The 57,054-nt window shown below is 65.0% G+C and carries 49 protein-coding genes; 19 read left to right on the top strand and 30 right to left on the bottom strand.

Going from position 1 to position 57,054, the window contains the following annotated elements; translation table 11 throughout:
• Positions 1–33 precede the first annotated feature (33 nt).
• On the top strand, positions 34–657 hold the full coding sequence (locus C0Z18_RS02915; RefSeq protein WP_102644014.1) for a glutathione S-transferase family protein: 624 nt from the start codon (positions 34–36) through the stop codon (positions 655–657).
• Between the two features lie 30 nt (positions 658–687).
• Here the strand turns inward: C0Z18_RS02915 and C0Z18_RS02910 are convergent, their stop codons facing one another.
• The 3 genes from C0Z18_RS02910 to C0Z18_RS02900 all read right to left on the bottom strand — a co-directional run bounded on the left by C0Z18_RS02910 (position 688) and on the right by C0Z18_RS02900 (position 4,088).
• Positions 688–2,304, bottom strand: coding sequence for an FMN-binding glutamate synthase family protein (locus tag C0Z18_RS02910; RefSeq protein ID WP_102643860.1), 1,617 nt, complete (start codon positions 2,302–2,304; stop codon positions 688–690).
• Positions 2,305–2,426: 122 nt separating this feature from the next.
• The gene (gene mnmA, locus C0Z18_RS02905) at positions 2,427–3,581 is read right to left on the bottom strand and encodes a tRNA 2-thiouridine(34) synthase MnmA (protein WP_102643859.1); all 1,155 of its coding nucleotides are present in this window, start codon (positions 3,579–3,581) and stop codon (positions 2,427–2,429) included.
• A gap of 21 nt (positions 3,582–3,602) precedes the next feature.
• The gene (locus tag C0Z18_RS02900; RefSeq protein WP_102644013.1) at positions 3,603–4,088 is read right to left on the bottom strand and encodes an NUDIX hydrolase; all 486 of its coding nucleotides are present in this window, start codon (positions 4,086–4,088) and stop codon (positions 3,603–3,605) included.
• Positions 4,089–4,370: 282 nt separating this feature from the next.
• Between C0Z18_RS02900 and C0Z18_RS02895 the strand changes: the two genes are divergently transcribed.
• The 3 genes from C0Z18_RS02895 to C0Z18_RS02885 are packed head-to-tail and all read left to right on the top strand — an operon-like array spanning position 4,371 to position 7,319.
• Positions 4,371–5,525, top strand: a complete 1,155-nt coding sequence (locus C0Z18_RS02895; protein WP_102643858.1) for a Re/Si-specific NAD(P)(+) transhydrogenase subunit alpha — start codon at positions 4,371–4,373, stop codon at positions 5,523–5,525.
• Between the two features lie 18 nt (positions 5,526–5,543).
• Entirely contained in the window at positions 5,544–5,864 is a 321-nt protein-coding gene (locus C0Z18_RS02890) for a proton-translocating transhydrogenase family protein (RefSeq protein ID WP_102643857.1), read from the top strand.
• On the top strand, positions 5,865–7,319 hold the full coding sequence (locus C0Z18_RS02885; protein ID WP_102643856.1) for an NAD(P)(+) transhydrogenase (Re/Si-specific) subunit beta: 1,455 nt from the start codon (positions 5,865–5,867) through the stop codon (positions 7,317–7,319).
• Positions 7,320–7,438: 119 nt separating this feature from the next.
• Here C0Z18_RS02885 and C0Z18_RS02880 read toward each other — a convergent pair whose 3' ends face one another.
• From C0Z18_RS02880 to C0Z18_RS02840, 9 genes are all read right to left on the bottom strand, one after another.
• Entirely contained in the window at positions 7,439–7,723 is a 285-nt protein-coding gene (locus C0Z18_RS02880) for a helix-turn-helix domain-containing protein (protein WP_102643855.1), read from the bottom strand.
• On the bottom strand, positions 7,708–8,031 hold the full coding sequence (locus tag C0Z18_RS02875) for a transcriptional regulator (protein ID WP_102644012.1): 324 nt from the start codon (positions 8,029–8,031) through the stop codon (positions 7,708–7,710). The genes C0Z18_RS02880 and C0Z18_RS02875 overlap by 16 nt, the downstream gene beginning before the upstream one ends.
• A 112-nt stretch (positions 8,032–8,143) precedes the next feature.
• Positions 8,144–8,866: a helix-turn-helix transcriptional regulator gene (locus tag C0Z18_RS02870; protein WP_102643854.1), complete on the bottom strand. Its 723-nt coding sequence runs from the start codon at positions 8,864–8,866 to the stop codon at positions 8,144–8,146.
• Positions 8,867–8,891: 25 nt separating this feature from the next.
• Positions 8,892–9,293 carry a VOC family protein gene (locus C0Z18_RS02865; protein ID WP_102643853.1) on the bottom strand — a complete coding sequence of 134 codons (402 nt, stop codon included), beginning with the start codon at positions 9,291–9,293 and terminating at the stop codon, positions 8,892–8,894.
• A 224-nt stretch (positions 9,294–9,517) separates the two neighbouring features.
• A complete protein-coding gene (locus tag C0Z18_RS02860; RefSeq protein ID WP_102643852.1) occupies positions 9,518–10,825 on the bottom strand; it encodes a THUMP domain-containing class I SAM-dependent RNA methyltransferase in 1,308 nt (435 codons plus the stop codon).
• A gap of 57 nt (positions 10,826–10,882) precedes the next feature.
• Positions 10,883–11,599 (bottom strand): PqiC family protein, encoded by a 717-nt coding sequence (locus C0Z18_RS02855; protein WP_102643851.1) that lies wholly within the window; start codon positions 11,597–11,599, stop codon positions 10,883–10,885.
• The gene (locus tag C0Z18_RS02850) at positions 11,596–13,254 is read right to left on the bottom strand and encodes a PqiB family protein (RefSeq protein ID WP_102643850.1); all 1,659 of its coding nucleotides are present in this window, start codon (positions 13,252–13,254) and stop codon (positions 11,596–11,598) included. Before C0Z18_RS02850 ends, C0Z18_RS02855 begins: the two co-directional genes overlap by 4 nt.
• A complete protein-coding gene (locus C0Z18_RS02845) occupies positions 13,247–13,933 on the bottom strand; it encodes a paraquat-inducible protein A (RefSeq protein WP_102643849.1) in 687 nt (228 codons plus the stop codon). Before C0Z18_RS02845 ends, C0Z18_RS02850 begins: the two co-directional genes overlap by 8 nt.
• Positions 13,930–14,616: a paraquat-inducible protein A gene (locus tag C0Z18_RS02840; RefSeq protein WP_102643848.1), complete on the bottom strand. Its 687-nt coding sequence runs from the start codon at positions 14,614–14,616 to the stop codon at positions 13,930–13,932. Before C0Z18_RS02840 ends, C0Z18_RS02845 begins: the two co-directional genes overlap by 4 nt.
• Before the next feature lie 266 nt (positions 14,617–14,882).
• Here C0Z18_RS02840 and C0Z18_RS02835 point away from each other — a divergent pair, with 266 nt between their 5' ends.
• The 5 genes from C0Z18_RS02835 (at position 14,883) to C0Z18_RS02815 (ending at position 19,737) form a co-directional block, all read left to right on the top strand.
• On the top strand, positions 14,883–15,488 hold the full coding sequence (locus C0Z18_RS02835; RefSeq protein WP_102644011.1) for a cytochrome b: 606 nt from the start codon (positions 14,883–14,885) through the stop codon (positions 15,486–15,488).
• Positions 15,489–15,513: 25 nt separating this feature from the next.
• Complete coding sequence (locus C0Z18_RS02830) at positions 15,514–16,080, top strand: YceI family protein (protein WP_102644010.1); 567 nt, start codon at positions 15,514–15,516, stop codon at positions 16,078–16,080.
• Positions 16,081–16,110: 30 nt separating this feature from the next.
• Positions 16,111–16,686 carry a YceI family protein gene (locus C0Z18_RS02825; RefSeq protein WP_102644009.1) on the top strand — a complete coding sequence of 192 codons (576 nt, stop codon included), beginning with the start codon at positions 16,111–16,113 and terminating at the stop codon, positions 16,684–16,686.
• 251 nt (positions 16,687–16,937) lie between these two features.
• Positions 16,938–18,215 (top strand): MFS transporter, encoded by a 1,278-nt coding sequence (locus C0Z18_RS02820; RefSeq protein ID WP_102643847.1) that lies wholly within the window; start codon positions 16,938–16,940, stop codon positions 18,213–18,215.
• Positions 18,216–18,597: 382 nt separating this feature from the next.
• Entirely contained in the window at positions 18,598–19,737 is a 1,140-nt protein-coding gene (locus C0Z18_RS02815; RefSeq protein ID WP_102643846.1) for a hypothetical protein, read from the top strand.
• 3 nt (positions 19,738–19,740) lie between these two features.
• Here C0Z18_RS02815 and C0Z18_RS02810 read toward each other — a convergent pair whose 3' ends face one another.
• From C0Z18_RS02810 to queA, 6 genes are all read right to left on the bottom strand, one after another.
• Positions 19,741–19,989 (bottom strand): hypothetical protein, encoded by a 249-nt coding sequence (locus tag C0Z18_RS02810; protein WP_146013923.1) that lies wholly within the window; start codon positions 19,987–19,989, stop codon positions 19,741–19,743.
• 302 nt (positions 19,990–20,291) lie between these two features.
• A complete protein-coding gene (gene secF, locus C0Z18_RS02805) occupies positions 20,292–21,242 on the bottom strand; it encodes a protein translocase subunit SecF (protein WP_102643844.1) in 951 nt (316 codons plus the stop codon).
• Between the two features lie 29 nt (positions 21,243–21,271).
• Positions 21,272–23,311: a protein translocase subunit SecD gene (secD, locus tag C0Z18_RS02800; RefSeq protein WP_102643843.1), complete on the bottom strand. Its 2,040-nt coding sequence runs from the start codon at positions 23,309–23,311 to the stop codon at positions 21,272–21,274.
• 122 nt (positions 23,312–23,433) lie between these two features.
• Complete coding sequence (gene yajC, locus C0Z18_RS02795; RefSeq protein ID WP_102643842.1) at positions 23,434–23,763, bottom strand: preprotein translocase subunit YajC; 330 nt, start codon at positions 23,761–23,763, stop codon at positions 23,434–23,436.
• Positions 23,764–23,930: 167 nt separating this feature from the next.
• The gene (gene tgt / locus C0Z18_RS02790; RefSeq protein ID WP_102643841.1) at positions 23,931–25,115 is read right to left on the bottom strand and encodes a tRNA guanosine(34) transglycosylase Tgt; all 1,185 of its coding nucleotides are present in this window, start codon (positions 25,113–25,115) and stop codon (positions 23,931–23,933) included.
• A 148-nt stretch (positions 25,116–25,263) separates the two neighbouring features.
• Positions 25,264–26,313 carry a tRNA preQ1(34) S-adenosylmethionine ribosyltransferase-isomerase QueA gene (queA, locus tag C0Z18_RS02785; protein WP_102644008.1) on the bottom strand — a complete coding sequence of 350 codons (1,050 nt, stop codon included), beginning with the start codon at positions 26,311–26,313 and terminating at the stop codon, positions 25,264–25,266.
• Between the two features lie 129 nt (positions 26,314–26,442).
• On the opposite strand from queA, the gene recG reads away from it, so the two are divergent.
• The 7 genes from recG (at position 26,443) to C0Z18_RS02755 (ending at position 33,808) form a co-directional block, all read left to right on the top strand.
• Positions 26,443–28,701 carry an ATP-dependent DNA helicase RecG gene (gene recG, locus C0Z18_RS02780; RefSeq protein ID WP_102643840.1) on the top strand — a complete coding sequence of 753 codons (2,259 nt, stop codon included), beginning with the start codon at positions 26,443–26,445 and terminating at the stop codon, positions 28,699–28,701.
• A 133-nt stretch (positions 28,702–28,834) separates the two neighbouring features.
• Positions 28,835–29,794, top strand: a complete 960-nt coding sequence (locus C0Z18_RS02775; RefSeq protein ID WP_102643839.1) for a LysR substrate-binding domain-containing protein — start codon at positions 28,835–28,837, stop codon at positions 29,792–29,794.
• 144 nt (positions 29,795–29,938) lie between these two features.
• Positions 29,939–30,070: a hypothetical protein gene (locus C0Z18_RS33750; protein ID WP_269845258.1), complete on the top strand. Its 132-nt coding sequence runs from the start codon at positions 29,939–29,941 to the stop codon at positions 30,068–30,070.
• A 110-nt stretch (positions 30,071–30,180) separates the two neighbouring features.
• Complete coding sequence (locus C0Z18_RS02770) at positions 30,181–31,635, top strand: catalase (protein WP_102643838.1); 1,455 nt, start codon at positions 30,181–30,183, stop codon at positions 31,633–31,635.
• A 213-nt stretch (positions 31,636–31,848) separates the two neighbouring features.
• Positions 31,849–32,343 carry a Dps family protein gene (locus tag C0Z18_RS02765; protein ID WP_102644007.1) on the top strand — a complete coding sequence of 165 codons (495 nt, stop codon included), beginning with the start codon at positions 31,849–31,851 and terminating at the stop codon, positions 32,341–32,343.
• Between the two features lie 151 nt (positions 32,344–32,494).
• The gene (gene ubiA / locus C0Z18_RS02760; protein WP_199189381.1) at positions 32,495–33,358 is read left to right on the top strand and encodes a 4-hydroxybenzoate octaprenyltransferase; all 864 of its coding nucleotides are present in this window, start codon (positions 32,495–32,497) and stop codon (positions 33,356–33,358) included.
• A 189-nt stretch (positions 33,359–33,547) separates the two neighbouring features.
• Positions 33,548–33,808: a hypothetical protein gene (locus C0Z18_RS02755; RefSeq protein ID WP_146013922.1), complete on the top strand. Its 261-nt coding sequence runs from the start codon at positions 33,548–33,550 to the stop codon at positions 33,806–33,808.
• Between the two features lie 96 nt (positions 33,809–33,904).
• Here C0Z18_RS02755 and proC read toward each other — a convergent pair whose 3' ends face one another.
• The 6 genes from proC to C0Z18_RS02725 form a co-directional block, all read right to left on the bottom strand.
• Positions 33,905–34,717: a pyrroline-5-carboxylate reductase gene (proC, locus tag C0Z18_RS02750; RefSeq protein WP_102643835.1), complete on the bottom strand. Its 813-nt coding sequence runs from the start codon at positions 34,715–34,717 to the stop codon at positions 33,905–33,907.
• A gap of 124 nt (positions 34,718–34,841) precedes the next feature.
• A complete protein-coding gene (locus C0Z18_RS02745; RefSeq protein WP_102643834.1) occupies positions 34,842–35,540 on the bottom strand; it encodes a YggS family pyridoxal phosphate-dependent enzyme in 699 nt (232 codons plus the stop codon).
• Positions 35,541–35,637: 97 nt separating this feature from the next.
• The gene (gene glcF, locus C0Z18_RS02740; protein ID WP_102643833.1) at positions 35,638–36,903 is read right to left on the bottom strand and encodes a glycolate oxidase subunit GlcF; all 1,266 of its coding nucleotides are present in this window, start codon (positions 36,901–36,903) and stop codon (positions 35,638–35,640) included.
• An 88-nt stretch (positions 36,904–36,991) separates the two neighbouring features.
• On the bottom strand, positions 36,992–38,080 hold the full coding sequence (glcE, locus tag C0Z18_RS02735; RefSeq protein WP_102644006.1) for a glycolate oxidase subunit GlcE: 1,089 nt from the start codon (positions 38,078–38,080) through the stop codon (positions 36,992–36,994).
• Between the two features lie 161 nt (positions 38,081–38,241).
• Entirely contained in the window at positions 38,242–39,735 is a 1,494-nt protein-coding gene (locus tag C0Z18_RS02730; RefSeq protein ID WP_102643832.1) for an FAD-linked oxidase C-terminal domain-containing protein, read from the bottom strand.
• A gap of 20 nt (positions 39,736–39,755) precedes the next feature.
• Positions 39,756–41,177, bottom strand: a complete 1,422-nt coding sequence (locus C0Z18_RS02725) for an FAD-binding oxidoreductase (RefSeq protein ID WP_102644005.1) — start codon at positions 41,175–41,177, stop codon at positions 39,756–39,758.
• A gap of 268 nt (positions 41,178–41,445) precedes the next feature.
• Between C0Z18_RS02725 and C0Z18_RS02720 the strand changes: the two genes are divergently transcribed.
• A complete protein-coding gene (locus C0Z18_RS02720; RefSeq protein WP_102643831.1) occupies positions 41,446–42,000 on the top strand; it encodes a cob(I)yrinic acid a,c-diamide adenosyltransferase in 555 nt (184 codons plus the stop codon).
• A 151-nt stretch (positions 42,001–42,151) separates the two neighbouring features.
• Entirely contained in the window at positions 42,152–43,360 is a 1,209-nt protein-coding gene (gene hmpA, locus C0Z18_RS02715) for an NO-inducible flavohemoprotein (protein ID WP_102643830.1), read from the top strand.
• Positions 43,361–43,434: 74 nt separating this feature from the next.
• Here hmpA and aroG read toward each other — a convergent pair whose 3' ends face one another.
• From aroG to C0Z18_RS02695, 4 genes are all read right to left on the bottom strand, one after another.
• Positions 43,435–44,508 (bottom strand): 3-deoxy-7-phosphoheptulonate synthase AroG, encoded by a 1,074-nt coding sequence (aroG, locus tag C0Z18_RS02710; protein WP_102643829.1) that lies wholly within the window; start codon positions 44,506–44,508, stop codon positions 43,435–43,437.
• A 327-nt stretch (positions 44,509–44,835) separates the two neighbouring features.
• On the bottom strand, positions 44,836–46,302 hold the full coding sequence (gene tldD / locus C0Z18_RS02705) for a metalloprotease TldD (RefSeq protein WP_102643828.1): 1,467 nt from the start codon (positions 46,300–46,302) through the stop codon (positions 44,836–44,838).
• A gap of 24 nt (positions 46,303–46,326) precedes the next feature.
• Positions 46,327–47,163, bottom strand: coding sequence for a carbon-nitrogen hydrolase family protein (locus C0Z18_RS02700; protein ID WP_102644004.1), 837 nt, complete (start codon positions 47,161–47,163; stop codon positions 46,327–46,329).
• Between the two features lie 72 nt (positions 47,164–47,235).
• Positions 47,236–51,474, bottom strand: a complete 4,239-nt coding sequence (locus C0Z18_RS02695; protein WP_102643827.1) for a YhdP family phospholipid transporter — start codon at positions 51,472–51,474, stop codon at positions 47,236–47,238.
• 102 nt (positions 51,475–51,576) lie between these two features.
• On the opposite strand from C0Z18_RS02695, the gene glnE reads away from it, so the two are divergent.
• Positions 51,577–54,393 (top strand): bifunctional [glutamate--ammonia ligase]-adenylyl-L-tyrosine phosphorylase/[glutamate--ammonia-ligase] adenylyltransferase, encoded by a 2,817-nt coding sequence (gene glnE, locus C0Z18_RS02690; RefSeq protein ID WP_102643826.1) that lies wholly within the window; start codon positions 51,577–51,579, stop codon positions 54,391–54,393.
• Between the two features lie 12 nt (positions 54,394–54,405).
• Here the strand turns inward: glnE and recN are convergent, their stop codons facing one another.
• Positions 54,406–56,070 (bottom strand): DNA repair protein RecN, encoded by a 1,665-nt coding sequence (gene recN, locus C0Z18_RS02685; RefSeq protein ID WP_102643825.1) that lies wholly within the window; start codon positions 56,068–56,070, stop codon positions 54,406–54,408.
• A gap of 56 nt (positions 56,071–56,126) precedes the next feature.
• Positions 56,127–57,035, bottom strand: a complete 909-nt coding sequence (locus tag C0Z18_RS02680; protein ID WP_102644003.1) for an NAD kinase — start codon at positions 57,033–57,035, stop codon at positions 56,127–56,129.
• Between the last annotated feature and the right edge of the window lie 19 nt (positions 57,036–57,054).

Raw genomic sequence — 57,054 nt, 5'->3', positions numbered from 1 at the left:
GGGCGGCCCGGTGTTTTCTTGAGAGAAAGGCAGATGATGAAATTAATCGGTTCGCTTGCGAGCCCCTTCGTCCGCAAGGCGCGGATCGTGCTCGCTGAAAAGAAGATCGACTATCAATTCGTGCTCGAAGATGTCTGGTCGCCAGATACGACCATTCATACGTTCAATCCGATCGGCAAGGTGCCGTGCCTTGTCATGGAAGACGGGGAAGCCGTATTCGATTCGCGGGTCATTTGCGAGTATGTCGATACGCTCTCGCCCGTGGGCAAGCTGATCCCGCAGTCGGGCCGGGAGCGCGTGGAAGTGCGCTGCTGGGAGGCGCTCGCCGACGGTATGCTCGACGCCGCCGTGCTCATTCGCTTGGAAGGCACGCAGCGCGAGGCGTCGCAGCGCAACGACGGATGGCTCGCGCGCCAGCGGCGCAAGATCGAAGAGGGGCTCGTGGCGATGTCGCAAGGTCTCGCCGGCAAGCCTTGGTGCGCCAACAATCACTATTCGCTAGCCGACGTCGCCGTCGGCTGCGCACTCGGATATCTCGATTTCCGGATGCCCGAGCTCAATTGGCGCGAGAAATATCCGAATCTGGAGAAGCATTTCGCCAAGCTATCGCAGCGCCAGTCCTTTATCGATACCCATCCCGAGTCGCAGCCCGCTTAGCGGCTCGGCCGCCCTCGAGTGTGCACACGCTCACGCCGCTTCGAGCGGCGCGAGCGCTTTGGGCGAGAAAGAATCGCTATCCGCGAGCGGCCACCATTTTTCATAGAGCGAAAACCGGTAGTTGCCGTTGACCAGGTCGTTCGGCTCCAGATATTTGAGCAACTCCGACATCAACTGCACTTCGTGGGACGAGACCCGGCGCACGATGTGATGGGCGCGCAACTGCGACGGATGCGCGAGCCCCGCGGCTTGCACGATTTCTTGCAGAGCGTGCAGCGTATTGCGATGGAAGTTGAACACGCGTTCCGATTTGTCGGGCACGACGAGCGCGCGCTGGCGCACGGCGTCTTGCGTCGCGACGCCCGTCGGGCAGCGTCCCGTGTGGCACGTCTGCGCCTGAATGCAGCCCACGGCGAACATGAAGCCGCGCGCGGAGTTGACCCAATCGGCGCCGATCGCGAGCGTGCGTGCGATATCGAATGCGGTAATCATCTTGCCGCTCGCGCCGATCCGGATCTTCTCGCGCAAGCCGACGCCCACCAACGTGTTGTGCACGAGCAAGAGGCCCTCTTGCAGCGGCACGCCGATGTGGTCGGTGAATTCGAGCGGCGCGGCGCCCGTGCCGCCTTCCGCGCCGTCGACGACGATGAAGTCGGGCACGATGCCCGTCTCGAGCATGGCTTTCGCGATCGCGAAGAATTCCCACGGGTGGCCGATGCACAGCTTGAAGCCGGTCGGCTTGCCGCCCGAGAGCGTGCGTAGCCGGTCGACGAATTCGAGCAGGCCGCGCGGCGTGGAAAACGCGCTGTGCGAAGCCGGAGAGATGCAGTCTTGCCCCATCGGCACGCCGCGGGCCTCGGAGATTTCGGGGGTGACCTTCGCGGCCGGCAGCACGCCGCCATGGCCGGGCTTCGCGCCTTGCGAGAGTTTCACCTCGATCATCTTCACCTGCGGATCGCGCGCTTGGTGCGCGAACTTGTCGGCGCTGAACGTGCCGTCGTCGTTGCGGCAGCCGAAGTATCCCGAGGCGATTTCCCAAATGATGTCGCCGCCGTGCTCGCGGTGATATTTCGAGAGCGAGCCCTCGCCCGTGTCGTGCGCGAAGCCGCCTTTTTTCGCGCCGAGGTTCAAGGCGCGGATCGCATTCGCCGACAGCGAGCCGAAGCTCATGGCCGAGATGTTGAAGATCGACATCGAGTACGGCTGCGGCCGATCGGGCCCGACAACGATGCGAAAGTCGTGGGAGGGCAGCTTGGTGGGGGCCAGCGAATGGCTGATCCATTCGTGCGCGACCGCCTTGACGTCGAGTTCGGTCCCATAGGGGCGGCTATCGGGTTCGTTTTTCGCGCGTTGATAGACGATGCTGCGTTGCGCGCGCGAGAACGGCTTTTCCTCGGTGTCGTCCTCGACGAAGTACTGGCGAATCTCGGGACGCACGAATTCGAAAAAGAAGCGCAGATGGCCGGCGATCGGGTAGTTGCGCAAGATGCTGTGACGCTCTTGACGCAGATCGAATAGGCCGAGCGCGATCAACGCGGCCGGCACGAGCAGCCAAGGCCAGGCAATCGTGTGCCGGGCCGCGAGCACGGCGCAGGCGAGGGCGAGCACCAACGCACACCAGACGGCGAAATAACGACGGGAAAACATGGACGCACTCCAAAACGGCGAACGCCGCGGGTGCGGAGGTTGCCGTGGTCGAAAAGATGCGCCAGTTTAATCGGGAACGATCGGCGGGGGGCGCCGAACAGCGCCGAGCAGCGCCGCGTCGTTCAGCCAGCCGAGGCGGCCGCCGCACTCGACGTTGCGCCGCCGCCGCCGCCGATGCCCGCTTGCGCCGATTCGATGATTCCACCGCCGAGGCACACGTCGCCGTCGTAGAGCACGGCGGACTGCCCCGGCGTCACGGCCCATTGCGGCTCGTCGAACGTGAGGCTGAAGCGTTCGCCGTCGCCGCTCGCGTTGAGCGGGCCGAACGCGCAGGCCGCGTCCGCCTGCCGGTAACGCGTTTTCGCGCCGAAGCGCGCGCCCGGTTCGGGCGCGGCACCGGCCACCCAACTCGTGTTCCCGGCGACGAGCGTGCGCGAGAGCAGCCACTCGTGATCGTGCCCCTGCACGACGTACAGCGTGTTGGCCGCCATATCCTTGCCCGCGACGAACCACGGCTCGCCGCTGCCCGCCTTGCTGCCGCCGATGCCGATGCCTTTGCGCTGACCGAGCGTGTAGAACGCGAGCCCGACGTGCTCGCCGACGACCTTGCCGTCCGGCGTTTTCATCGGACCCGGTTTCGTCGGCAGGTAGCGGTTCAAAAACTCGCGGAAGGGGCGCTCGCCGATGAAGCAAATGCCGGTCGAGTCTTTTTTCTTGGCGTTGGGCAGCCCGATGGATGCCGCGATCTCGCGCACTTGGGTTTTCGGAATCTCGCCGAGCGGAAACAGCGTCTTCGACAACTGCGCTTGATTCAGCCGGTGCAGGAAATACGACTGGTCCTTCGTCGAATCCGTCGCTTTGAGCAACTCGAAGCGGCCGTCGATTTCGCGCACGCGCGCGTAATGGCCGGTTGCGATCGTCTTGGCGCCGAGCGCCATCGCATGGTCGAGAAAGGCCTTGAACTTGATTTCGGCATTGCACAGTACGTCGGGGTTCGGCGTGCGGCCGGCCGAGTATTCGCGCAAGAACTCGGCGAATACGCGCTCCTTGTATTCGGCCGCGAAATTGACCGCCTCGACGTCGATGCCGATCAGATCCGCCACCGATACGACGTCGATCCAATCCTGCCGGGTCGAGCAGTATTCGCTGTCGTCGTCGTCTTCCCAATTCTTCATGAATAGGCCGACGACGTCATACCCCGCTTGCTTGAGCAGCCATGCCGTCACCGACGAATCGACGCCGCCCGACATGCCCACTACGACTCTTTGCTTACTCATTGAACGAATGACCGACTGCTTTTACTTGCCATTGGGAGGCCCGACCGAGTGCGTGTGCACGAAGTCGAGCGGAAAACGCCGGCCGGCGAGGTAATCCTCGACCGAACGCATGACGAGCGGCGTGCGATGACGTGCCCGCGACGCATGCAACTCCTCGGGCGTCAGCCACAGCGCACGCACGATACCGGCATCGAGCGCGCGCGGCTCGGCGCTCGCCGTATGACGCCCGCAGAACGTGAAGCGCAGGTACGTGGCGCCCGTGCCGTCGGGCCGGTCGATATGCGTCATGTAGACGCCGACCAGGGCTTGCGGCACGAAGACGAGCGCCGTTTCCTCGAGCGTCTCGCGCACGACGGCGTCGGTGAGCGTTTCCCCCGACTCCAGATGCCCGGCCGGCTGGTTGATACGCAGACCTTCCGACGTGTGCTCTTCGACGAGCAGAAAGCGGCCCTCATGTTCCACGACGGCGGCGACGGTGACGCGCGGCGTCCAGCGTTCTTGTTTCATGGCCGCCATTTTACCGGTTGGCGCGATGCGATGCCGGCCGCGGGCTCGGGCGGCCTCGGCGCGCTGCCGTGGTCCCGTTTTGCACGCGCGTCGCGCATTCGCTTCGCTTTATGGCACTCATTTTCGTCGTTCCGGGCGACTTCGGGTAAAGTGGCACTCGGCGTGCGACCGGTTCGGCGCGCGCGCCCCCTTGCAGCCTTGTAATCGTATTTAAACGATGGGTGCGCCCGGCAACGTCGGCCCATCCGCGCGTCAATCACGAGCAGGTGAGGAGGATACAACGTGCACATCGGAGTGCCAGCCGAAACTCGCGCGCACGAAGCGCGCGTAGCCGCGACGCCCGAGACGGTGAAGAAGTACGTCCAAGCGGGCCATCGCGTCACCATCGAGCGCGGCGCGGGAGCGGCCGCCAGCTTCACCGACGACGCTTATGCATCGGTCGGCGCGGAGCTAGTCGAAGCCGATGCGGCGTTTAGCGCCGATCTCGTTCTCAAGGTTCAATCGCCCACCGAAACAGAACTTGCGCTGATGAAGCGCGGTGCGGTGCTCGTGGGCATGCTCGAGCCGTTCAATGCGGAAAACGCGGCGCGTCTGGCCACGGCCGGCATCACCGCGTTCGCTCTCGAAGCCGCGCCGCGCACCACGCGGGCGCAAAGCCTGGACGTGCTCTCCTCGCAAGCGAACATCGCCGGTTACAAGGCCGTGCTGCTCGCCGCCGATCTCTACCCGCGCTTCATGCCGATGCTGATGACGGCCGCCGGCACGGTCAAAGCCGCGCGCGTGCTGATCCTCGGTGCCGGGGTCGCCGGCTTGCAGGCGATCGCCACGGCCAAGCGTCTCGGTGCGGTGATCGAGGCGTCCGATGTCCGCCCGGCCGTGAAAGAGCAGATCGAATCGCTCGGCGCCAAGTTCATCGACGTGCCGTACGAAACGCAGGAGGAGCGCGACGCGGCCGAAGGCGTGGGCGGCTATGCGCGGCCGATGCCGCCTTCTTGGCTGGCCCGCCAGGCGGCGCAGGTCCACGAGCGGGCGAAGGCGGCCGACATCGTCATCACGACGGCTCTGATCCCGGGCCGCGATGCGCCGACGCTGCTGTCGAGCGAGACGGTGCAGGCGATGCGCCCGGGTTCGGTCATCGTCGATTTGGCCGCGGGGCGCGGGCCCGAGTTGGCGGGGCTGGCCGGCGTGCGCGGCGGCAACTGCCCGTTGACCGAACCGGATAAGGTGGTGACCAAGTATGGCGTGGTGATCGTCGGCCATACGAACTTGCCGGCGATGGTGGCTGCCGACGCTTCTTCGCTCTACGCGCGCAACGTGTTCGACTTCCTGAAGCTGATCGTGACGAAGGAAGGGCTGCTCAATATCGACGTGAGCGACGACATCGTCGCGGCGACCTTGCTCGCCCGCGACGGCGCCGTCACCCGCAAAGCGGCATAACGGACCAGGAGCGATGCGATGGAAATCATCAATCACACCGTCATTAATCTGATCATTTTCGTGTTGGCCGTCTATGTCGGCTACCACGTGGTTTGGAACGTGACGCCCGCGTTGCATACGCCGCTGATGGCCGTGACCAATGCGATCTCGGCCATCGTCATCGTCGGGGCGATGCTGGCCACGGGGCTGACGGTGGGCGGCCAGGCGAAGTTCTTCGGCACGTTCGCGGTGTTGCTCGCGGCCGTGAACGTATTCGGCGGCTTTCTCGTGACGCGGCGCATGCTCGAGATGTTCAAGAAGAAGGAACCGAAAAAAGCAGCGAAAAAGGAGGGTGCGTAAATGAGCATGAACGTCGTTACGCTGCTCTATTTGCTTGCCTCGGTCTGCTTCATTCAAGCGCTCAAAGGACTGTCCAATCCGAAGAGCGCGCGCGCGGGCAACGTCTTCGGCATGGCCGGCATGGCGATCGCGATCCTCACCACGATCGCGCTGATCGTCAAACAGGCGGCGCTGCTCGGCTCGAATCTCGCGCTCGGCCTCGGCTTGCTGTTCGCCGCTCTCGTGGTGGGCGGTGCGATCGGCGCTTATGTCGCCGCCCGTGTCGAGATGACGAAGATGCCCGAACTCGTCGCGGCCATGCACTCGCTGATCGGTCTAGCGGCCGTGGCGATCGCGTACGCCGTGGTGAGCGAACCGGCCGCGTTCGGCCTCGTGCCGCCCGATGCGCCCGATCCCGGCTTCCTGCCGTACGGCAATCGCATCGAACTGTTCATCGGCACGTTCGTCGGCGCGATCACGTTCTCGGGGTCGGTCATCGCCTTCGGCAAGCTCTCGGGCAAGTACAAGTTCCGGTTGTTTCAAGGCGCACCTGTCGTCTATCCAGGCCAGCACTTGATCAACTTGATGCTTGCTTTGGGCATGCTCGGCTTCGGCGTCATCTTCTTTCTGACGCAGTCGTGGCTGCCGTTCATCATCATGACGCTGATCGCCTTCGCGCTCGGGGTGCTGATCATCATCCCGATCGGTGGGGCGGACATGCCCGTCGTGGTCTCGATGCTGAACTCGTACTCGGGTTGGGCCGCGGCCGGTATCGGCTTCTCGCTGAACAACGCGATGCTGATCATCGCCGGTTCGCTCGTGGGTTCGTCCGGTGCGATCCTGTCGTACATCATGTGCCGCGCGATGAATCGCTCGTTCTTCAACGTGCTGCTCGGCGGCTTCGGCGCGGAGCCGGGCGCGCAAGCGAGCGGCGGCGCGGCGGAGCAGCGGCCCGTGAAGTCGGGTTCGGCCGACGATGCATCGTTCATGCTCGGCAACGCCGAGTCGGTCGTGATCGTGCCGGGCTACGGGTTGGCGGTGGCGCGCGCGCAGCATGCGCTCAAGGAACTTACCGACAAGCTCATCGAAAAGGGCGTGGACGTGCGCTATGCGATTCACCCGGTGGCGGGGCGGATGCCGGGCCATATGAACGTGTTGCTGGCGGAAGCCGAAGTGCCGTACGACCTCGTCTACGAGATGGAAGATATCAACAACGAGTTCGGTCAGACGGACGTGGTGCTCGTGCTCGGCGCGAACGACGTGGTCAACCCGGCGGCGAAGAACGATCCGAAATCGCCGATCGCGGGCATGCCGATCATCGAGGCATACAAGGCGCGCACGATCATCGTCAACAAGCGGTCGATGGCGGCCGGTTACGCGGGGCTCGACAACGAACTGTTCTATATGGACAAGACGATGATGGTGTTCGGCGACGCCAAAAAGGTCATCGAGGATATGGTAAAGGCGGTGGAGTGATGCCGGTGTGTCGGCCGCTGCTCGCGCGGCGGCCGGTGCGGCGCAGCGTGGTCCGGGTGATCTCGTTGCGCCGGCCTGTTGTGGCCTGTTGTGGCCTATTGTGGCCTGTTGCAGCCGGTTCAGGCCGGGTGCAGGTCACGCAAGGCGTCTGGATGCGCGACCGCGACGCGCAACAACGTTTTGGCTGCCCCCGTCGGCTCGCGGCGGCCCTGCTCCCAATCCTGCAACGTTCTGACCGACACGCCGAGCAGTGCAGCAAAAGCGCTCTGCGAAAGCCCGATCTTGGCGCGAGCGAGCGACGCCATCGTGGGCTCCACCTTGGTGATGCGGGCCGATTTGCCCGCCTTCATCTCCTGCACCGATCGAAGAAGATCGGCTTGGAATTGCTCTAGTTCCGGGTCCATTTTTCAACCTCCTCACGTAGCGTTTGAAGGAACGCGGCCGGCAGGCTATCGAACTTCGATTTCGTGTAAGCCATCAATAGCCAAATCTGCCCGTCTTTCAACACGTTGTAGTAGATAACGCGAGCGCCGCCGCGTTTGCCCATGCTGCTGCGACTCCAGCGAATTTTGCGCAGCCCGCCCGAACCGGGAATGACGTCGCCCGACGACGGATTGTGTGCAAGCCAGTAGATGAGCGCATCGCGTTCGTGTTGGCGCCAAATATCGGCCGTGTAACGCACGAACGTTTCGGTTTCGACAACGGTATACATCGACATCCTACGGCATTGCCGTATTTCGGGTCCAGGAGATGTTCGACGTTACGCTTATTAGTTGGCGCGAGACGGTCTCGATTTAGAAACCGGACGGAAGGAACGACGCGCCCTACCGATCGGCCGAGGGGCGCGGTGCGGCGGCTTTTCTGTCGGAGGGGGCTTCCACGCGGCGCAGATAATCCGCGAGCCGTCGTCCTTCCATGTCGGGGAACGGTTCGAGCTCTGCGACGCCGGTCATGTTCGCGATGTCGAAATTGCGGAAATCACCGCGCAGCTCGCACCAAGCGCCCACGGTCCAGCGTCCGCCCCAGTAGACGAGGCTCAACGGCCAGATGCGCCGTTCGGTATCGGCACCGAGCCGGTCGCGGTAGGCGAAATGCACGACGTGCCGCGTGTCCACCGCCCGGTGCAGCGTATCGACCTTTTCCGAAAACGCCCGGTCGATGTGGAACGACGGCGCGAAAACAGCCAAACGATCGAGCGTTGCACGCTTCTCGGCAGGCATGGCCGAGGCCACCTTTGCCAGCGCACTGCGGGCGCCGCCCGCGAGCGCCGCGCCGCCCCACGTCTCGATCATCCTCGCCCCGGCCGCGAGCGCCGCCAACTCCTCGGCCGTGAACGTGAGCGGTGGAAGACTCGCCGAGCGGCTCAGCCGATAACCGATTCCCGCCTCGCCCTCGATCGGCACGCCGGATAGTTGCAGATCGCGCACGTCGCGATATACCGTGCGCTGAGAAATGTGAAGCCACTCGGCCAGTTGCTGCGCCGTGGTCAGGCGCCGGCCGCGCAGCAACTCGGCTATCTGGAAGAGGCGATCGGCGCGTCGGGTCATGGCGGCAAGTGTATCAACGCGAGGATCAGCGCAGATGGCGCGAGTGCAAGCCGATGCGATTGCCTTCAGGGTCGATGAAGAACGCGATGTAGCCGATGTCGTTCGGCAACTCGACGATGGAACCGTCGATCTTGCCGCCGGCCGGCGTGACGCGGTCGAGCGTGGCTTGCAACGTCGGTTCGGCGGTCAGATAGATCGTGACGCCATCGCCCGTCACTGACGGCCGCAGCTCGCGCGGGTTGTGAATGATCGCCCCGCCGGTTGCGTCTTCGTCGCTCGCGAAGACGGCCATGGGCACGCCGCCGAAGAGCTCGCGGCGCATCGGCTGGTCGAGCGCGGCTTCGTAAAAACGTACGGCGCGCTCGAAATTGATCGCCGGAATTTCAAACCAGGAAAGGGTGCGGTTGGCAGTGGCAGTGGCAGTCATGGCAGTCTCCGTCGAGGGGGCAAGGACAAGCAGGTCAAAGCGCCGGATAGCGCGTGAGACACAGTGTGCGGCAGTGCTGCTGACACCGTTCTGTCAGCAGCCTGTGCGCCCCATCGCCGGCTTTCGCGCGGCACTGCCTACCGCCCGAAGCCCAAACATTCGACCGTATCGGCAGTAGCGGCCATATCGCCGGAACTGCCTGGCCCTCGACGAAAGAAAGAAACTCAACCCTGCGGCTCTTGCGAGCCCGGCCGTGCTTTCACGCTGCCGGAGACCAAGTCGAAGCGGAACAGGCGGCACTCGAGCGCGCCGTTGAAAAGCGGCGTTTTCGCCGATTCGCGCAGGCGCATTTGCCCCGGCAGTGCGCGGTCGGGTGTCAGGACGAACGCGCGCCAGCCGGTGAAGCGTTGTTTGAGCGCGTCGCCGAAAGCGCGGAAGAATTCGCCGTCGAGGGCGTCGGGCTGCGCGCGGCCGAAGGCCTCGGCACCCGCTTCGCGGCTCGCATGGCGGGGCTCGCGCACCTCGCCGCGCGGGCCGCGGACGACGATACGCTCGCCATAGGGCGGATTCGCGACGAGGATGCCGGGTTCGCCCGTCGGCGGCACGATCGCGCGCGCGTCCAGTTGCTTGAGCCAGAGGGAGGGCACGCCCGCCCGGGCCAGGTTCGCGCGGGCTTTCTCGAGCATGTCGCCCGAGATGTCGCTGCCGAAGATCGGCAGATCGGTCTTGTTCGTGCCGGCCCGCCGCTTGGCGTCGAGCGCGGCCACTTTCATCGTCTGCCAGGCCGATACGTCGTATTGCTTGAGCTTCTCGAAACCGAAACGGCGCTCCACGCCGGGCGCGACGCCGAGTGCGATTTGCGCGGCTTCCGCGATGAAGGTGCCGCTGCCGCACATCGGATCGTAAAGCGGCGTGCCGGGCGTCCAACCCGCCAGACGCAAAATGCCGGCTGCGAGGTTTTCGCGCAGCGGCGCGGCGCCTTTGTCGAGCCGCCAGCCGCGTTTGAACAGCGGTTCGCCGGACGTATCGAGGTAGAGCGTGCACACCGTCGCGGTGAGAAAAGCGAACACGCGCACATCGGGCTGCGCCGTGTCGATACTCGGACGCGCGCCGCTCACGCTGCGCAGCCGATCGCAAACGGCGTCCTTCACGCGCAGCGTCGCGAACTCGAGGCTGCGCAGCGGCGACTTGATCGCGGTCAAATCGACACGCAGCGTTTCGTTCGCCGAAAACCAGCGCTCCCACGGTTGTTCGGCGGCCAGCGCGTAAATGTCTTGCTCGCCCCGATAGGCGCGCTCGGCGATTTTCAGCAGGACGCGGCTCGCGATGCGCGAGTGCAAATTCGCCGCCATCGCGGCAGCCCAACCGCCGCGAAAATGAACGCCGCCAGGCACTTGAGCACCCACCTCGAAGCGCTGGGCGTCGGCGGTGCCGGCCAAGCGTTGCGCGATCTCGGCGAACTCGGCGGCGAGCGGGGCTTCGAGCCCGCGCGGGCAGGGGGCAAAGAAATCAAACGGCGTGGGCGAGGACATGGAAGAAAACCGAGCGTGCAAAGGCGTCATTGTACGCGGCCGGCGGGCGCCAACCCGTTATGGCGTCCCGTGGCTCGCTTCGGTCCCGCTGCTTCCGGTCGAACAATCGAGCCCGCCGGGCGCCGGCGCACGCGCACCGGACGCCAGCGCGCGGACGACCGACGCGATCGAATCCGACAACTCGCCGACCGCGCGGCGATGCCCGGCCACGAGCGCATCGTATCCGGCGCCCACCGTCTCGCGTTGCACGGTATGACACGTCACGAGCGTTTGCGTGCGCAGCGAGCGTACGCTCCAGACGGAGTCGAGCACGGTGCGCGAACCCGGCCACGACTCCAATCGGCTCACGTTCACCGAGATGCGATAAACGGGCACGTTTTCCGGATGCGGCGAGCCGAAAACGTCGAACGTGCCGAGCTGCGCGGCCAGATCCGCCGAGAGCGCGCGGCGGATTTCATCGGCCGGCAGCGATGCCCAGCGTTCTTGTTCGAGGACATCGACGCGCGTCGCGCTTTCGCTCACGACGAGTTGGTTGCGGGCGACTTGGGCGGGGACATCGACGGCCGGCACTTCGATCAAGAACGCCGGCGGTTTTGCGGCCGGTGCCGTTGGCGCGCGCTCTGTCTGGCTCGGACCGCCGAGCGTGTAGAAGCGGCTCGACGGCGAGGAGGCGCAACCGGAGAGCAGCGCCGCGCCGAGCCAAGCGGCACAGGCGGCATACGCGCCGATCGATGCGAGCGGCCGGCGGCGAGGAGCGAATCGATGACGCTTCATGGTTGGGTCTGGTCCTTGGCTTTGCCGCGCAACAGCGATTCGGGGTGACGCTCGAGATAATCGGCGAGCGCATTGAGCGTTTGCAGCGTTTGCGTGAGTTGCGTCAGTGCCTGATGCATATCCGATTGCAGCGGCGAGTCCTGCTGCAGCGTGGACTGCGCCGCGCCGAACGTGCGCTGGGCGGCCGCCAGCGTCTCGCGCGCCTGCGGCGCAAGCTGGGTATCGAGTTGCTTGAACAGGCCGTTCGCGCTTTGCAGCGTCCCGTTCAAATTCTTGCTGATTTGATCGAACGGAATCTGATCGAGCTTTCTCGCGATGTCGGCCACCTGCACCTGCAGTTCCTCGAGCGCGTTGGGCACCGTCGGCAGCTCGAGCGGGTTGCGTTCGGCGTCGAACGTGGCCGGCGCGGCTTTCGGGAACATATCGAGCGCGACGTACAGTTGGCTCGTCAGCAAGTTGCCGGTGCGCAACTGGCCGCGCAGCCCGTGTTTGACGAGCGTGCGCAGCAACTGCCTGCCCGCTTCTTGGCCGCCGTGCTCGATCGATTCGCGGAAGCGGCTGCCGAGACGATCGGGGTACAAGTTCATCGTGACCGGCATCGTGAAGTCGCGCGCCTTCGGATCGTACTTGATGCCGATGCCCGTCACCTCGCCGAGTTCGATGCCGCGGAAGTCGACGGTCGCGCCGACCGACAACCCGCGCAGCGACTGATTGAAGTTCATGACGACGGTGAGCGGCGGACCGTCGGGCGCGCGCATCGCGTCGCTTTCGGTGCTGGCCAGGCTGAATACCGTGTTGTCGGGTGCCTCCGTGCCGATGGGCTCGCCGGGCGGCGATTGGAACGCGAGTCCACCGATGATGACGGTCGCCAGCGACTGCGTGTTGAGCTTCAGGCCGTTGGAATCGAGGCGCAGGTCGACGCCGCTTGCGTGCCACCACCGCGAATTGATGCCGACGTACTGGTCGTAGGGGGCATCGACGAAGACATCGATCGATACGCCGGTGCCGTCGCGATCGAGCGAGAAGCCGACGACCTGGCCCACCTGCACACGGCGGTAATAGATCGGCGAGCCGATGTCGATCGATCCGAGCGAGGCGCCGTGCAGCGAGAAACGGCGTCCTTTTTGATCGCCGGTGACGGCCGGGGGCTTTTCCAGTCCCACGAAGTCGGATTGCGATTCGTGCGAGCGGCCCGCGTCCACCCCGATGTAGGCGCCGGACAGCAGTGTGCCGAGCCCTGTGACGCCGCTCGTGCCGATACGCGGCCGCACGATCCAAAAGCGCGTGTCCTCGACGGCGAAATCCTCGGCTTCTTTCGTGAGCTGAACCGATACCAGGACGCGCGAGTGGTCGCGCGAAAGCCGGATCGTCTTCACGGAGCCGATGTCCACGTCTTTGTATTTGACCTTCGTCTTGCCGGGCTCGAGGCCTTCGGCCGTCGAGAAGCTGATCGTGATCGTCGGCCCGCGGGCGATCACGGATTTGGCGACGAGCGCGATGCCGACGAGCGCCGCGATGAGCGGTACGAGCCAGACGAGCGAAGGCAGCCAGCTCGAGCGCGGCGCGGCGATGGGCTCGGGCAGGTCGGGCGGCAACTCGGGACCCTGCGGGGGGCCGCCGTTCGCGGAGGGAGGCTGTCCTTGCGGGCTAGTCATGGTCTCGTCCAGGAGCGTGTGAAGTACGGGTGTCCGCGCAATCCCAGATCAGGCGCGGATCGAATTGGAGCGCGGCCATCATCGTCAGCACGACGACACTGGCGAAGGCGAGCGCGCCCCAGCCCGCCGTGATGACGGCGAGCGATTTGAAGCGCACGAGCGCGACGGTCAAGGTGACGACGAACACGTCGAGCATCGACCAGCGGCCGATGCGCTCGACGATGCGATAGAGCATCGTGCGTTCGAGCGGGCGCCACTCGGAGCGCCGCTGCGTCGTCCAGGCGAGCAGGGCGAGCACCGACAGTTTGAGCATCGGCACGAGAATGCTGGCGACGAAGACGATCACGGCGAGCGGCCAATCGCCCGACACCCAAAAGTAGACGACGCCGCTCATGATCGTGTCGTCCTCGTTGCCGAACAGCGACCGCGTGTGGAGCACGGGCAGCAGATTGGCCGGGATATAGAGAATGGCGGCGGCGATGAGCAGGGCCCATGTGCGGGAAACGCTGTCGGGGCGGCGCACGCGAAGCGTCGCGCCGCAGCGCTCGCAGTGCTGCGGCTGCGGCTGCGTCGCCGGCCGGCCGCGCGCGCGCGCGCCCACCCCGGCCGCGCGCACTTGCACGTGTCCGCAGGCATGGCAGCCGATCATGCCCGCACGGGCGGCGCTCAAGTATTTCATCGGGGTTGGCCGTGACCGCTGGGGGCCGGCGTAGCGGGCGAGGCCGGCGGCGGGGGCGGCACGCCGTGGCGCTGCCGCGCGAGAATGCCGTCGGCGATATCCCATAGGGCTCGCGGATCGAACATGACGACCACGGCCAGCATGAGCGTGAGCGCGCCGAACGCGAACAGCGCAGCCTCCGGAATCACGCGTGCAAGGCTCGTCATTTTGACGATGGTGACGAGAATGCCGAGCATGAGCACCTCGATCATGCCCCAGGGCCGCACGAACTGAATCGCCCGGAGCACGAGATTGAAGCCCACCGGCACCACGCCGGCCCGAATCGGCACGAGCACGTAAAGCAGGGCGGTCAGCTCGATCAGCGGAAAGAGGAACGTCGAACAAAACACGGCGATCGCAACGAGTTCCATCCCTTCGTTCCATAGCGCGACTAGCGCGCCGATCAGCGTCGTTTGCGACGTCACGCCGTTCAAATCCAGTTCGACGATGGGGAACGCCTGGGCGATCAAAAACGTGAACAAGGCCGCGAGCGTCAGCGCGGTGATGCGCTCGAGCTGGATCGCGCTCGGGCGGTGCAAGATCGCGCCGCAACGCGGACAGCGTAGGCTGCCCTTTCCGCAATCACGCGGTTTTTGCAACAGTGCGTCGCAGTCGTGACATGCAATAAGGTCGTTTCGGTTCATAGGCGTTGCATTCGACTTCACTGACCGCGGTAATCGATTCGGCGCCCAAATTCCGGGCGGACACCCCGCAAACCCGCGCCCATCTTACCAAATGGGGTGCCATCCGCTCATGCGGCGGGTGAATGGCGGAGCGGAGCGCGGACGGCCTCCCGCGACGGTTGGGGCAACTTTCGCGCCACGTTGCGCCGCCGGGGGTCCTGCCCGCGCCCCCGCAAGAACCGGCGGCTTGCGGTAGCATGGCGTCGATTCAATTTCGTGGCACGGCGATGAGACACCGCGATTCGATTTCTTTTTCCGACGAGGCTTATACCTCGACGGCGATCGGCCTGCATTGGCTCATCGCCGCCTTGATGATTTGCGGCTTTTCGCTCGGCTGGGTGATGACGAGCATCCACGGCTTCACGCCGGCCAAATTGCGCTATGTCTCGTGGCACAAGTGGATCGGCGTGACCGTGTTCGCGCTCGCGGCTTTGCGGATTATGTGGCGCGCCACCCACCGTGCGCCGCCGTTGCCCGCCGGGATGGCGCCATGGCAGCGGGCCGCGGCGCACTTCGTTCACGTGCTGCTGTACGTCTTGATGATTGCGATTCCGGTGACGGGTTATTTGTTCAGTTCGGCCTCGAACGTGCCGGTCGTGTACCTGGGCATCGTTCCGTTGCCGCGCCTGATCGCGCCCGACCCGGCGCTCAAAGCACTCTTCAAAACGGCGCACCTGGTTTTGAATTGGACCTTGGCTGCGCTCGTACTGGCGCATGTCGGCGCCGCGCTCAAGCACCAATGGATCGATCGAGACGGTTTGCTCGCCAGGATGATTCCATGGTTGAAAGCGAAGCCACGACACCTCGATTTCAGACGATTGCAAGAGAAGTGAAAGACGTCAACCGGCAAGGATGAAAATGAAAGCTTCGTTTTACCGTTACATGCTCGCGGCGTTCACGGCCGCTTCGATGGCCGCCTCGGGTATCGTATTCGCGCAAGTCGATACCGCGAAAAGCAGCGTTACCGCCACCTCCAAGCAGATGAACGTGCCCGTGGAGGGCAAATTCAAGAAGTTCGACGCGAAGGTGAGCTTCGATCCGGCCAAGCCCGCGGCGGGCAGCGCGCAGTTCACGGTCGACGTCGGCAGCTACGACCTCGGCGACGACAGCTACAACGAGCAAGTGCGCGGTAAGGATTGGTTCGACACCAAGACGTTCCCGAAGGCCACCTTCGTTTCGTCGACGATCGCGCCGGCCGGCGCCGGCAAGTACACCGTCACGGGCACGCTGACGATCAAAGGCAAATCGCAAAACGTTTCGTTTCCGATGACGGTCGGCCAGCAAGGCGCCGCGCAAACGTTCGACGGCACGCTGCCCATCAGCCGCTTGAAGTTCGACGTCGGTACCGGCGAGTGGAAAGATACGTCGACGGTCGCCGATGAAGTCACAATCAAATTTCACATCGTCGTACCGAAGAAGTCATAAGCGGCTTTTAACAAGGAGAATCCATTGAACATTCGCACTCTCATCACCGCCGCCGTCGCGGCCGCATCGATCGGCTCGCTCACGCCGGCGTTCGCCGCTACCTATCAACTCGATCCGAGCCACACCTATCCGAGCTTTGCCGCCGATCACTTCGGCGGGTTGTCGGTTTGGCGCGGCAAGTTCACGAAGACGACGGGCACCGTGACGCTCGATCGTGAAAACAAGACCGGCAATCTAGAGGTGACGATCGATCCGGCATCGATCGATACGGGCAACGACAAACTCAATGAACACCTGCAAACGCCGGCGTTCTTCGACGTCGCCAAGTATCCGCAAGCGGTCTATAAGGGGACGCAAATCAAGTTCGACGGCGATAAGCCCGTCGAAGTGATCGGGACGTTGACGCTGCATGGCGTGACCAAGCCGGTGAACCTCACGATCGAATCGTTCAAGTGCATGATGCACCCGATGCTCAAGCGCGAAGTCTGCGGCGTCGAAGCGCGCGCCGATTTCCAGCGCGACGAGTTCGGCCTCGACTTCGGCAAGCAATACGGCTTCAACATGGACACGAAGCTGGAGATTCAGGCCGAAGGCGTGAAGCAATAAGCGTCGTGACGAGGCGTCGCCTCGTCGCCGGAATCGAAGCAAAAACCGCCCGCGAGCCTGTCGCTTCGGGCGGTTTTTTTCATCCGCTGAGAATGCGTACGTTGCATGTGGCACGGTGGCGGGCGATACTGGGCGCCGGCCGCCATCCGGCTGCATACGGTTGCGCGCGCATCTAATCCAACAAAGGGTGTCCGCGATGAACGGGCGCCTTGGTCGAGGATTTCCTCCGCACACCACGACAGGAGACTGGCATGAGCGAAACGTTGGCGGCAGCATCGATGAATTCCCGCGGGCACGTCTGGCGCGCGGTATTGGCAACCTCGATCGGTAATGCGCTCGAGTGGTTCGATCTGGTCGTCTACGGCTTTTTCGCCGTCGTGATCGCCAAGCTGTTCTTTCCGGCCGGCAACGATACCGTGTCGCTACTGCTCACGCTCGGCACGTTCGGCGTCTCGTTCTTCATGCGCCCGCTCGGCGCGATCGTGATCGGCGCCTATGCCGACCGCGCCGGCCGCAAGGCGGCGCTCACGCTCTCGATCTTGTTGATGATGATCGGCACGGCCATCATCGTCGTCCTGCCGACCTACGAGACGATCGGTATCGCGGCGCCGTTGATTCTCGTGTTGGCGCGCCTGATGCAAGGGTTCTCGGCAGGCGGAGAGTTCGGCAGCGCGACGGCGTTCCTGGCGGAGCACGTTCCGCAGCGGCGCGGCTTTTTTGCCAGTTGGCAGGTGGCGAGTCAAGGGCTCACGACCGTCTTGGCTGCCGTGTTCGGCAGCGTGCTCACCGGTAAGCTCACCCCCGATCAACTGATGTCGTGGGGCTGGCGCGTGCCGTTCGCGTTCGGTTTGCTGATCGGCCCGATCGCCTACTACATTCGGTCGAACGTGGACGAAACGCCCGAGTTCTTGTCCGCGCAGCCGACCGAGTCGCCGCTGCGCGATACGTTCGCCGGCCATAAGGCGCGACTCGTGATTGCGATCGGGATCGTCGTGCTCGGCACGGTGGCGACCTATCTCGTGCTGTTCATGCCGACGTACAGCGTGAAGCAGTTGGGGCTGCCGGCGTCCGTGTCGTTTTCCGCCGTGGTGCTGACGGGCATGATTCAAATGATCGGCTCGCCCATCGTCGGTCATCTCTCCGACAAGATCGGGCGCACGGGCCTCATGCTGGGCTCGGCGGCATTGATGCTCGTGCTCATTTATCCGGCATTCGCCTGGCTCGTCGCCTCGCCGAACGCCGGCACCCTGATCGCCGTGCAAGTGGCGATGGGTATCTTGGTGACCGGCTATTTCGCGGCGCTGCCCGGGCTGCTGTCCGAGATTTTTCCCGTCGCGACGCGCACGACGGGCATGTCGCTCGCCTACAACATCGCAGTCACGATCTTCGGCGGTTTCGGCCCGTTCATCATCGCCTGGCTCATTCGTGAGACGGGGCAGAAGGTGGCGCCGAGTTTTTACCTGATGTTCGCCGCGCTCGTGAGTCTCGTCGCGCTCTCCGCGGCGCGCCGGTTGCTCGGCTTGCGCTAGCCGGATGTGCCGCGAGTTGCATCGTTCTCGCGGCCTGCTTCACTTCCCCTCGCCACGACCGGAGCACCTATCAACCTAGATAGGTGCGGCTTCCGTGCGCACATGCATGCACTAAGCTCAATTCGGCCCCCGATATACATCGTTCGCATCTGACGCGAGCGAGGGTTCGCGAGGGCCGGGTCGCGAGCGTTTCAAGCCGATCGGCGTCCTACCCGGAGGGCGCGGCCGGTGCTTCAATCAAAAATCAAAAAAGCAAAACGCGATTGGTTCACGTTGGTGTCAGCCGTTTCATGGGCGAGCGCATGCCGCCCGCCACCGCCCGTCGTGCGGCGAGACGAAGGCTGAAGCACGCCGCACGTTACCAAGGAGATCAGGAGCGAACATGTCCACACCTCTATCGACGAACGAGTTTCAAGAAACCGATTTTGCTCGGCTGTCCGTCAGCCCGACGGCGGAATGGGCGAATCTCGGTGGGCAGTTTCGTGGTTTGCCGACGCCCGTGTATTACTCCGGTTCGCTGTTTGCGTTTACGCGCAATTTCGATAACCGGCTCGGGATGTGCCAGGTCGACTCGACCGGGACCAAAGGGAAGTGGTCGACCTGGGGCGGTACGTTGACTTACAGTCCCGCGGCCGCGCTGTCTCAAAACGGATCGATCGCGGTGATCGCCCGTATGCAGACGGGGCAGATCCAGATCAGCTACATCAATCCGTTCCAAGGCATCTACACGCCATGGGTGGCGATCGCGGGCGCGCCGTCCAGCACCAATTTCACGGGCCCGGTTCAACTCGTGCAGAACACGAATGCACGGCTCGAAGCGTTCGCGCTCGATACGAACGGCAATCTCTGGCATGCCTGGGAAACGTCCGTGGGGAGCAACCCGCAGTGGTCGTCGTGGAGCCACCTCGGCAGCGGCTTCAACGCGTCGCAAATCGAATTCCCCGTATTCCTGTTGCAGAACAGCGGGCGATTGCAGGCCGTCTTGATCGGCAATCAGCCGAATATGTATCAATCGACGCAATATGCGGGCGGCGGTTACGACTCTTGGAGCCCGTTCACCGTGGTCGGCACGACCGTGCCGCCGCAGCCGGCGCCGCAATTCGCCAACGGTCCGGCGGCGAATTTCGATAGCCGGCTGCAAAACGCGGCGTACGCCGGATACAACGCGAACGCGGGACAGGGGCAAAACCCGCTCGTCTATTGCGCGCCGCCGAGCTTCCCGCAGTGGGGGCCGATCAACAACATCACGAGCGAGCAATACCCGATCTCGAATGCCGCGCCGGTCATGTTATCGAACAACGGCACGGCCAATCTCGCTTGGGCGACGCCCAGCGGACAAGTGTATCTCGTGGCCGAGGCACTGACGGCGAACAACTTCTGGTCGAACAACATTCAGCCGGTAGGCACCGCCAATGCCATGTTCACCGGGCAAATGTCCGGCATCGTCAATAACGGGAGCGACGGGCTGTTCATGCTCGCGGCCGACGGATCGCTGGCGTTCATCAACTATCAGCCGCAATAAGCACTAGTTGGACGTCGGCAACGTCGTTTCATTGGACGCGTCCGCGCCCGCCAGCCTCGATGGCCCGGGCGCGGCCGCTTGCAGGGCCTCGTCGATGACGAGGCCGAGCAGGTGCTGCTCCGCTTCGGTCAGCTTCACGCGCGCGGCGAATTGATCGACGGCTGAGCGAATCGCGTTCGTTCGCTGCTGCCGCGTGGGCGTCGTAATCGTTCGAGGCGGGAGCGGCGTCACCGTCCCGGGTTCTGTGCTCATGGCGGCTTCCATTCATTGCGCATCGATGCGGCTGCTTGAAGCAATCCGCATGCCGCGCCGCGCCGTTGGGCCTGCCGGCTGCGAGGGGCGCGCATAGGAGAGGGAATCGGACCGAAACGTTTCGATTTTGAAACGTGCCGCGCGGTGGGGTGGATTCGGCGCTTAGCGCTTCGCTCGCATGCGCACCGAGTGAGAGTGCGAGGTCGCGCCGGCAAACAAAAACGGCGCGCAGCGGAATCGACCGCATGCGCGCCGTGTGCTGCGCGCCAGGGCATGGCGCACAGCTTTGACGAACGAGCCGCTTAGACTTGAGCGCCGGCGTTCGGATCGCTCGGATCGTGACGCGGTTTCGTATCCTTGAGCAGATCCTCGCGCTTCACGCCGAGCCACATCGCGAGCGCTGCCGCGACGAACACCGACGAATAGATACCGAAGCAGATGCCGATCGTCAGTGCGAGCGCGAAGTAATGCAGCGTCGGGCCGCCGAAGATGAACATCGAGAGCACCATCATCTGCGTGCAGCCGTGCGTGATGATCGTACGCGACATCGTGCTCGTGATCGCGTGATTGATGACTTCCATCACGGTCATCTTGCGTTCGCGGCGGAAGGTCTCGCGAATCCGGTCGAAAATAACGACCGATTCGTTGACCGAGTACCCGAGCACGGCTAGCACCGCGGCGAGCACCGACAGCGAAAACTCCCATTGGAAGAACGCGAAGAAGCCGAGAATGATCACGACGTCGTGCAAGTTGGCGATGATGCCGGCCACCGCGTACTTCCATTCGAAGCGGAACGACAAGTAAATGACGATGCCGGCGACGACGCAGGCGAGCGCAAGCAAGCCGTTGGTGGCCAGCTCCTTGCCCACTTGCGGGCCGACGAATTCGACGCGTTGCAGTTGCGCCGAGGCGTCTTGCGTCTTGAGTCCCGCCATGACTTGTTCGCTCTGCTGCGACGACGTGAGGCCCTGCTTGAGCGGCAGCCGGATCATCACGTCGCGCGAGGTGCCGAACGTCTGCACCTGAGCGTCGCCGTAGCCGAGCGTATCGAGCGTCTTGCGTAACGGATCGAGTTGCACGGCCTGCGGATATTGCACTTCGATGACGGTGCCGCCCGTGAATTCCACCGACAGATGCAGCCCGCGATGGAGCAAGAAAAACACCGCCGCGAAGAACGTCAAGAACGAAATCGCGTTGAACAGCAACGCGCGCTGCATGAACGGGATGTCTTTGCGGATACGGAAAAATTCCATGGTCTGGTCTCCGGGTTCTCGCGAACCGATTAGCGGGGCGCGCCCGGTTTGCGCGACGCAGCACCTTCGCGCGCGCGATTACGCAGGACCGGCTTCGTACCGTTTTGTCCGCCCTTGGCCTTCGGTTGCACGGCGACGGCCTTGGCCGCGCGCATCGTATCCGTGCTGTCGTCGGCATCGGTGGTCACTTGCGCATAAGCCACGCCTTCCGCGCCGGCCGGACGCCACACTTGGCCGATCGCGAGCGACTTGAGCTTCTTCTTGCCGCCGTACCATGCGTTGACGAGGCCGCGCGAGAAGAACACCGCCGAGAACATCGACGTCAAGATGCCGATACAGTGCACGATCGCGAAACCGCGCACGGGACCGGAGCCGAATGCGAGCAAGGCCAAACCCGCGATCAACGTGGTGACGTTCGAGTCGAGAATCGTCGCCCAGGCGTGTGCATAACCGTTTTGGATGGCCAACTGCGGCGGTGCGCCGTGGCGCAATTCTTCACGTACGCGCTCGTTGATCAGCACGTTCGAGTCGATCGCCATCCCGAGCGCGAGCGCGATAGCCGCGATACCCGGCAGCGTCAGCGTGGCTTGCAGCATCGACAGGACGGCGATGAGCAGCAACAAGTTGACCGACAGGCCGATAACGGACACCACACCGAACAGCAAGTAGTAGGCGACCATGAAGACGGCGATCGCGGCGAAGCCGTAGATGACCGAATCGAAGCCCTTCTTGATGTTGTCGGCGCCGAGGCTCGGGCCGATCGTGCGCTCTTCGATGATGTCCATCGGCGCGGCCAGCGAACCCGCGCGCAGCAGCAGCGCGAGATCGGAAGCGGCTTGCGGCGTGGGCTGGCCCGTGATTTGGAAACGATCGCCGAGTTCTGACTGGATCGTCGCGACCGTCAGCACTTGGCCCTTGCCCTTTTCGAACAGCACCATCGCCATCGGCTTGCCGATGTTGTCGCGCGACACGCTCGCGACGGCGCGGCCCGCGGCCGAGTTCAAGCGGATGGTGACCGAGGGGCGCTGATGTTCGTCGAAGCCGGCCGAAGCATCGATGATGCTGTCGCCCGTGAAAATCACTTGCTTGCGCAGCAGCACCGGCGTTTGCGCGCCTTCGGTGAAGAGCTCGTCGCCGGGGGGCACGGCCTCGCCCGGCGCCGGATGCGTGTTGACCGGGTCGGCCAAGCGCGCCTCGAGCGTGGCGGTGCGGCCGATGATTTCCTTGGCCTTCGCGGTGTCCTGGACACCCGGCAGCTCGACGACGATGCGATCGGCGCCTTGCTGCTGGATCACGGGCTCGGTCACACCGAGTTCGTTCACGCGATTGTGCAGCGTCTGGATGTTTTGCTTGACCGCCGCTTCCTCGACCGCATTCAGTTGCGCGGGCGCGAACGCTCCGACGACTTGAACGCCGCCCGCGGCGGACGTGCTCGTGGTCCATTGCAATTCGGTGACGTTGCGCGTCAATTGCGTGCGCGCGTTGTCCGCCGTGGCTTGATCGGCGAAATCGATGACGACCGATTGGCCGACGCGATTGACGCCGCCTTCGCGGATACCGTTGTCGCGCAAGAACGTGCGGGCATCGGACGCATCGGAGTCGAGCCGCTTGTTCAGCGCGCCCGCCATGTCGATCTGCATCAGGAAGTGAACGCCGCCGCGCAAATCGAGACCGAGGTACATCGGCAATGCGTGCAAGGCGGTGAGCCAGCGCGGTGACGCGCTTTGCAAGTTCAGCGCCACGACGTATTGCGGATCGTTCGGGTCGGGGTTGAGCGTCTTTTGCAGCAGATCCTTGACGTGCAACTGCGTGTCGGTGTCCTTCAGGCGAACGCGGATGTTGGCGTTCGTCGACGCATTGTCGAACGTGACTTCGTCAGGCTTGATGTGATTGGCGGCAAGCGCGGATTCCACTTGCGAAAGCGTGGCGGTATCGAGCTTGACCGTCACTTTGCCGCTGAGCACCTGCACGGCCGGCGCTTCGCCGAAAAAGTTGGGCAATGTGTACAGAAGGCCGATGGCGAGCGCCACGGCCATCACGACATATTTCCAAAGGGGGTAGCGATTCATGGGGGAGCCGAACGGGTGGGTTGGCGTGGGGCGTGGCCTGCGGCTACCGGGCTGCCGACGGAGCGTGACGCGCTAGGCGCGCCGCGCCGCCTTGGGCCGGGCACGGCAGCTTGCTGGCCGCGTCAGAGCGATTTGATCGTGCCTTTCGGAAGGATCGTCGTGACGGCGCCCTTTTGCACGGTGATTTCCGTGCCTTCGGCGATTTCGATGCCGACGTAGGCTTCGCCGACTTTCGTGATCTTGCCGACCATGCCGCCGTTGGTCACGACTTCATCGCCCTTGGCCATCGCTGCGAGCATGCTGCGATGCTCCTTTTGGCGCTTCATCTGCGGACGAATCATGATGAAATACAGCACCGCGAACATAAGGATGAGCGGCAAAAAGCTCATCAGATTCGACTCGGCGCCGCCGCCGGCTGCGCCTTGCGCGAATGCGTTGGAAATCAGCGACACGTTGGTTTCTCCATAAATGACGATCTGAACGATCGAAGGCGATCGAAAAATAGCCGCGTATTTTACCACCGGCGCCCGGCGCGCCGGCTGGGTGGTTTCCTCACCCGCCGGCCCCGGTCCATTGGCGCCAGCGCGGGCGCGGGCCGCCCACGATGCCGCCGCGCGCGCTAATCGACGCCGCGCGCGCGTTCGTCTCGAAAACGGCGGCGAAATGCCTCGAACGTCCCCGTTTCGATGGCTTCTCGAATTTCGCTCATGAGTTCCAAGTAGTAATGCAGGTTATGGATCGTATTGAGCTGGGCGCCGAGAATTTCGCCGACGCGATGCAAATGGTGCAAATATCCGCGCGTGAAATTGCGGCAGGTATAGCAGCCGCAGCTTTCGTCGAGCGGGCGCAGCGAATTCTTATGCGTCGCGTTGCGGATCTTGATGTCGCCGAAGCGCGTGAAGAGCCAGCCGTTGCGCGCGTTGCGCGTCGGCATGACGCAATCGAACATGTCGATGCCGGAGGCCACGCCGGCCACGAGGTCCTCGGGCGTGCCGACGCCCATCAGGTAATGCGGCTTGTCGGCCGGCAGCTTGGGGCCGACGTGCTCGAGCACGCGCATCATGTCCTCCTTCGGCTCGCCGACCGACAGGCCGCCCACCGCCAGACCGTGGAAGCCGAGCTCGGAGAGCCCCGCGAGCGATTCGTCGCGCAAATCCTCGAACATGCCGCCTTGCACGATCCCGAATAGCGCGTTCGGATTGCCGAGCCGGTTGAACTCCGCGATCGAGCGCTTGGCCCAACGCATCGACATGCGCATCGAGGCGGCCGCATCGTCGCGGCTCGTCGGGACGCCGTCGGTCGCGTAGGGCGTGCATTCGTCGAACTGCATGACGATATCCGAGTTCAGCACCTTTTGAATCTGCATCGACACTTCGGGCGAGAGGAACAGCTTATCGCCGTTCACGGGCGAGGCGAACGTGACGCCGTCCTCAGTGATCTTGCGCAGATCGCCGAGCGAGAACACTTGGAAGCCGCCCGAATCGGTCAGGATCGGCCGGCGCCAGCCCATGAAGCCGTGCAGCCCGCCATGGGCGGCGACCGTGTCCAAGCCGGGGCGCAGCCACAGGTGGAACGTGTTGCCGAGGATGATCTGAGCTTGGATTTCCTCGAGTTCGCGCGGCGCGATCGCCTTGACGGTGCCGTAGGTGCCGACCGGCATGAAGATCGGCGTCTCGACCACGCCATGATTGAGCGTGACGCGGCCGCGGCGAGCGAGACCGTCGGTTTTAAGCAGTTCGAATTTGAGACCGGGCAAGCCCGATTCGGGGGACGGCGAGTGATCGTGGGTATGACCTGCGGTCATCGATAGGCTCCAAGTGCTACCGGACTGCTCTGCATGAGACCAGAGTAGGCGCTAAAGCGCCAACTCCGGATCGCAAGTCCGGCGCAGGGGAATCGCTTCCCGGTTTTCCCCGGGAAGCATGAAAAATGGGCGCGCTCCGGGCGCGATGCTAACTCTCGGCTCTCGTCAGCAACATCGCGTCGCCGTAGCTGAAGAAACGATAGCGCTCCTCGATCGCGTGCCGGTAGGCGTCGCGGATCGCATCCACCCCGGCGAATGCGCTCACGAGCATGAGCAGCGTCGATTTCGGCAGGTGAAAGTTCGTCACGAGCCGGTCGACGATGCGAAAACGATAGCCCGGGGTGATGAATATATCCGTTTCCGCCGAGGTGGCCGCGAGCGGACGGCCCGCGGCGGCGGCGTCGCGCGCGGCCGCCTCCAGCGCCCGCATCGACGTCGTGCCGACGGCCACGACGCGTCCTGCGCGCGCGCGCGTGGCGGCGATTTTATCGACGAGCGTTTGCGGCAGTTGATACCACTCGCTGTGCATCTTGTGCTCGGCGATGTTCTCGACGCGCACGGGCTGGAACGTGCCCGCGCCGACGTGCAGCGTCAGCGTCGCGCTCTCGATGCCGCGTGCCTCGAGCCGCGCGAGCACCGCTTCGTCGAAATGCAGACCGGCCGTGGGTGCGGCAACGGCGCCCGGATTGCGCGCAAAGACCGTTTGATAGCGCGTTTCGTCGGCCGCGTCGGGATCGTGCTCGATATAGGGTGGCAGCGGCAGCCGGCCATAACGCTCGATCAGCGTGAGGCACTCGTCGGGAAAGTGCAGCGTGTAGAACGGCTCCACGCGCTCGCCGACGGTCACGTCGAACGCGTCGGCGAGCGTGAGTACGGTGCCCGGGGCCGGACTCTTGCTCGCGCGAATCTGCGCGAGCGCGGTGCGCGCGCCCGTGAGCCGCTCGATGAGTACCTCGATCTTGCCCCCGCTCGCCTTTTGGCCGAAGAAGCGCGCTTTGAGCACTTTGGTATCGTTGAAGACGAGCAGATCGCCGGGTGCCAGGCACTCGGGTAGCTCGGCGAAACGCCGGTCGACGAGGCGCGCGGGCGCGGCGCTCGTATCGACTTCGAGCAGGCGGCTCGCGCTGCGTTCGGGCAGCGCCGTTTGCGCGATCAACTCGGGTGGCAGATTGAAATCGAAATCGGAAAGCGTGAACATGCTGCGTTGATCGGCGAGGGGGATCGTCAGGGCGGCCCGCGAGCCGCTATGATCGCGAAGCGCGATGCCTGACCGGCCCCGCATGCCGTTCGTGGAAAATAAACCGTTATTGTACTTGCCAGCAGAGGAATGCCGTTGCCCCCAGTGCGTCCGACCGATCCCGCCGACGATCCCGCGCCGCTCGCACCCGCGGGAAGGCGGCGTAAAGCCGCGTCCGCCGCGCGCTCGCTCGATGCGGGCGACGGCGGCGACGCAGCCCAGGCGGAGCCCGCGACGGGCGGCGCCGCGACGCGGCGTAAAAGGCCGGCGGCCGATAAACCGGCGGCCAAGCCCGTGAAAACGGCCGACAAGCTGGCCAAGCTCGGCCTCACGCGCGACATCGATCTCGTCTTGCATCTGCCGATGCGCTACGAAGACGAAACGACGCTCACGCCGATCGGCGAGTTGCTGCCCGGCGAGACGGCGCAGACCGAAGGTATCGTCGTCGACAACGAGATCGCCTACCGGCCGCGCCGGCAACTCGTCGTTAAGCTGCGCGACGCGCACGGGGACGAGCTCTCGCTGCGTTTTCTGAACTTCTACGGCTCGCAGGTGAAGCAGATGGCGCTCGGCGTGCGCTTGCGCGTGCGCGGCGACGTCCGCGGGGGCTTTTTCGGCTTGGAGATGGTGCATCCGGCCGTGCGGCCCGTCGATGACGATACGCCGTTGCCGCAAGCGTTGACGCCCGTCTATCCGAGTACGGCGGGCGTATCGCAGGCGTACTTGCGCAAAGCCATCGACAACGCGCTGGCTCGCACGCCGCTGCCGGAGATCTTGCCCGCGCCCGTGGCCGACGCGTATTGCCGGCCGCTCGATTTGCCGCCGCTCGCGCAGGCCGTGCGTGTGCTCCATCACCCGAGCGCGGGCGCCGACGAATCGGCATTGATCGACGGCACGCACCCCGCCTGGACCCGCATCAAGTTCGACGAATTGCTCGCCCAGCAGCTTTCGCTCAAACGCGCCCACGAGGAGCGGCGTGCGCGCTCGGCGCCCTCGATGCCGCGCGGCGCGGGGGCGCATACGCTCGTCGAGCGTTTGTCGGCGGCCTTGCCGTTCCAACTGACGGGCGCGCAGGCGCGCGTCGTCGCCGAGATCGAGGCGGATCTCGGCGCGCCCCATCCGATGCAACGACTATTGCAAGGTGACGTGGGCAGCGGCAAAACCGTCGTGGCCGCGTTGGCGGCCGCGCAAGCGATCGACTGCGGCTACCAGGCGGCGATGATGGCGCCCACGGAAATCCTCGCCGAGCAGCATGCGCGCAAGCTGCGCGGCTGGCTCGAGCCGCTCGGGGTCACCGTGGCCTGGCTCGCGGGCAGTTTGAAAGCGAAGGAAAAGCGCGCGGCCGTGGAAGCGGCGGCGAGCGGGGCGGCTCAACTCGTGATCGGCACGCACGCGATCATTCAGGACACGGTGCAATTCGCGCGTCTCGGGCTGGTCATCGTCGACGAGCAGCATCGATTCGGCGTCGCGCAGCGGCTGGCGTTGCGCGCCAAGGCCGACCGCGCGGCCGAGGGCGGTGCGCCGTTCCAGCCGCATCAACTGATGATGTCGGCCACGCCGATTCCGCGCACGCTCGCGATGACTTATTACGCCGATCTCGACGTCTCGACGATCGACGAATTGCCCCCGGGGCGCACCCCCATCGTCACGAAGCTGATTTCCGACGCGCGTCGCGACGAGGTCATCGCCCGCGTGCGCGAAGCCGCGCTCACGGGCCGGCAGGTGTATTGGGTCTGCCCGCTGATCGAGGAAAGCGAGACCTTGCAGTTGCAAACCGCGATCGAGACCTATGAAACGCTTGCCCAGGCGCTGCCGGAGCTGCGCGTGGGCCTCGTGCATGGGCGCTTGCCGCCGGCCGAGAAGGCCGCCGTCATGGATGCGTTCTCGCGCAACGACGTGCAACTGCTCGTGGCCACCACCGTCATCGAGGTGGGCGTGGACGTGCCGAACGCCTCGCTGATGGTGATCGAGCATGCCGAACGCTTCGGACTCGCGCAGTTGCATCAGTTGCGCGGGCGCGTGGGGCGCGGCAGCGCCGCCTCCATCTGCGTGCTGCTCTACAGCAACCCGCTTTCGCTGACGGCGCGCGAACGTCTGAAAACGATGCGCGAGACCACGGATGGGTTCGAGATCGCCCGGCGCGATCTCGACATTCGCGGCCCCGGTGAATTTCTGGGCGCGCGGCAGTCCGGAGCGGCGATGCTGCGCTTCGCCAGTTTGGAAAACGACGCCTGGCTGATCGAACCGGCACGCGAAGCCGCGGCGCGGCTCATCGCCGAGTACCCGGACGTCGTCCTTCAGCATTTGGCGCGTTGGCTCGGTGGGCGCGAGCAATTCTTGAAGGCGTAAACGGCGACGGCCGATGTTCCGAACGGGCGATCCGAGCCGGCATGCGGGCCAGGACACGCAGCCCAGTTGGCGAATTGCTTTCGTGGGTGTATAAGATAAACCTATCGATTTCAATGTCCTGATTGGTCCCCCAATGACGCTCACTGAACTGAAATACATCGTCGCGGTTGCGCGCGAGCGGCATTTCGGCCGCGCCGCCGAGGCGTGCTTCGTCAGCCAGCCCACCTTGTCGGTTGCGATCAAGAAGCTCGAGGACGAACTGAACGTGCAGATTTTCGAGCGCGGCACGAGCGAAGTGAGCGTGACGCCGATCGGCGAACAGATCGTCACGCAGGCGCAGCGCGTGCTCGAGCAGACGCTGGCCATCAAGGAAATCGCGAAGCAAGGCAAGGATCCGCTCGTGGGGCCGCTGCGTTTGGGGGTGATCTATACGATCGGGCCGTATCTGCTGCCGACGCTCGTCAAGCAGATGATCAGAGCCGTGCCGCAGATGCCGCTGATGCTGCAGGAGAATTACACGCTCAAGCTCATCGAGCTGCTCAAGCAAGGTGAGATCGACGTCGCCATCATGGCCTTGCCGTTCCCGGAAACGGGGCTGATGGTGCGCCCGCTTTACGACGAACCGTTCGTCGTGGCTTTGCCGGCAGGGCACGCATGGGAGTCGCGCAAGAAGATCGATGCGAACGATCTGAAGCAAGAAACGATGCTGCTGCTCGGCAACGGCCATTGCTTCCGCGATCATGTGCTAGGCGTATGTCCCGAATTGATGCGGTTTTCGCAGACGGCGGACGGTATCCAAAAGACGTTCGAAGGCTCCTCGCTGGAGACGATTCGGCATATGGTGGCGAGCGGCGTGGGCATCACCGTGCTGCCGCGGATGTCGGTGCCCGAGGTGCGGGCGCACGCGGGCGGGCCCGACGCGGGGTTGCTCAGCTATGTGCCGTTCGAGGAGCCCGTGCCGGACCGCCGCGTGGTGCTGGCTTGGCGCAAGAGCTTTACGCGCATGCCGGCTATCGATGCCATCAGCGAGGCGATCGGCTCTTGCGAGCTGCCCGGCGTCAGCAAGCTCGACATGCCGGCCGTCGTCAACTGAGCTTGGCTCCCCCGCCGAGGGCTCACCTCGGCGGGGGCTATCGAATAGATAAAAACAATTAAATACAGTTATTCGATAGCTTTCTTTATCCTTCTCTCCATGGATCGCGCCGATTGCACGATCGCGCCCAACCTGGAGAAAGTCATGTCCCAACTCATCGCCCGAGTCGTTTCCTCGCCGTCGCGGCCACGCGCAAGTGGGCGGCTGGCTGCCGTGCTGCGCCGCTCGCGCAACGCTGTCTTCTCCTTGCTCGCGGATCGCGCGCTCGCCGCCTGAGCGGCTCGGTCCAACCGCATTTCCGCGCTCGGATTGCCGCATCGATGCCGTGGCACGACCGAGCCGATCACAACAACCGATAAACGATTCTTCCCTTTGAGGATCACACGATGACCGACCGCAAACTGACGACCGCCGCCGGCGCACCTGTCGCCGACAACCAAAACTCGTTGACGGCCGGCGCGCGCGGCCCGATCGCCCTTCAAGACGTCTGGCTGCTCGAAAAGCTCGCGCATTTCGATCGTGAGGTCATTCCCGAGCGCCGCGTGCACGCGAAGGGATCGGGCGCGTTCGGCCGTTTCGTCGTCACGCACGACATCTCGAAGTACACGAAGGCGAAGTTGTTCAGCGAAGTGGGCAAGGAAACGCCGCTCTTCATCCGCTTCTCGACGGTGGCGGGCGAGCGCGGCGCGGCCGACGCGGAACGCGACGTGCGCGGCTTCTCGATCAAGTTCTATACGGAGGAGGGCAACTGGGATGTCGTCGGCAACAACACGCCTGTGTTTTTCGTTCGCGATCCGCTCAAGTTCCCGGATTTCATCCATTCCCAAAAGCGCGACCCGTACACGAACTTGCGCAGCAATATCGCGGCGTGGGATTTTTGGACGCGCCATCCGGAATCGCTGCACCAAGTCACGATTCTCATGAGCGACCGCGGGATTCCGCGCAACTACCGCCAGCAGCACGGTTTCGGTTCGCACACGTTCTCGTTCGTGAACGAAGGGGGCGAACGGTTCTGGGTCAAATTTCACTTCAAGTCGGCACAGGGCGTCGAAAACTATACGGATGAACAAGCCGCGCAAGTGATCGCCGGCGATCGCGAAAGCGCGCAGCGCGACTTGATCGAGAGTATCGAAGCGGGCGACTTCCCGAAGTGGTATTTCCGCATTCAAGTAATGCCGGAAGCCGATGCCGCCAACGTGCCGTACAACCCGTTCGATATTACGAAGGTATGGCCGCATAAGGACTATCCGCTGATCGACGTCGGCGTGATCGAGTTGAACCGGAACGCGGGCAACTATTTCTCCGACGTCGAGCAGGCAGCCTTCACGCCGGCCAATGTCGTGCCCGGCATCGGCTTCTCGCCCGATCGCTTGTTGCAAGGACGGCTCTTCTCATACGGCGATGCGCAGCGTTACCGGCTCGGCGTCAATCATCATCAGATTCCGGTGAATGCGCCCAAATGCCCGTTCCATCAGGCGTTTCATCGCGACGGCGCGATGCGGACCGACGGCAACCTCGGCGGCGCGCCGAACTACGAGCCGAACCGCTTCGGCACGTTCGCGCAGGATCGCAGCGCGGCCGAGCCGCCGCTCGCTGCGGGCACGATCGACCGCTACGATCATCGCGAGGACGACGATTACTACAGCCAGCCCGGCGCACTCGTTCGCCTGCTCGGCGAAGGCGAACGGCAACGGCTGTTCGAGAACATCGCGCGTCATATCGAAGGCGTGCCCGAGGACATCGTCGCCCGTGCGCTCGAGCACTTCGGCCGAGCCGATGCTGCCTACGGCGACGGCGTCGCGGCCGCGATCGAGCGCCGCCGGGCGGCGCGCGCGAAGTGATGTGAGGTGAGGATCGTGCTCGCGCCGGCGGTCCGCCGGGCCCGGCGCGGTGCACTCGGTAGGTGCGGCACCGTGCAAGTGGCACCGTTTCACTTGCGTGGGCTACACTGGCGGTCGTTCGTCCCCTACTGAATTGCGTCGGCTCCGTTCGCTCCGATGTTAGCGCGACCGCTGCCGACAGGTTCGGCCGTTTCATTCTTGGAAGGACTCGCCATGGCAAAGAAAAATACCGCAGCCGCAGTGCAAATCGACATCGGCATCAGCGACAAGGACCGCAAGAAGATCGCGGACGGGCTGTCGCGACTGCTTGCCGATACTTACACGCTCTATCTGAAGACCCATAACTTCCATTGGAACGTGACGGGTCCGATGTTCAACACGCTGCATTTGATGTTCGAAGGCCAGTACAACGAACTCGCGCTGGCCGTCGATGCGATCGCCGAGCGTATTCGCGCGCTGGGTGTCCACGCGCCGGGCAGCTACAAAGACTTCGCGAAACTCTCCTCGATCCCCGAGGCCGACGGCGTGCCCGCCGCCGAAGAGATGATTCGCCAGCTCGTGCAAGGGCAAGAGGCCGTTGCGCGTACGGCGCGCGAGATTTTCGCGGCTGCCGACGCGGCGAACGATCAGCCCACGGCCGATCTGTTGACGCAACGCCTGCAGACACACGAAAAGACGGCTTGGATGCTGCGCTCGATGCTGGCTTGATGCTGGCTCGATGGGCGCGAGTGCCGCGCGGCGCACATGCCGCGCGCGGCGCTAGCGAGGGCCTCCCGGTGATTCGGGAGGCCCTTTGTCTTTCGGCTCTACAATACGGCGTTCGTCTTTCGCTTGCGCCGCATTGCTTATGTACGCCCCTATCTTCGCCCGCCTTCCGCTTTATCTGCGCTTGATCCGCATGGACAAGCCGATCGGCAGCCTGCTGCTGCTCTGGCCCACGCTGAACGCGCTATGGATCGCCTCGAACGGGCGGCCATCGGTTTCGCTGCTGATCATCTTCACGATCGGCACCGTGCTCATGCGTTCGGCGGGCTGCGCGATCAACGACTACGCCGATCGCGACTTCGACCGCTACGTCAAGCGCACCGAATCGCGTCCGCTGACCTCGGGCAAGATCCGGGCATGGGAAGCGCTTGCGATTGCCGCGAGCTTGTCGATCGTATCGTTCCTGCTGATCTTGCCGCTGAACGCGCTGACCAAGGAGTTGTCGGTGGCGGCGCTGTTCGTCGCGGGCACCTATCCGTTCACGAAGCGATTCTTCGCGATTCCGCAAGCCTATCTCGGCATTGCGTTCGGCTTTGGGATTCCGATGGCATTCGCGGCCGTGCAAGACCACGTGCCGGCGATCGCGTGGATCATGCTCGCGGCGAACGTGTTTTGGTCCGTGGCCTACGACACCGAATATGCGATGGTCGATCGCGACGACGACATCAAAATCGGCATCCGCACGTCGGCGTTGACCTTCGGCCGCTACGACGTCGCGGCGGTGATGTTTTGTTATGCGCTCACGCTCGGTATCTATCTCGCGCTCGGCCTCGCATTGCATTTCGGCTGGCTGTATTGGGCAGGCTGGGCAGCCGCGCTCGGTTGCACGCTCTATCACTACACCCTGATTCGAAACCGCGAACGGATGCCATGCTTCGCGGCCTTCCGCCACAACAACTGGTTAGGCGGCGTGCTGTTCGCGGGGATTGCCGCGCACTACGCTGTGTTGAATTTCTGAGGTCCGGCTATCGGCGCCATGCGCTATCGAAGGCATGCACTTTCAGCGGCATGCGCCTTCAGCGGCATGCGCTTTTCAGCGGCATGTAATGCAAAATTACACGTTTGTGGCGATCGTCGGTGCGCGCGTCCAGCGCGAGAAGCGTTATCCGTCTCAAGGGCACAACCCTTTTTTCGGAGAACCTTACCTATGAAAATGAAGACGCTTTCCGTACTTGCCTGCGCCCTTCTGGTCGCCAATGCGGCGTTTGCCGATGAGCTCCACAACAAAGCCATGGCTGCGACGCACGACTTGCAGCGCGCAATCGACGAAATGCACGTGATTCAAGCGGAACACGGCGGCCAATTCGGCGGTCACCTCGCACGCGCCGAACAGTTGGCCCGCGAAGCCGAGCGCGAACGTGCCGCGGCATTGGACTACTACCGCGCATCGCATCCCGGCTGGCAGTAATGCTCGCCAGCTAACGCGGAACGCGCGCGATGCGCGTTCGAGGCCGGCGCGGCGTTGCAGCCGCGTCGGCCGATTCGATGCGCGAAACCTACCGGCTTACTGATTGCCCAGCTCGTCGCCCATTTCCTTGGCCCGCGCGTCCGCCGCGAGCACACCTTTTACGATCGCTTCCTTCACGCCTTGCGCATCGAATGCCGCAAGCGCCGCGGCCGTCGTGCCGCCCTTGGACGTCACGCGTTCGCGCAACACCGATGCGCTTTCCGACGATTGCACGGCCAATTGCGCCGCGCCCGCGAACGTACCGAGCGCGAGCGCACGGCCTTCGTCGTCGCTCAAGCCGAGACGGCGAGCCGCTTCTTGCAGCGCCTCGATGAAATAGAAGACGTAGGCGGGACCACTGCCCGAGATGGCGGTAACGGCATCGATTTTCGCTTCGTCGTCGAACCACACCGATGTGCCGACTGCATCGAGCACTTGCAAGGCCAGTGAGCGTCCCGCGGTGTCCACGCCGGCGAGCGCGGCCAATCCCGTGACGCCCTGTCCGATCAACGCGGGGGTGTTCGGCATGGCGCGCACGACGCGCGTATAGCCGCCGAGCCAACGCGAAAGGTCGGTGCCGCGAATCCCGGCGGCGATGCTGATGACGAGCTGTGTCGACAGGTGGGGTGCGAGCGAGGCCGATACGGCTTTCAACACCTGCGGTTTGACCGCGAGCACGATGGCGTCGTAGCCGCGCAATGCTTCGTCGGCCGAGGCCGCCGTTGCGATGCCGAACTGCTCGTGCGTGCGTGCGCGCGCGTCTTCGTTGACGTCGATGGCGTAGAGGTCGGCCGGCGCGACGCCGCGCTTGATCAGCCCGCCGATCAGTGCCGCGGCCATGTTGCCGCCGCCGATGAATGCGATCTTCATGATTTCGTTGGGAGTGGACGCAGCGGCTGATTATAGACCGCTGCCTTGCGCGATTCAGTTGGGTGCAACCCGCACGGGTGCAACCGATCGGGGCGGGAAAAGACCAATGAAGATCAATGAAAGATCAATGCGAGTAATCGCGTTTGCCGAAAATCGCGGTCCCGATCCGGACCATGGTTGCCCCTTCGAGGACGGCCGCCTCCAAGTCGCTCGACATTCCCATCGACATCGTATCGAGCGCGAGGCCTTCGGCGCGCAGCGTGTCGAACAGGGCGTGCAAGATCCGGTGCGGCTCGCGCTGCGCTTCGCTGTCGCCGGTGGGCTCGGGAATCGACATGAGGCCGCGCAGCCGCAGCTTCGGCAACTCGGCGATCGCCCGCGCGAGGGCGAGCGCCTCGGAGGGCTGCACGCCGCTCTTGGATGCTTCGCCGCTTACGTTCACCTGCAGGCAGACGTTCAAAGGCGGCAACGCGTCGGGCCGCTGCTCGGACAAGCGCTGTGCGATCTTGAGGCGATCGATCGAATGAACCCAATCGAATTGCTCGGCCACGGGGCGGGTTTTGTTCGACTGAAGCGGTCCGATGAAGTGCCACTCGATCCGGGCGCGCAAATCGGCTAGCGCCTCGATCTTCGAAAGCGATTCTTGGACGTAGTTTTCCCCGAAGGCGCGCTGACCCGCGTCGAAGGCGGCGCGGACATCTGCGGCGGGAAACGTCTTGGAGACGGCAAGCAGATGGACCGAGCCGGGCGAACGATGGGCCGCATGAGCTGCGCGTTCGATGCGGGCGTGGACCGCCTGCAAGTTCTCTTCGATAGGGGACATAGGATGCGCGTGAGCGAGAGCACGGAGTCTGTCGCGAATTATACGGCGCGGGCCGGGCAGGGGTTAGCCGGCGGCCAGCCCCGGCGTCCCGTCGCGTTCAGCCGTAAATCAAATGCTCGACGAGCTCCACCCAATGCGCGACGGGCATCGACGTCCCGCTTTGCAGATGCGCGATACACCCGACGTTGCCCGAGACGATCATCTGCGGCTCGAGCGCTTCCAGGTTCTGCACCTTTCGGTCCCGCAGCGTATAGGACATCGAAGGTTGCGTGATCGAGTAAGTGCCGGCCGAGCCGCAGCACAAATGGCTATCGACGGGCAGCCGTACTTCGACGCCGAGCGTGGCGAGCAGATGCTCCACCGCGCCGCGGATCTGCTGCCCATGCTGGAGCGTGCATGGCGGATGGTAGGCGACCGTATGCACGCCACGGCGGCGAGCGAGTCCCGCCAACTCCGTTTCGAACGGGCCCAGGACTTCGACGACGTCGCGCGCGAGATCGGTGATCCGCTGCGCTTTCTCCGCATAGGCCGGGTCGTTGCGCAACAGGTGTCCGTACTCCTTGATTGTCGCGCCGCAGCCGGAGGCGTTGATGACGATCGCCTCGACCCCGCTCTCGACGTGCGGCCACCAGGCGTCGATGTTGCGCCGCACGTCGTCGAGCGCTTCGTCCCGGTACCCCAAGTGCAGTCTGATCGCCCCGCAGCAGCCGGCCTCGGGCTCGATCAACGTTTCGATGCCGAGCGCGTGAAGCACGCGTGCCGTTGCGATGTTGATGTTCGGCAGCATCGCCGGTTGTACGCAGCCCGCCAGCAGCAGCATACGGCGCGCCTCGAGCGGCTTGGCGGTCGCGCCGGCGGCCACGGGTTGTGCCGACGAGCTCGGCCATTCGAGCAGCCGCTGGCGAGGCGGGACCTTGTCGCGCAAGCGGCGCGGCAGGAAGGGGCGCACGAGTTGTCCGAGCCGCATGGCCGGCACGAAGAGGGCGCCATTGGGCAGCACGCTTGCCAATACCCTGCGCAACAACTGCTGACGCCACGGCCGGGGCACCGTCTGCTCGACATGCTGCCGCCCGATCTCGACGAGGCGCCCGTACTGCACGCCGGACGGGCACGTCGTCTCGCAACTGCGGCAGGTGAGGCACCGGTCCAGATGCAACTGCGTGCTGCGCGTGACGCTGCCGCCTTCGAACATCTGCTTCATCAGGTAGATGCGCCCGCGCGGGCCGTCCAATTCGTCGCCCAGCAGCTGATAGGTCGGGCACGTGGCCGTGCAAAAGCCGCAATGCACACATTTGCGCAAGATCGCATCGGCCTCGTCGCCGTCGGCCGTGTTACGGATGAAGTCTGCGAGTTGAGTCTGCATTGCGTCGCTGTTGCCTCTTAGCTTTCGCTCCGTCGGGTGGCCGGCCGGTGTGCGTCGCGCCGTTCTAGCGTCATCGCCGGCATCGGCATTAGAGCTCGGGGTACATTCGAGCGCGGTTGAATATGCGCGCCGGGTCGAAAGCCGCTTTCAGCCCGCGGTGTATCTTCATCAGCGGCGTCGGCAGCAACGTGAAGACGCCCACGCTGCGGTCGAAGCCTCGGCCCGCCCGGAAGATCGTCGCGTGCCCGCCCGCCTGCTTGGCGCTGATGCGCACGGTTTGCGCGTCGGTATCGGTGATCCACCATCGCTGGGCGCCGCCCCATTCCATCAACTGGGCACCGGGCAGTTGCAGCGGTTCCGTGATCGAGGGCAGCGCGAGGCGCCACAAGGCGGAATCGGGCGGGATCGAGGCGAAGAACGGATCGGTTTGCTCGCGCAGGCCCTCCCAGAAACGCTCGGCCTCGACGGCATCGACGACTTCTCCGCCAATCGTGTTGCGGGCCGCCTTGACCGCGGTTTCCGCGCCCGACAAGCGCACGGCCAATGTGCCGTTGCGCCAAGCGCTGGCCGTGATCGGCAACGGCCGCCCGCCCCATTCGTTGAGTTTGCGCACGGCGTCGGTGCCGTTCATGTCGAACTTGAGCGTGGCTTCCATCGCGGGGCGCGGCATGACCTTGATCGACAGATCGAGCATCAAACCGAGCGTTCCGAGCGAGCCGGCCATGAGCCGCGCGACATCGTAACCGGCGACGTTCTTGACGACTTGGCCGCCGAAGCGCAGGACCTCGCCGGCCCCGTTCATCAACGTGACGCCTAGTACGAAGTCTCGCGCCGCTCCCGCTTGCGCCCGGCGCGGCCCCGAGATGCCGGCTGCGATGCAGCCGCCCAGCGTGGATGCGCGCCCGAAATGCGGCGGCTCGAAGGCGAGCATTTGGTCGCGTTCGGCCAGTGTTGCCTCGATCTCCGCGAGCGGCGTGCCGCAGCGCGCCGTGATGACGAGTTCCGCGGGATCGTAGGCGACGATGCCCCGGTAGGCACGCGTATCGAGTATTTCGCCCTGGAGTTGCTGGCCGTACCAGTCCTTCGTGCCGGCGCCGCGCAAACGCAGCGGGCGCGCCTCGGCCGTGGCCTCACGGATCCGTTCGGACCAGTAGGTCACGATGTCCTCTTCCTGCATGGCTTCGCGCTTCGTCGTGTCGTTCATCCGGTGGAGCCGGCTTTTAGCAAGTCATGCCTGGTTGGGTTCGTTAGAGATTGTACTGGCGGAGGGCGGAGTGACAAGCGGCCGCGCGTGCGCCTAGGGGTAAGTCCGTGGGTGCGCGCGAGCCCGGCGGCGCTTCAAAACCGCGGTAACTCGGGATGCGGCAGCAACCCGCCGCGCACGTGCATCTTGCCGTACTCGGCACAGCGCGCCCGGGTGGGAATGCCCTTCGTCGGGTTCAGTAGTTCTGCCGGGTCGAACGCGCGCTTGACCGCGAAGAATGCGTCTCGCTCGGCCGGCGAAAACTGCACGCACATCGAGTTGATTTTTTCGATGCCGACGCCGTGCTCGCCCGTAATCGTGCCGCCGAACTCGACACACGTTTCGAGAATCTCGGCGCCGAATTCCTCGGCCCGGCGCAGCTCGTCGGCGTCGTTGCCGTTGAATAGGATCAGCGGATGCATGTTGCCGTCGCCCGCATGGAATACGTTGATGCAACGCAGCCCGTATTTGCCCTCCATCGTTTCGATGCGCGCCAGCAGCGGACCGATACTGCGGCGCGGGACCGTGCCGTCCATGCAGTAGTAATCGGGCGAGATTCGGCCCGCTGCCGGAAACGCATTCTTGCGGCCCGACCAAAAGCGCAATCGCTCCGACTCCGTGCGCGAGATCTGCAGCCGCGTGGCCCCGTGCTCGCGAAGCACGGCGGTCATGCGCACGATTTCGTCGGCGACTTCCTCGGGCGTGCCGTCCGACTCGCACAGTAAGATAGCCGCGCAATCGATGTCGTAACCCGCGCCGACGAATGCTTCCACGGCCCGCGTGGCGGGGCGATCCATCATCTCCAGGCCGGCCGGAATGATGCCGGCCGCGATGATGGCGGCGACGGCCTCACCGCCCTTGACGACATCGTCGAAGCTGGCCATGACCACCTGAGCCGTTTGCGGCTTCGGGATCAGCTTGACGGTGACCTCCGTCACGACGGCGAACATGCCCTCGCTGCCGATCATGACTGCAAGCAGGTCGAGCCCGGGCGCGTCCGGTGCCAGCGAGCCGAATTCGACGACGTCGCCATCCATCGTGACGGCCCGCACCCGCAATACGTTATGGACGGTCAAACCGTATTTCAGGCAATGCACGCCGCCGGAGTTTTCGCTGACGTTGCCCCCGATCGTGCAAGCGATTTGCGACGAGGGGTCGGGTGCGTAGTAGAGCCCGTAAGGCGCGGCGGCCTCGGACACGGCCAGATTGCGCACGCCGGGCTGCACGGTGGCCGTGCGTGCATACGGATCGACCTCGACGATCTTCGTGAACCGCGAGAGCGAGAGCACGACGCCGTGCGCGATCGGGGTGGCGCCGCCGGATAGCCCCGTACCCGCTCCGCGAGGCACGACAGGGACGCCGAGACGGCGGCAAATCTGCAAGACGCGCTGTACCTGCGCTTCGGTTTCGGGCAACGCGACGGCAAGCGGCAACTGTCGATAGACGCTCATGCCGTCGCACTCGTACGGCGCGGTGTCTTCGTCGCGATAGAGCAGGCAGTGCGCGGGCAGCGTGGCCATCAACGCTTGGACGACCTCGCGCTGGCGTTCGGCGCGCACATCGGCGGATGGCGAGACAACGGCTTCCATAGGTTCCCCCGTTGGCCGCGTTAGGCCGAGTATGAAAAGATTTTGCCCGGGTTCATCAGATTGCGCGGGTCGAATGCGTGCTTGATGGCGCGCATGGCGCCGACGGCCGCCGGACCATGCTCGTCGAGCAGGAAGTCCATCTTGTGCAGTCCGATGCCGTGCTCGCCCGTGCAAGTGCCGCCCATTTCGAGCGCGCGTTGCACCACGCGGCGGTTCAAGCGTTCCGCTTCCTCGAGCTCTTCGGGTTTCGCGGGATCGATGAGCATCGCGACGTGGAAGTTACCGTCTCCCACGTGGCCGACGATCGGGCAGGGCAACGGCGAACCGAGCAAGTCTTGTTCGGTTTGCTCCACGCAATCGGCGAGGCGCGAAATCGGCACGCAGACATCGGTCGTCACGGCGCGGCAACCGGGCTTCAATTGGAGCATCGCGAAAAAGGCCGTATGGCGCGCGTTCCAAAGGCGGCTACGCTCCTCGGGCCGCGTGGCCCAGGCAAAGCCGCTGCCGCCGTGCTCGCCGGCGAGGCTTTCGACGCGCTCGGCTTGTTCCTGCACGCCCGCTTCGCTGCCGTGAAACTCGAAAAAAAGCGTCGGCGATTCGGGCAGCGTGAGATTCGAGTGCCGGTTGATGGCGCGAATGGCCAGCGCATCGACGAACTCGACGCGCGCGATGGGCACGCCGAGCTGAATCGTTTCGATGACGGTACGCACGGCTTCGCCCATCGATGGAAACGCGCAGACCGCCGCCGATACCGCTTCGGGTTGCGGATAGAGCCGCACGGTGACCTCGGTGATGACCCCGAGCGTGCCTTCCGAGCCGACGAAGAGCCGAGTCAGGTCGTAGCCGGCCGACGATTTACGGGCCCGCGTGCCGGTTTTGACGATGCGCCCGTCGGGCAGCACGACGGTGAGCCCCAGCACGTTCTCGCGCATCGTGCCGTAACGGACGGCATTCGTACCCGACGCGCGCGTGGCGGACATGCCGCCCAAGCTCGCATCGGCGCCCGGATCGATCGGGAAGAACAGGCCGGTATCGCGCAGCGCTTCGTTCAGCGCCTTGCGCGAGACGCCGGCCTCGACGGTGGCCGTCATGTCTTGCGCCGCGATCGATACGATGCGGTTCATGCCCGACAAGTCGATACTCACGCCGCCTTCGACGGCAAGTAGCTGCCCCTCGAGCGAGGAGCCGTTGCCGTAGGGAATGATCGGCACGTCATAGCGGGCGCACGACTCGACGATCGCGCGCACTTCCTCCGTGCTTTGGGCAAAGACGACGGCGTCGGGCAATTGCGGATCGAACGGGGATTCGTCGCGGCCGTGATGCGCGCGTACGGCCTCCGAGGTGGAGACGCGTTCACCGAATTGCGCTTGCAAGGCGGACAGCAGTTCCGAGGGAAACGGCCGGCGGGGGCGAACGGCGGCCGGAGGCACGGGGTGGTTCACGGATAGCGTCTCCCAGCGCGAGGCGTTTATCGAGGTATCGCGCATTCGTATGTCGGTGTAATCGAACGGACGGCGCGCGGCGCGGAAACGACGCCGGGCCAAGCGCTCCGTTCGAAGCTTGCGTTCATTCTACGCCGATCGCCGGGCCGTCAGAATTGGCCGGAAGGCCTAGCCGAGCGGCGATTCGAGGCGCTTTCACGCCCGCCTATAATGGGTCGGCGGCGGCAAAGCGCCAATGCGCCATCAATGGATACGAGGAGCGACAAACATGGGCCACCGCTTGAGCAAGATCGCCACGCGCACGGGCGACGACGGCACGACAGGGCTCGGCGACGGCAGCCGCGTGCCCAAGGACGATGCGCGCGTCGCCGCGATGGGCGATGTCGACGAACTCAATTCGCACATCGGCGTCTTGCTCACCGAGCCGTTGCCGGCCGACGTGCAAGAGGCACTAACCGCCATCCAGCACGACTTGTTCGACTTGGGCGGCGAGATCTGCATTCCCGGCCATGCCGTGATCGGCGATGCGCATTTGGCTCGGCTCGATGGCTGGCTCGAGCGCTACAACGCCGATTTGCCGCCGCTGAAAGAGTTCATTTTGCCGGGCGGCACGCGCGCCGCCGCGCTGGCGCACGTGTGCCGGACGGTTTGCCGCCGGGCCGAGCGCGCAATCGTGACGCTCGGCAATACCCAGCCGCTCGCCGATGCGCCGCGCCGGTACGTCAATCGCTTATCCGACTTGCTGTTCGTGCTGTCGCGGGTACTGAATCGGGCGGGTGGGGGCGGCGACGTGCTTTGGCAACCCCAGCGCCGCGTCCCCTGACGCGGCTGCAGCAGATCAAACGCACCGCCGGGGCCTAAAAGCAGATCGGCCGCACCGTTCACGGCGTGCTGCCCTGCGACAATGTGTCGTATGGGGTGCGGGCTTTGTTAACATGTATTCTTGATGCATCTTAACGAGGAACGCCGAAACGATGACCTCCGCCCTTACGCCTGACCAAATTTCCCGCGTCAAAGCCACCGCCCCCGTCTTCGCCGAGCACGGTGCGACGATCACGAAGCATTTTTATCGTCGCATGTTCGCGAACCGCCCCGAACTGCGCAATCTGTTCAATCAAACGCACCAAGAGAGCGGAAGCCAAGCCGATGTCCTCGCGCGCGCCGTCTACGCGTACGCCGCCAATATCGATAACCTCGGCGCGCTTGGATCGGCTGTCGGCCGGATCACGCACAAGCATGCCAGCTTGAACATTCGCCCCGAACATTACCCGATCGTCGGCGAAAACCTGCTTGCATCGGTCGTGGAGGTGCTCGGTGACGCCGTCGACGCAGCGACGCTCGAGGCCTGGCGCGCAGCCTATGCTCAGCTCGCGCAAATCATGATCGGCGCGGAAGCCAAGCTCTACGACAACGCGGCATGGAGCGGATATCGTCCGTTCATCGTCTCGCGCAAGGTCGTGGAAAGCGACGAGATCACGTCGTTTTATCTGACGCCGGCCGATGGTGCCCAGGCGGCCGGTTTCGAGCCCGGCCAGTACGTGACCGTGAAGCGTTACGTGGGTGAACTCGGCGTCGATCAGCCCCGTCAGTACAGCCTGTCCGATGCGCCTCACGGCAAGTGGCTTCGGATTTCGGTCAAGCGCGAAGCCGGCAACGAGGCGGTTCCCGCCGGCCGTCTCTCGACCCTTTTGCATGAAGGCGTGGAAGAGGGCAGCATCGTCGAAGTCACCGCGCCAATGGGCGACTTCCGCCTCGATCGCACGAAGTCGACGCCGGTCGTCCTCATTTCGGGCGGGGTCGGCATTACGCCGATGATGTCGATGCTTTCGACGCTGGCCGCCGAGGGCAGCACGCGCCGCGTGGCCTTCGTGCATGCTTGCCGTAACGGCAAGGTCCATGCGTTCAAGCAATGGCTCGCGCAAACCTTGGCGACGAATGCGAACGTTTCGCGCGCGGTGTTCTACGAAGAGGTGGGCGCAACCGACCGTCAAGGCGTCGATTACGACTTCGAAGGCCGGATCGACTTCTCCCGCATCGCCGAGCAAGCCGTTCTGCCCGATGCCGATTACTACCTGTGCGGGCCGATGGCTTTCATGCAGGCGCAGCGCGACGCACTGGTGGCGCTCGGCGTCGATCCGGCGCGCATTCACAGCGAAGTGTTCGGATCGGGCGCTTTGGCCTGATCGAAGTCGCTGAAAGCGTCGAGAGGTTCGCACGGCCGGTGCCCATCGGGCAGCCGGCCGTTCGTTTGGCTCGATTAGTTGCCGCTGCCGCGCGCGATGCGCCGCTGCTTGACGCTGTCCGCGAGCCCTTCCAACACGGCGACGCTTTCGTCCCAGCCGATGCAGGCGTCGGTGATGCTTTGGCCGTAGGTCAACGTGCAGTTCGGCTGCAGATCCTGGCGGCCGCCGACGAGGTGCGACTCGACCATCACGCCGACGATGCGCTCGTCGCCGCCGGCCACTTGGCGGCCGATGTCCGCGCAAACGGGAATCTGATTCTCGTGCTTCTTCGAGCTATTGGCGTGGCTGGCGTCGATCATCAGCCGCGCGGCGAGCCCCGCGCGGCCGATGTCGGCGCATGCCGCGTCCACGCTGGCCGCATCGTAGTTCGGCGCCTTGCCGCCGCGCAAAATCACGTGGCAGTCTTCGTTGCCGGCCGTCGAGACGATGGCCGAGTGGCCGCCCTTCGTGACCGACAGGAAATGGTGCGGCTGAGAGGCGGCCTTGATCGCGTCGACCGCGATCTTGACGTTGCCGTCGGTGCCGTTCTTGAAGCCCACCGGGCACGACAGCCCCGACGCCAACTCACGGTGCACTTGCGACTCGGTGGTCCGAGCGCCGATCGCCCCCCACGAGACGAGATCGGCGATGTATTGCGGGCTGATCATGTCCAGGTATTCGGTGCCCGCGGGCAGCCCCATCTCGTTGATGCCGACGAGCAGCTCGCGCGCGGCGCGCAGCCCATCGTTGATCTTGAAGCTGTTGTCGAGATACGGATCGTTGATGAGGCCTTTCCAGCCCACCGTCGTACGCGGTTTTTCGAAGTACACCCGCATCACGATTTCGAGTTCACCGGCGAAGCGTTTGCGCTCCTGCACGAGGCGGCTCGCGTATTCGAGCGCGGCCTTCGGATCGTGGATCGAACACGGCCCGATGATCACGATGAGCCGATCGTCCATGCCGTGCAAGATTCGATGCAGCGCGCGGCGCGTGCCGTAGATGAGATCGGAGACCGCTTCGGTGCACGCGAACTCGCGAATCAAATGCGCGGGCGGCGTGAGTTCCTTCAACTCGCGGATACGGACATCATCGGTATTGTGCGGGGGCATGTTGTGCTTCTCCTCATCGGGTACGGGGCTCGCCTCTCGTTCGACCTGCGGTGGCGAAAAAAAACCGCCAGGGTCGCTGGCGGTTTTTCGGGAATTCGGGTTCGCGTTACGCGCTAACACCCCTCTCGATCCGCCAGCGGACTGAGATGCCAAAAGAAGTAAAAGTGAAAATGAAACTTCGGCGACATGGCAGGGATGAGGCTCGTTAAAAGGTGCGTTCCACTTTATACGCCGGTTAGGCGCGGGCGGCAAGTTGTGGGCCTAAACAATGCGGAATCTCCGCGTAAAACGACGCGGCGATGCAAGAAACATGCATCGCCGCGCAAATTAGATCGTGCCGCCGACCGTCAGATTGTCGATCCGCAGCGTCGGTTGACCCACGCCGACGGGGACGCTCTGGCCTTCCTTGCCGCATACACCCACGCCCGTATCGAGCGCCATGTCGTTGCCGATCATGCTGACGTATTTGAGCGACTCGGGGCCGCTGCCGATCAGCGTCGCGCCTTTGACGGGGTAGGTGACCTTGCCGTTTTCGATCATGTAGGCCTCGGAGGCCGAGAACACGAACTTCCCATTCGTGATGTCGACCTGGCCGCCGCCGAAATTCACGGCATAGAGCCCGTGCTTGACCGATTCGATGATCTCTTGCGGCGCCTTGTCGCCCGCCAGCATGTACGTGTTCGTCATGCGCGGCATCGGCAACGCGGCGTACGACTCGCGCCGGGCGTTGCCCGTCACCGGCATTTTCATCAGCCGCGCGTTCAACGTATCCTGGATGTAGCCCTTGAGCACGCCGTCCTCGATCAGCGTCGTGCATTGAGTCGGATTGCCTTCGTCGTCGATATTGAGCGAGCCGCGGCGATTCGGCAGCGTGCCGTCGTCCACGACGGTCACGCCCTTGGCCGCGACGCGCTCGCCGATGCGCCCAGCGAATGCCGACGAGCCCTTGCGGTTGAAGTCGCCCTCGAGCCCGTGGCCGATCGCCTCGTGCAGCAAGACGCCGGGCCAGCCCGGGCCGAGCACGACCGTCATCGCGCCGGCCGGGGCCGGGCGGGCTTCCAGATTGACGAGCGCCGCCTTGACGGCATCGTCGACGTAACGGGCCAGGATGTCGTCGGTAAAGTAGCCGTAGTCGAAGCGTCCGCCGCCGCCGCCGCTGCCGATTTCGCGCCGGCCGTCTTGCTCGGCGATGACGGTGACCGATACGCGCACGAGCGGCCGTACGTCGGCCGCGAGCGCGCCGTCGCTACGGGCGACGAGCACCACGTCGTATTCGCCGGCCAAACCCGCCATCACTTGCGTGATGCGCGTGTCGCGGCTGCGTGCCATCTGCTCGATGCGCTCGAGCAGCTTGACCTTTTCGGTGGCGTCGAGCGAGGCCAGCGGGTCGGCCGCTAGATACAGGTCGCGTCCCGCCACGCCTTTGAGCGCGGTGGCCACCTTGATCTTTTGTTTCCCGCCGCCGGCTTTGGCGATCGAGCGCGTCGCATGCGCGGCTTGCGTGAGCGCTTCGACGGACAGATCGTCGGAGTAGGCGAATGCGGTGCGGTCGCCCGCGACGGCGCGTACGCCCACGCCTTTGTCGATGCTGAAACTGCCCGACTTCACGATCCCTTCCTCGAGGCTCCACGCTTCGCTGCGCGTGGCTTGGAAGTACAAGTCGGCGTAATCGACTCGGTGCGTGAAGATATCGGCGAGGGTGCGCGTCAAGCGCGCCTCGTCGAGGCCGTAGGGCGTTAGCAGGACGTCTTTCGCGGTCGCGAGATTGCGGATACCGGGTTCGATCAGGTTCATGCGGTCGTTTCGATGCGAAAAAGGTTAAGCGAGTACGCGATGGCGCCAAGCGGGAAGGCTGCGCCTCACTTCGTCGATGCGCGCGAGGTCGATGTCGCCGGCGACGACACCGGGGCCTTCGTCCCGCACGGCCAAGATCTCGCCCCACGGGTCGATCAACATACTGTGGCCCCACGTGCGACGGCCGTTTTCGTGCGTGCCGCCTTGAGCCGCGGCGAGCACGTAGCATTGGTTTTCGACGGCGCGAGCGCGCAGCAACATCTCCCAATGCGCGCGGCCCGTCGTATAGGTGAACGCCGAAGGCACGACGATCAGCGCGCAATCGCCCATGCGCCGGTACAGCTCGGGAAAGCGCAGATCGTAGCAGACCGACAAGCCCACGCGCCCGAACGGCGCGTCGAACGTGCAAACCTCGCTCCCCGGGCGGATCGTGCGCGCCTCGTCGAACGATTCGGCGCCCTTTTCGAAGTTGAACAGGTGAATCTTGTCGTAACGCGCGCGGTTCTGACCGCTCGGGTCGAACACGAGCGTCGTATTGAGGACGCGTGCGCAATCGTGCGGGTCGGTAACGGTCAGCGGCAGGGTGCCGCCGATGACCCATACGCCGTGGCGACGCGCGCTCTCCGCCAAAAAGCGCTGAATCGGGCCGTCGCCGTACGGCTCGCGCACGGTTAGCTTGTCGGCGTCCTTGTGCCCCATGAAGCAAAAATACTCGGGCAGCAAAACGAGCCCGGCGCCGTCGGCCGCCGCCTGCGCGATCAGGCGCTCGGCGTCGTCGAGATTGCGCTCGCGCTCGGGCGTGCTGACCATCTGGAGCGCGGCGACGCGAAACGGTGTCGTGTGGACAGGTCGATCGCTCATGAATTGGATATCGAGGTGCTGCCGATCGTCGGAGGCGCAGCGCCTTGCCGGGCCCATGGCCCAGCCCGTGCGCTACTTGTCCGTCGCCTCGGCCGGAGCAGCCATCTTACCGCGATCGGCCGCGACCCGCTCGACGAGAGGGTGCGACCACGAGCCCGTGACCGAATAGTCGTGGGCGAAGGCGTGCGAGATCGACTGCGAGAGCGCGACGTTGGCCACGAGCGCGCCCAGACCGAACAGCGGATTGACGACCGTGGCGGCGATCACGGCGGAGCCGGCCGAAAGCGTCGGCGTGATCACCACGTGCAAGTCCTGCGTTTCTTGCGCGAGATCGACCGTTCCCGACAGGTCGGCGCGCATCGGCGCCGTGACGACGCGGAAATCGTCCGTTCGCGCGACGCCGTTGCGCACGCGGGCCGTACCCGTCACGCTCTTGAAGGGCAGCCCCTCGCCGATGACGTCCCGAAAGTTCAAAGCGAGCACGCGCGTGATGCTTTGCAGGCTCAGCACGCCGAGCAACTTGGCCACGGCCGGATCGACTTTCAGAATCTGGCCATGGTTCAGATCGATCGTCAGATTGCCGTCGAGCGTCGGATAGTCGATGGCGGTGGGGCCCCCGCGCCATACGGCCTTGCCCTGAAGCGAGCCCGATCCCGCCTTCACCGTGCGGGGCAGCCCGAAACGCTCGAGCAGTGCGCCGGCATCGGCCACGTCGAGCTTGAAGTCGACGATCGTACGGCGCGGCGTATCCGCGTCGGCGCCGGCGCCTAGCCGGCGCGAGGTTCGCCAATTGGCGGTCGCGACCAAATGAGCGGCCGGATTCGAGATGTCGAGCTTGTCGACCTGCCAGACGGGCACACCGTCTTCGACGAAATTGCGCGCATTGACCGCGAGCCGGCCGATGGGGTGGCCGCGCATCGTCAAATCGTCCACGACGAGATCGATCGCGGGAATCGAGGTGTTCGTGCTCGGCGTGAGCTGGCCGAGCAGGTCGTGCCCGACGGTCACGGGGATCGACGCCTTGGTCAGCCGGGCGCGCAGTTGGCCACCCGGCGCATCCGCCTCGCCGGGGCGCCAGGACACGTTGCCCGCCACTTCGTCGGACGCGAGATCGGCGCTCCACTCCGGGGCGGCGTGCGTCGCGTCGATCGCGACGTTCGACCACTGGCGGTTCATCAGCTTCAGCGTCTTGAAACGGGCCGCGATGCGAGCCGGCAGAAACTGAGCGGCGCGCGAGGGCGTGCCCTGCGCCGGGCGCGGCTGTCCGCGCTCGACCGGCGCCATGCTCTCCGGCGGCGCTGCGCCGGTGCGCAATTCGCCGAAGAAAGCGCGCCAAGCGTCGGCGTCGAACGTGTCGGCGCTCAGCGCGGCACTGACGCCTTGCGGCGGGAGCTGGACCGGTTCGTTCAAAGCGATCGCGCCGCTCGTCACCGAAATTGCCGATTGCCCCGCGTCGGTGGTGCCGCGGTTGACGATATAAGCGGCGCGTAGCGGGCCGAGTTGCATGTCGGCGCGCGCGCGAATGACGTCGCCCGCGGCTGTTTCGGGGCCCTCGCCCGATTCGAGCGGCTTCACTTCCAGCGAGAACGGCATCGGCGTGCCGAGCGCTTTGCCGAGCGGGGCGGGCAAGTCCAAGGCGAGGCCGCTCAAGTCTGACGTGGCCGATACGGTGGGCAACCCTTCCCTGTTGCCGCGCAAGGCGATCGAGTAGGGTGCCGCGCCGTACAGGTGGGCGAGCACCTTTGCGGCCGGCCCTTCGAGATCCAATTGCCGGGCGCTGTCCGCCGCGATCCGGCCCGCGATGTCGAACGCGTAGCGGCCGTCTTCTCGCAGCGCTCCGCTGGCATGCACCTCGCCGCCGAGCCATCGGCCCGAGACGCGCTCGAACGAAAGCGAGCGCTTCGTGAACCGAACCTGGCCGGCAAGGGCTTCGAGCGGCGGCAGTTGCGGCGCCGATACGGTATCGCCGTCCAGCGTCACGGCGCCCGCCACTCCGACGTGCGGCTCTTGGGTACGCGGGACCGTCAGCGTCAGCGCGAGACCGGCTGCTCCGCTCGCGCGCACTTTCTCGCTCACGTGTCCCGACATGCCGGCCAGCGCGCTGTTGTTGACGTAATCGAGCAGATCCGCGAGCGGGCCGTGCGCTTGGCCGGCGATCACGAGGTCGGAGGCGTGGCTGCCGAGGTCGTCGATGCGGCCGGCTACGCCGGTGATCGCCACACGCTTGTAGCGCCCGCGGGCGATGTCGAAGCGCAGCTTGTTTTCTTTGAGCGTGAAGACGCCGTCGATGCCGTCGATCGCGGGCCAGACGTCGGGCGTACCGTTCTTGAGCGTCTTCGCCGGATAGGGCGAGGGGTCGAACTTGCCGCCCGTGAACGGCGCGGCGATGCGAAAGACGCCCGCGTCCGGTTCGCGCGAGTAGGGAAACTTGTCGAGACTCCCGTGGACTTCGATCGTGGCATCGTGGGCCGTGCCGTCTTGCAGGCCGTGTGCCAGATAGTGGCGCAAATGTTCGCCGATGCTCGTGGGCAGATAGCGCGGGATCATCGGCACCTTCGCTCGGGCGATGGTCGCCCTCAAGTCGAGCTGGCCTCGTCCGTGACCCGGATTCGTGTAGGTAGCCGCGACGGAGCCGGCGGTGTCGGCGTTCGCGATGCTGAGCTCGGGCACCGTCACCGAAAACGATTTGTGCGCCTCGCCCGGTGCGCGCGTGGGGCTCACGCTCCAGTTTCCGCGCATGCGAAGCCGGTCGAACTTGAGCCGCGGATCGTCGAATTCGCCGGGGATCGTGACGGCCGCATTGACCGTATCGAGCGAAATCGTGCCTTGCCGCTCGTTAGCATCGATGTTGCCCCAAAGATTCTCGAACCCGGGCAGGCCCGCGCGCGGGTGGCCCGCCGCGGATAGACCGGGCGGCGGCTCTTGCGCGGCGAAGCTGATGCCTTGCAGATCCGCCTTGAAGCGGTAACGCACGACCGGCGCGGTGCCGGCAACGCGTTCCTCGCTGGCGGCAAGCGCATCCCGGGGGCGGGCGCGCTCGACCGCGATCGTGTAATTCGCCACCATGCCGCGCGGATCGAAGCGAACGAGCTCGTCGAGGAAGCGGCGCGGCACCGGCAACGCGCGCGTGAATTCGGCCAGCACGCCCAGGTCGACTCGATCGCCCGAGACGCTCATCAATTGGCCGTGTTCGACCGTCGGCACGCGGTAGTGGCCCGTCAGCGTCGTGAGCTCGAGCGTGCGCGAGACGGGGGTGCCGTCCGCTAGCGGCGGCTGCGCGAGTTCGGCCAGCAGATTGGTCAAGCGAATGCGGTAGTCGCGCTGCGCCTCGATTTGCACCGCCCAGCCGAAGCGCGCGACGGGCATGTCCAGCCGCGGTTGCGTCGGGCGCACCCGAAGCGCGATATTCGATCCTTCCAGGCGTCCATGGGCCGAGCGGATATGGCCGCCCGAGAAACGCGCCCAGATCGCGTTGTCCACGTTGCCGGCGTAGGTGGCGATCGGCAATTTCACATAGCGTCCGAGCATCGGCAATCGGACGGGGCCCGTCGAGAGATAGGCCTCGCCGGTCCAATTTTCAGGCTTGCCGACGGACATGAGCGGCGTATGACGGAAGCGCGCGCGGAAGTCGAGCGGCCCCTCGAGCAGCGTACCCTCCGCCGGCGCCTGCAGCGCGACGCGATGCACGAGGCCCTCGTTCAGTACCGCGATGCGCACGTCGTGCAGTGCCAGTTCCGGCGCGTCGCGCTGGGCGTCGCGCCAGCGCAGCGTGCCCGCGCGCACGACGATCGCCTGTTGCGAAAGCAGCCAGGTCGAGAACGTATCGTTGCCCGTGTGCGTCGTGGGCACCTGCACGGCGCCGACCCACAGCGTGCCGTCGGCCCTGCGCTCGGTCAGCACATCGGGCCGGTCGATCACGAGTTGCCCGAGCACGGGCTTGCCGGTCAGCAGCGAGCGCCACGATAGCGTGCCGGTGGCATGCGGCACCGACAGCGCAGGGTTGCCCTGGCGATCGCGAATGACGAGCTCGGTGATGTCGATCCCCGGCTCGAAGCCGACCCAATGCGGCGCGAGCTTGCCGATGCGCAGATCGGCATGCAGCCGCTCGCCGACCAGCGTCTCGATGCGCGGGCGGAAATCGTCGATGCGGGGCAAGACGAGATAGCGCAGGCCAATAAAAAGGGCGGCAACCACGAAGTAGACGAGAAACGCGACGGCCAGCGCGAACTTCAAAATTCGGCGCAGGCGTCGGTGTTCGTGATGCGCTTGTCCGGCAACGGCGGGTTCAGTGGATTCCTTGCTGTCGGACATACTGCGGCGGCGAATCGGGGATGTGGTAGTTTGGCGTCTCGGACGACGAAATGTATCACAGCGGCCGCCGTTACTGTCGCAACAAGCGAGCCACGCCTATCCATGACTGCCGCCGCACTGCTGAGTTCCGCCTATTCTTCCTATGCCTCCCGCGCGATCGCCGCGCGTCCCGAACTGGCGGCGCGCATCGCCGCCTTGGCCGAGTCGCCGATCACGCGTGAGCGCATCGATATACGTCTGCGCGAGCTGATCGCCGACCGGCGCCAGCTCGATGGGGCGGAGCAAGGCGCGCCGATCGGCGAGGAGACGTTGCGCAGTGCATTGCGCCGGCTGCGCACCGAGGTGTTCTGCGCGGTCATGGAGCGCGATTTGGCCGGGCACGCCGACGTCGCCGAGGTAACGGCCACGATGACCGATTTGGCCGAGGCCGCGATTCAGCGGGCGATCGATGTGCTTTCCCGCGAATTGGAAGCCCTTTACGGCGAGCCGCGCGCCGCGGACGGCAATCGCCTGACACTGGGCGTGGTCGGCATGGGCAAGCTGGGCGGCCGCGAGCTCAACGTTTCATCCGATATCGACCTCATCTTCGTCTACGAGGACGATGGAGAGACCGCGGGCGGCAGCCGCGCCGCCATCTCGACGCAGGAGTTCTTCACGCGGCTCGGCCGCCGGCTGATCGGCGCCTTGGCCGAGGCGACGCCGGACGGGTACGTGTTTCGCGTCGATATGCGGCTGCGCCCGAACGGCGATTCGGGGCCGCTCGCGTGCAGCTTGGGCATGTTGGAGGAATACTTCTACGTCCAAGGACGTGAATGGGAGCGCTACGCCTGGATCAAGGGACGACTCGTGTCAGAGCAGGACAGCGACGCGGCGCGGCGTCTGTCGCAGCAACTCGATGCGCTCGTCAAGCCGTTCGTCTATCGACGCTATCTCGACTTCGGCGTGATCGAGGCGATTCGTTCGCTGCATCGGCAGATCCGCGAAGAAGCGCAGCGCCGTGCCACGATGCGGCCCGACAAGGCCGACGATATCAAGCTCGGGCGTGGCGGCATCCGCGAGATCGAGTTCAGCGCGCAAGTGTTTCAATTGATTCGCGGCGGCCAAGATTCGGGCTTTCGAATCCGGCCGACGCTCGCCGTGCTCCGGCATGCGGCCGCGCGCGGTCTGATCGCGCCGTCTGTGTGCGCGGAGCTTTCGGACGCTTATCGGTTCTTGCGCGAGCTCGAGCATCGGCTCCAGTATCGCAACGACGCGCAAACCCACGCGTTGCCGGTCGATGCCGAGGAGCGCGCGCGGCTTGCCGCGACGCTGGGCTTTGCCAACTTCGCCGGGCTCGCGGCCGTCTTGGACGGCCATCGCGAGCGCGTCGAGGCGCAATTCGATCAAATCTTCGCCGACAAGGCCGGCGCGCACGCCCAGGGCTCGGAGGGTAACGGCCAGCCGGCCGTGCACGCCGGCGAGATTTGGAACTGCGCGTTGGAGGACGAAGCGGCCGACGAACAATCGGTCGCGCGCTTGAGCGCGGCCGGCTTCGACGACGCGCAGCAGGTGCACGCGCGCTTGAGCGCGGTGCGCCGCTCGGCGCGCTACCAAGGTTTGCCGGAGCGCAACCGCGAACGTTTCGACAAGATCGCGGCGCGCGCGCTCGACGCCGTGGCGGCCATGGATGCGCCGGCCAAGCGCGCCGCCACGCTCGCTCGAATGATCGACCTGCTCGAGGCCGTGGGCCGCCGCGGCGCCTATCTCGCGCTGCTCAACGAATATCCGGCCGCGCTCGAACGCGTGCTCGACGTGCTCGCCCAGTCGCGTTGGGCCGCCGGCTATCTGATTCGCCACCCTCAGTTGCTCGACGAATTGCTCGACGACGAAGCGATCGGCAGCCCCTTCGACTGGCCGGAATTCCGGGCGTCGCTGCGTTCGCGCTTGGCCGCGGCCGACGGCGTCGAGCAGCAGATGGACTTGTTGCGCCACGCGCATCAGGCCGAAGTCTTTCGAATTTTGCTGATCGACCTCGCGGGCCGTCTGACGGTGGAGCAGGTCAGCGATCGCCTTTCGGAGTTGGCCGATTCGGTCCTCGACGTGACGATCGACGCGGTCTGGCAGCAGTTGCCGAAGCGCCATCGCGACGTGCCGCGCGTGGCGGTCATCGCTTACGGCAAGTTGGGCGGCAAAGAGCTCGGCTACGCGTCCGATCTCGATCTGATCTTTCTTTACGACGACCCGGACGACGCGGCCGCCGATATCTACTCGACTTTTACGCGCCGCCTCATTACCTGGCTGACGACGGCCACGGGAGCCGGGACGCTGTTCGATATCGACTTGCGGCTTCGGCCGAACGGCGAATCGGGCCTGCTCATTACCGATCTCGACGCGTTCCGGCGCTATCAATTGCGCGAAGGCGACGCGGCCAATACGGCTTGGGTCTGGGAGCATCAAGCGCTCACGCGCGCGCGCTTTTGCGCGGGCGATGCGCAGATCGGGCGCGCGTTCGAGGAGATTCGTCAGCGCGTGTTGACGACGCCTCGCGAAAGCGGACCGCTGGCGGCGGAGATCGTGTCGATGCGCGAGCGCGTCGCGGCGGGCCATCCGAACCGCAGCGAGCTGTTCGACGTCAAGCACGATCGCGGCGGGATGGTCGATATCGAATTCATCGTTCAATACTGGGTCCTGCTGCACGCCGCGCAGGACCCGGAACTGATCCGCAATACCGGCAACATCGCGCTGTTGCGCGAGGTGGCGCGCTTCGGGCTCATGAGTGCCGACGAAGCCGATGCGGTCGGCTCGGCTTATCGAACCTATCGGAAGCTGCAGCACCGGTTACGGCTCGACGGCATGGAAAAGGCCTGCGTGCCGCACGAGCGCGTCGCGCAAGAGCGAGAGACCGTGCTGGGACTCTGGCGGCGCGTATTCGGCTCGTGAGGCGGCTTCCCGCTAGGCAGCCAGCATTTCCTTGGCATGCCGGCGTGTCGTCGCCGTGATTTCGAGCCCGCCCAGCATACGGGCGACTTCCTCGATGCGGCTCGCGGGATCGAGCGCGACCACCGTCGAAAGCGTCGTGCCGCTCGCGGCCGAGGCCTTCGCGACTTGGAAATGGTGGTCGCCGCGCGCCGCGACTTGCGGCAAGTGCGTGACGCACAGGACTTGCCGGTCACGCCCGAGTTGGTGCAGCAAGCGGCCGACGACTTCGGCCACGCCGCCGCCGATGCCCGTATCGACCTCGTCGAAAATGAGCGTGGGCGTGAGGCTGGCAGCACTCGCGATCACGGCCAGGGCAAGGCTGATCCGAGCCAGTTCGCCGCCGGACGCGACTTTGGCCAGCGGCCGCAGCGGCACCCCGGCATGACCGGCGACGCGGAACTCGACCTGCTCGAGACCGTGGGCGCCGCCCTCCGCGAGCGGCACGAGCGCGACTTCGAAGCTGCCGCCGGCCATCGACAATTCCTGCATGCCGGTCGTAACCGCCGCGCCGAGCGCCTTGGCGGCCTTGGCGCGCGCCTTCGACAACTGCTTGGCTTCCGTCATGTAGGCCTGCCGCGTTTTCTCGACGGCTGCCGTCAGCGCATCGAGGTCGGCGGCCGCATCGAGCGCCGCCAGTTGCGCGCGGCGCGCCTCGTGCTCTTGCGGCAGCGTCTCCGGCTGCAAGCGGAACTTGCGGGCCAGCGAATGCAGGGCATCCAGACGCTGCTCCACTTGCGCGAGCCGATCGGGGTCGAGTTCGAGCCGCTGCGCATAGTGGGTCAGCGAGTAGGCGCCCTCGCGCAATTGAATCTCGGCCGGCTCCAGCGCGGCGAGCGCGTCGCCCAGTTGCGGATCGATTTCGGCCAGATCGCGCAGCTTCGATACGATCGAGCCGAGTTGGCCGATCATGGCTTCGTCCGCCTCCGAGAGGGCGTCGAGCGCGCCGCGCACCCCTTCGATCAAGTTGGCCGAGTGGGCGAGCCGCCGATGCTCGTTGCTGATTTCCTCCCACTCGCCCGGTTGAGGGGCGAGCTTGTCGAGCTCCGCGAGCTGCCACGCGAGCCGCTCGCGTTCGAGTTGGAGCTCGCGATCGCGGGACGTGGCGAGTTCGAGCGCTTGCTGGGCGTCGCGCCAGGCCCGATGGGCGCGCGTGACACCGGCCGCGATCGCCGTCAGCCCCGAATGCGTATCGAATAGCGTGCGCTGCGCGTCGGGCCGCATGAGCAGTTGATGCGCATGCTGGCCGTGAATGTCGACGAGCATCTCGCCCACCTCGCGCAACTGAGTGAGCGTGGCCGGCGTGCCGTTGATGAAGGCGCGCGAGCGCCCGTTCGCATCGACGACGCGGCGCAGCAGCACGCGGCTTTCGCCGGCCGGCTCCTCGCCGCCGAGCGCGTGCTCGTCGAGCCATTGGGTGACGTGCGCGCTGGCGTCGAATTCGGCGGTCAAATCGGCGCGCGTGGCGCCCGTGCGAACGACGTCGGCGTCCGCTCGCGCGCCGAGCGTGAGGGCGAGCGCATCGATGAGGATCGATTTGCCCGCGCCCGTTTCGCCGGAGAACACGGTAAAGCCGCGGTCGAATTCGAGGTCGAGCGCGGCGACGATGACGAAGTCGCGTATCGAGAGGTGGCGGAGCATGGGTATCGTATTAACGGCGTTTCGTGCAGGACCGGCAAGCGAAGCGGGCAACCGGGCTACGGCGCCGCGGCATCGCCCAGCTCGTCCGAAGGGTGCTCGTTCCAGTGGAGCTTTTGCCGCAACGTCGCATAGTAGCTGTAGCCGACGGGATGCAGGAAGGGCACCGTGTGCCGCGAGCGGCGCACCTCGATCGTGTCGTTCAGCTTGACGGCGGTGAACGACTGCATGTCGAAATTCACGTTCACGTCGCGCCCGCCGATGATCTGAATACTGACGTTGGAGCTGTCGGGCAGCACGATCGGCCGGTTCGACAGCGCGTGCGGGGCGATCGGCACGAGCACGACGCCTTGCAACTGCGGATGCAGTATCGGACCTTGCGACGATAGGGCATAGGCGGTCGAGCCGGTCGGCGTGGCGACGATGAGCCCGTCCGAGCGCTGGATGTACATGAACCGCCCGTCCACCGAGACGCGCAACTCGGCCATCCCAGAAAAGCCGCTGCGGTTCACGACGACGTCGTTGAACGCGAGCGCATGGTAGATGGGCTCGCCATCGCGCATGATGCGCGCCTCGAGCAGCGAGCGCTCCTCGCGCTCGAAACTGCCGGCGAGCATTTGCGAAATGCGCTGGCTCATCTCCGAGATCGGGATGTCGGTGATGAAGCCGAGGCGCCCTTGGTTCACGCCGATGAGCGGAGTGCGGTAGGGCGCGAGTTGCCGCCCTATCCCGAGCATCGTCCCGTCGCCGCCGAGCACGACGGCGACGTCGGCGCGCGCCCCGATCTCGGCGGGCGTCAGCGCGGGGTAGCCGGTCACGCCGATGTCGCGGGCGGTTTCGGCCTCGAACACGACGTGAAAGCCGCGTTTCTCGATGCAGGCGGCGAGCGCGGTCAGCGGCTCGCCGATGCCTGGCGTGTTGCTGCGCCCCACGAGGGCCACGGTCTTGAATTGGCTGCCAATTTCCATGCCGGCATTACACCATAGG

This window comes from Trinickia dabaoshanensis (genome assembly GCF_002879885.1).
Classification (GTDB): domain Bacteria; phylum Pseudomonadota; class Gammaproteobacteria; order Burkholderiales; family Burkholderiaceae; genus Trinickia; species Trinickia dabaoshanensis.
Note: the sequence above shows the minus strand (reverse complement) of the source record. Positions and strands in the feature narration are given on the sequence as shown.

Bases quoted from the DNA above. Each gene is read 5' to 3' on its own strand.
- C0Z18_RS02915 (WP_102644014.1), top strand. From the start codon at position 34: ATGATGAAATTAATCGGTTCGCTTGCGAGCCCCTTCGTCCGCAAGGCG.
- C0Z18_RS02910 (WP_102643860.1), bottom strand. From the start codon at position 2,304: ATGTTTTCCCGTCGTTATTTCGCCGTCTGGTGTGCGTTGGTGCTCGCC.
- mnmA (WP_102643859.1), bottom strand. From the start codon at position 3,581: ATGAGTAAGCAAAGAGTCGTAGTGGGCATGTCGGGCGGCGTCGATTCG.
- C0Z18_RS02900 (WP_102644013.1), bottom strand. From the start codon at position 4,088: ATGAAACAAGAACGCTGGACGCCGCGCGTCACCGTCGCCGCCGTCGTG.
- C0Z18_RS02890 (WP_102643857.1), top strand. From the start codon at position 5,544: ATGGAAATCATCAATCACACCGTCATTAATCTGATCATTTTCGTGTTG.
- C0Z18_RS02885 (WP_102643856.1), top strand. From the start codon at position 5,865: ATGAGCATGAACGTCGTTACGCTGCTCTATTTGCTTGCCTCGGTCTGC.
- C0Z18_RS02880 (WP_102643855.1), bottom strand. From the start codon at position 7,723: ATGGACCCGGAACTAGAGCAATTCCAAGCCGATCTTCTTCGATCGGTG.
- C0Z18_RS02875 (WP_102644012.1), bottom strand. From the start codon at position 8,031: ATGTATACCGTTGTCGAAACCGAAACGTTCGTGCGTTACACGGCCGAT.
- C0Z18_RS02870 (WP_102643854.1), bottom strand. From the start codon at position 8,866: ATGACCCGACGCGCCGATCGCCTCTTCCAGATAGCCGAGTTGCTGCGC.
- C0Z18_RS02865 (WP_102643853.1), bottom strand. From the start codon at position 9,293: ATGACTGCCACTGCCACTGCCAACCGCACCCTTTCCTGGTTTGAAATT.
- C0Z18_RS02860 (WP_102643852.1), bottom strand. From the start codon at position 10,825: ATGTCCTCGCCCACGCCGTTTGATTTCTTTGCCCCCTGCCCGCGCGGG.
- C0Z18_RS02855 (WP_102643851.1), bottom strand. From the start codon at position 11,599: ATGAAGCGTCATCGATTCGCTCCTCGCCGCCGGCCGCTCGCATCGATC.
- C0Z18_RS02850 (WP_102643850.1), bottom strand. From the start codon at position 13,254: ATGACTAGCCCGCAAGGACAGCCTCCCTCCGCGAACGGCGGCCCCCCG.
- C0Z18_RS02845 (WP_102643849.1), bottom strand. From the start codon at position 13,933: ATGAAATACTTGAGCGCCGCCCGTGCGGGCATGATCGGCTGCCATGCC.
- C0Z18_RS02840 (WP_102643848.1), bottom strand. From the start codon at position 14,616: ATGAACCGAAACGACCTTATTGCATGTCACGACTGCGACGCACTGTTG.
- C0Z18_RS02835 (WP_102644011.1), top strand. From the start codon at position 14,883: ATGAGACACCGCGATTCGATTTCTTTTTCCGACGAGGCTTATACCTCG.
- C0Z18_RS02830 (WP_102644010.1), top strand. From the start codon at position 15,514: ATGAAAGCTTCGTTTTACCGTTACATGCTCGCGGCGTTCACGGCCGCT.
- C0Z18_RS02820 (WP_102643847.1), top strand. From the start codon at position 16,938: ATGAGCGAAACGTTGGCGGCAGCATCGATGAATTCCCGCGGGCACGTC.
- C0Z18_RS02815 (WP_102643846.1), top strand. From the start codon at position 18,598: ATGTCCACACCTCTATCGACGAACGAGTTTCAAGAAACCGATTTTGCT.
- C0Z18_RS02810 (WP_146013923.1), bottom strand. From the start codon at position 19,989: ATGAGCACAGAACCCGGGACGGTGACGCCGCTCCCGCCTCGAACGATT.
- secF (WP_102643844.1), bottom strand. From the start codon at position 21,242: ATGGAATTTTTCCGTATCCGCAAAGACATCCCGTTCATGCAGCGCGCG.
- secD (WP_102643843.1), bottom strand. From the start codon at position 23,311: ATGAATCGCTACCCCCTTTGGAAATATGTCGTGATGGCCGTGGCGCTC.
- tgt (WP_102643841.1), bottom strand. From the start codon at position 25,115: ATGACCGCAGGTCATACCCACGATCACTCGCCGTCCCCCGAATCGGGC.
- queA (WP_102644008.1), bottom strand. From the start codon at position 26,313: ATGTTCACGCTTTCCGATTTCGATTTCAATCTGCCACCCGAGTTGATC.
- recG (WP_102643840.1), top strand. From the start codon at position 26,443: ATGCCGTTGCCCCCAGTGCGTCCGACCGATCCCGCCGACGATCCCGCG.
- C0Z18_RS02775 (WP_102643839.1), top strand. From the start codon at position 28,835: ATGACGCTCACTGAACTGAAATACATCGTCGCGGTTGCGCGCGAGCGG.
- C0Z18_RS33750 (WP_269845258.1), top strand. From the start codon at position 29,939: ATGTCCCAACTCATCGCCCGAGTCGTTTCCTCGCCGTCGCGGCCACGC.
- C0Z18_RS02770 (WP_102643838.1), top strand. From the start codon at position 30,181: ATGACCGACCGCAAACTGACGACCGCCGCCGGCGCACCTGTCGCCGAC.
- C0Z18_RS02765 (WP_102644007.1), top strand. From the start codon at position 31,849: ATGGCAAAGAAAAATACCGCAGCCGCAGTGCAAATCGACATCGGCATC.
- C0Z18_RS02755 (WP_146013922.1), top strand. From the start codon at position 33,548: ATGAAAATGAAGACGCTTTCCGTACTTGCCTGCGCCCTTCTGGTCGCC.
- proC (WP_102643835.1), bottom strand. From the start codon at position 34,717: ATGAAGATCGCATTCATCGGCGGCGGCAACATGGCCGCGGCACTGATC.
- C0Z18_RS02745 (WP_102643834.1), bottom strand. From the start codon at position 35,540: ATGTCCCCTATCGAAGAGAACTTGCAGGCGGTCCACGCCCGCATCGAA.
- glcF (WP_102643833.1), bottom strand. From the start codon at position 36,903: ATGCAGACTCAACTCGCAGACTTCATCCGTAACACGGCCGACGGCGAC.
- glcE (WP_102644006.1), bottom strand. From the start codon at position 38,080: ATGCAGGAAGAGGACATCGTGACCTACTGGTCCGAACGGATCCGTGAG.
- C0Z18_RS02730 (WP_102643832.1), bottom strand. From the start codon at position 39,735: ATGGAAGCCGTTGTCTCGCCATCCGCCGATGTGCGCGCCGAACGCCAG.
- C0Z18_RS02720 (WP_102643831.1), top strand. From the start codon at position 41,446: ATGGGCCACCGCTTGAGCAAGATCGCCACGCGCACGGGCGACGACGGC.
- hmpA (WP_102643830.1), top strand. From the start codon at position 42,152: ATGACCTCCGCCCTTACGCCTGACCAAATTTCCCGCGTCAAAGCCACC.
- aroG (WP_102643829.1), bottom strand. From the start codon at position 44,508: ATGCCCCCGCACAATACCGATGATGTCCGTATCCGCGAGTTGAAGGAA.
- tldD (WP_102643828.1), bottom strand. From the start codon at position 46,302: ATGAACCTGATCGAACCCGGTATCCGCAATCTCGCGACCGCGAAAGAC.
- C0Z18_RS02700 (WP_102644004.1), bottom strand. From the start codon at position 47,163: ATGAGCGATCGACCTGTCCACACGACACCGTTTCGCGTCGCCGCGCTC.
- C0Z18_RS02695 (WP_102643827.1), bottom strand. From the start codon at position 51,474: ATGTCCGACAGCAAGGAATCCACTGAACCCGCCGTTGCCGGACAAGCG.
- glnE (WP_102643826.1), top strand. From the start codon at position 51,577: ATGACTGCCGCCGCACTGCTGAGTTCCGCCTATTCTTCCTATGCCTCC.
- recN (WP_102643825.1), bottom strand. From the start codon at position 56,070: ATGCTCCGCCACCTCTCGATACGCGACTTCGTCATCGTCGCCGCGCTC.
- C0Z18_RS02680 (WP_102644003.1), bottom strand. From the start codon at position 57,035: ATGGAAATTGGCAGCCAATTCAAGACCGTGGCCCTCGTGGGGCGCAGC.